The sequence below is a fragment of the Citrobacter sp. wls711 genome, assembly GCF_005281055.1.
GTDB classification, from domain to species: domain Bacteria; phylum Pseudomonadota; class Gammaproteobacteria; order Enterobacterales; family Enterobacteriaceae; genus Citrobacter; species Citrobacter gillenii.
Genome location: NZ_SZXC01000068.1, coordinates 57,672 through 115,342, shown reverse-complemented (window position 1 = coordinate 115,342; position 57,671 = coordinate 57,672). Strand labels below are relative to the sequence as shown.

Here is a 57,671-nt window from a genome sequence, read left to right as displayed (position 1 = left end):
ATACTGGTCATTGATATAACCAACACGAGCAGAACCGATCGGGCCGTTGAACGGCAGACCAGACAAGGACAGCGCAGCGGATGCGCCGATCATTGCCACGATATCTGGGTTAACCTGCGGGTTAACGGAGACAACGGTCGCAATAACCTGAACTTCGTTGATGAAACCTTCCGGGAACAGCGGACGAACCGGGCGGTCAATCAGACGCGCGATCAGGGTTTCGCCTTCACTCGGACGGCCTTCACGACGGAAGAAGCTACCCGGGATACGGCCAGCAGCGTAGGTACGCTCCTGATAGTTAACGGTCAGCGGGAAGAAATCCTGGCCTGGCTTGGTCTTTTTCTGACCAACAACGGTCACAAATACCGCGGTGTCATCCATGCTAACCATAACAGCAGCAGTAGCCTGACGTGCCATCATGCCAGTTTCCAGCGTTACGGTATGTTGGCCGTACTGGAATTTACGAACGATCGGATTAAGCAAAATAATATCCTTTCTCTTTTTTTAACGGCGTATTTATACACGCCATCGTTAATACCCGACCTTCTGCGCATCCTCGCGACTAATGACAACCCTAACCCACGCGTATTGGGTAAAGCCTCTCATTAGCCGCGCGAACCTCTGCGACGGAAGATCATCCATAGCAACAATACATTAGTTTCCAGCGAATTGCTGCCATCTGCTGGAAAAAAGGGGCCATGAAGGCCCCCTCTTTCTGAAACTCGAAAGACTTAGCGACGCAGACCCAGACGCTCGATCAGCGCAGTGTAACGTGCAACATCTTTACGCTTCAGGTAGTCGAGCAGTTTACGACGCTGAGAAACCATACGCAGCAGACCACGACGGCTGTGGTGATCTTTTTTGTGTTCAGAGAAGTGACCCTGCAGGTGGTTAATCTGTGCAGTTAACAGAGCAACCTGAACATCGGTAGAACCGGTGTCGTTTGCATCACGACCAAACTCAGAAACAATTTTAGCTGTAGCTTCAGTACTTAGAGACATTTTAAAACTCCAAAGTGTTAAGAATGTAAGGACGCCGATCTCTAATTCAGCGATCCCAGTGTATACACTTCATCCTTCAAACTGCCTCTGCGTTGGCTGCGTCCGCTCACCTCAGTCACTTACTTCAGTAAGCTCCTGAGGATCCTCAGACTTGCCGCCTTGATGCAGCTCGAATGATTTTGTGTACACGCCGCGCGAACTGTTAAATAATTTACGCGACGTTAAGCGGCAGTATTCTACTCGCAGCGCCTTCTTATCGCAAGACAGAGAGCGCTATGCAGGATACTCAACCACCAGTCGACGAGGGGCGACACGACCTTCATCGTCGATCTCCCCCATGCCGATAAATTTGCCATCATCGCCTTCCGTCACGCGAACCAGCCCTTCCAGCGGCACGCCCGACGTACGTACCGGATTACCATTTTTAAAGTAAACCGATGATGTTAAAGGCAGATTAACAATGGGGTAGTCCGATGCCGGACTGTCCATTGGCATCAGCAGCGGATCAAGTAATTCTGCCGCCGGAATGTTCTGCTGTTCAGCCTGTTCAACCAGGCTGTGCAAATGTTCCAGCGTGACCATGCGGTCTACCGGATACTTGCTGACCGTCAGACGACGCAGATACGTCACGTGCGCGCCGCATCCGAGCTTCTCGCCCAGATCGTCAACAATCGTGCGAATGTACGTGCCTTTGGAGCAATGGACTTCCAGCTCCAGTTCATTACCTTCGTGGCGAATAAACAGCAGTTCGTACACGGTAATCGGTCTGGATTCACGCGGGACCTCAATACCCTGACGCGCGTACTCGTACAGCTTTTTACCCTGATACTTCAGCGCTGAGTACATCGACGGGATCTGTTGGATGTCACCGCGAAACGTCTCCAGCGCGCTGGCAAGCTGTTCCGGGGTAAACGTCACCGGACGCTCCTGCACAATTTGCCCATCGGCATCAGAGGTATCAGTACGCTGTCCCAGGCGGGCCACCACGCGATAGCGTTTGTCAGAGTCCAGCAGGTACTGCGAAAACTTGGTCGCCTCTCCCAGGCAGATAGGCAGCATGCCTGTCGCCAGCGGGTCCAGCGCACCGGTATGACCGGCACGGTTGGCATTGTAGAGGCGTTTTACTTTTTGCAGCACGTCATTGCTGGACATGCCTTGCGGCTTATCCAGCAACAGGACGCCATGAATGTCGCGACCACGACGACGAGGACGACTCATTAGTCCTCCTTGCTGTCGTCCGCAGGATTCACACGACGTTCATCGTCATGCTTCACCACGCTGGTCACCAGGTTAGACATGCGCATCCCTTCGACCAACGAGTTGTCGTAGAAGAAAGTCAGTTCCGGCACGATACGCAGGCGCATGGCTTTACCCAGCAGAGAGCGGATGAAGCCAGAGGCTTCCTGCAAGGCTTTAATACCGTTCTTCACGGCAGCTTCGTCCTGGTCATTCAGGAACGTCACGAACACTTTGGCATACGCCAGGTCACGAGACATCTCAACGCCGGACACGGTAGTCATCACGCCGACGCGCGGATCTTTGATTTCGCGTTGCAGGATGAGTGCGATCTCTTTTTGCATCTCCTGGGCCACGCGCTGCGGGCGACCAAATTCTTTCGCCATAATAAATTCTCCAGAATAAAGACAAAAAAGGGGCCATAAGCCCCTTTTTAAATTTCATTGCCGGGTGGCGCTTCGCTTACCCGGCCTACCTCAAATAAGCTTCTATGCCTTGAACTACCAACACAGCGGCAGCCCAAAAGACGACGAAAATTATGCGATGGTACGTTTGATCTCGATGATTTCGAACACTTCGATCATATCGCCAACGCGAACGTCGTTGTAGTTCTTAACGCCGATACCACATTCCATGCCGTTACGGACTTCGTTAACGTCATCTTTGAAGCGGCGCAGGGATTCCAGCTCGCCTTCATAGATAACCACGTTGTCACGCAGAACGCGGATTGGGTTGTGACGTTTAATCGTACCTTCGGTAACCATACAACCTGCGATGGCGCCAAATTTCGGTGATTTGAACACGTCACGTACTTCAGCCAGACCGATGATCTGCTGTTTCAGTTCCGGAGACAGCATGCCGCTCATCGCAGCTTTCACTTCGTCGATCAGGTGATAGATGACGGAGTAGTAACGCAGATCCAGGCTTTCAGATTCAATCACTTTACGTGCAGAGGCATCAGCACGAACGTTGAAGCCAACCAGAATCGCGTTGGATGCCGCAGCCAGCGTGGCGTCGGTTTCGGTGATACCACCTACGCCGGAACCGATGATCTTCACTTTCACTTCGTCGGTAGACAGTTTCAGCAAGGAGTCGGAGATCGCTTCGACAGAACCCTGAACGTCAGCTTTCAGGACAACGTTCACTTCGTGAACTTCGCCTTCGGTCATGTTGGCGAACATGTTCTCGAGTTTAGATTTCTGCTGGCGAGCCAGTTTAACTTCACGGAATTTGCCCTGACGATACAGTGCAACTTCACGCGCTTTTTTCTCGTCACGTACGACGGTAACTTCGTCACCCGCAGCCGGAACGCCGGACAGACCCAGGATTTCAACTGGAATAGACGGACCTGCTTCCAGGACTTCCTGACCCAGTTCGTTACGCATTGCACGAACGCGGCCATATTCGAAGCCACACAGTACGATATCGCCCTTATTCAGGGTACCTTCACGAACCAGAACGGTAGCAACTGGGCCACGACCTTTGTCCAGGAAGGATTCGATTACCGCACCGCTTGCCATACCTTTACGAATCGCTTTCAGCTCCAGAACTTCAGCCTGCAGCAGGATAGCGTTCAACAGGTCATCAATACCGGTACCTGCTTTCGCAGAAACAGGGATGAACTGAGATTCGCCGCCCCACTCTTCCGGCATAACGCCGTACTGAGACAGTTCGTTCTTAACGCGATCCATATCGGCTTCTGGCTTATCGATTTTGTTGACTGCAACAACCATCGGCACCTGCGCTGCTTTCGCATGCTGAATAGCTTCAATGGTCTGAGGCATCACGCCATCATCTGCTGCAACAACCAGAACAACGATATCTGTTGCCTGTGCACCACGAGCACGCATAGAGGTAAACGCGGCGTGCCCCGGGGTATCCAGGAAGGTGATCATGCCGTTGTCAGTTTCAACGTGGTATGCACCAATGTGCTGGGTAATGCCGCCCGCTTCGCCAGAGGCGACTTTCGTTGAACGAATGTAGTCCAACAGAGAGGTTTTACCGTGGTCAACGTGACCCATGATAGTCACAACCGGTGCACGCGGTTCAGCCGCTGCGCCAGTGTCACGGTCGCTCATTACCGCTTCTTCCAGCTCGTTTTCACGACGCAGGATAACTTTGTGGCCCATCTCTTCAGCAACCAACTGTGCGGTTTCCTGATCGATGACCTGGTTGATGGTGGCCATCGCACCCAGCTTCATCATCGCTTTGATGACCTGAGAACCTTTAACCGCCATCTTGTTCGCTAAGTCGCCAACGGTGATGGTTTCGCCAATCACAACGTCACGGTTAACGGCCTGAGCTGGCTTCTGGAAGCCTTGCTGCAGGGAAGAACCTTTACGCTTGCCACCTTTACCACCGCGACCAGCAGCACGTGCTTCTTCGCGATCGGCTTTAGATTCAGCGTGCTTATTGCCTTTCTTCTGAGGACGAGCAGCTTTCGTCGCAGTACGCGTACGGCCACGGCCACCTTCTACTTCGCGATCGTTTTCGTCTTCTGCCTGGCGAGCATGTTGAGAAGTGGTGACGTGATAATCGGTCTTATCCTCTTCACCTTTTGCTTTCTCTTGCTCTGCCCAAACACCGGCATTTTCTTCCGCCATACGACGGGCTTCTTCAGCCACACGGCGAGCTTCTTCTTCAAGCTTGCGACGCGCTTCTTCTTCCGCTTTACGCTTCAGTTCTGCGGCTTCATTTTCACGGCGGGCTTTTTCGGCCTGGGCGGTTTTAGTCATATCGTCGGTCTGTTGATTGCTCACTTTGTCTTTTTCCGCAGCTTCACGTTTCGCTTTATCAGCGGCTTCACGTTTAGCTTGTTCTGCGGCCTCACGTTCGGCTTTTTGTTGCGCCTCGCGTTTAGCAGTTTCTTCTGCCTCACGACGGGCTTGCTCTTCCGCTTCACGCTGCGCCTGCTCTTCCGCGGCAAGGCGTTCTGCCTCTTGCGGATCGCGTTTCACAAAGGTGCGTGTCTTGCGGACTTCGATTTGTACCGATTTACTTTTTCCACCGGTACCAGGAATATTGAGAGTACTGCGCGTTTTACGCTGCAATGTCAACTTATCTGGTGCAGAGCCGTTCTCACGGTTCAGGTGCGCCAGTAAGGTTTGTTTCTCTTGTGCGGACACAGAGTCGTCAGCAGACTTCGGGATACCTGCATCAGCAAATTGCTGTACCAGGCGATCCACGGAGGTCTGTATCTCTGCAGCCAGCGTTTTTACGGTTACATCTGTCATACTGTTCCTTCCTGCTACAGTTTATTACGCTTCGTCGCCGAACCAGCAAATATTACGGGCAGCCATAATCAGCTCACCGGCTTTTTCGTCGGTCAACCCTTCGATATCAGCCAGATCATCAATGCCCTGTTCAGCGAGATCTTCCAGCGTACAAACACCACGGGCAGCCAGTTTGAAGGCCATATCACGATCTAATCCTTCCAGATTCAGCAGATCGTCAGCCGGTTTGTTATCACCGAGGCTTTCTTCCTGGGCCAGTGCCAGAGTGGTCAGTGCGTTTTTAGCACGCTCGCGCAGCGCTTCAACGGTTGCTTCATCCAGGCCGTCGATTGCCAGAAGCTCTTTCATTGGCACGTAGGCCAGCTCTTCCAGCGTAGCAAAACCTTCTTCTACCAGAACCGTCGCGAAATCTTCATCGATATCGAGATATTTGGTGAAGGTATCAATAGCAGCATGCGCTTCAGCCTGATGCTTAGCCTGCAGGTCATCAACGGTCATTACGTTGAGTTCCCAACCGCTCAATTGTGAAGCCAGGCGGACGTTCTGACCATTACGTCCAATCGCCTGAGCCAGGTTACCGGCTTCAACCGCGATATCCATGGTGTGTTTATCTTCATCCACCACGATAGACGCGACGTCTGCAGGCGCCATTGCGTTGATCACGAACTGTGCCGGGTTATCATCCCACAGGACGATATCGATACGTTCGCCGCCCAGTTCGGTAGAAACCGCCTGAACGCGTGCACCGCGCATACCTACGCAAGCACCTACCGGATCGATACGCTTATCGTTGGTTTTCACCGCGATTTTCGCACGAGAACCCGGATCACGAGCCGCCGCTTTAATTTCAATCACTTCTTCGCCAATTTCTGGCACTTCAATACGGAACAGTTCAATCAGCATTTCCGGTTTGGAACGCGTCACAAACAGTTGCGCGCCGCGTGCTTCCGGGCGAACGGAGTACAGAACACCACGGATACGGTCACCCGGGCGGAAGTTTTCACGCGGCAGCATGTCTTCACGCAGGATCACGGCTTCAGCATTACTGCCGAGGTCCAGCGCAATGTTGTCACGGTTAACTTTCTTCACCACACCGGTGACGATCTCACCTTCGTGCTCGCGGAATTGATCAACAACCATCGCACGTTCAGCTTCACGTACTTTCTGTACGATAACCTGTTTCGCCGTCTGGGTGGTGATACGGTCAAAGGTGACTGATTCAATCTGGTCTTCAACGTATTCACCCACGTTCAGACTCTCGTCTTCGTAACGTGCGGCTTCCAGTGTAATTTCTTTGGTTGGCTGAGTGACTTCTTCCACAATTACCCAACGGCGGAAGGTATCGAAATCACCGCTTTTACGATCGATTTCTACGCGAACGTCGATCTCTTGTTCGTATTTTTTCTTTGTTGCTGTAGCCAGCGCACTTTCCAGCGCTTCAAAAATTTTCTCGCGTGGCAGCGATTTTTCATTGGATACGGCTTCAACAACAGCCAAAATTTCTTTGTTCATCGCGGGCTTTTCACCTCAATCCAGACTGTTAAAAGTGGGGAACCAGGTTCGCCTTCTGGATATTACTCAGCGCGAACACTTCATCTTTACCGTCGACTGTGACAGTGATCATCTCACCATCCACCGCTTTGATAACGCCCTGCCATTTACGGCGATTTTGTACCGCCATACGAAGAACCAGCGTGACTTCTTCACCCAGGAAACGCACGTAGTGTTCAGCCGTGAACATAGGACGGTCGAGACCCGGTGAGGAGACTTCCAGGTTATAAGCAACGGTGATCGGATCTTCAACGTCCATCACGGCGCTAACCTGGTGGCTCACATCAGCACAATCATCAACATTGATGCCATCTTCACTATCAATATAGATGCGCAGTGTGGATGTGCGACCACGAATAAATTCGATGCCGACCAGCTCGTAGCCCAAGGCTTCAACTGGTGCTTTAATCATCTCTGTTAATTTTTGCTCTAATGTGGACAAGCCCACCCCCAAGACATAAAAAAAGGGCCTAAAGCCCAGTTATTCTGTAATCAGATAACAAAAAACCCCGATAAATCGGGGCTTTAGATAACTGAACCCTATAACCGCACCTGCGGTTCGGAGAACCTTCCGAAAGAATTTTTTTTCAAATCCAGCTACGAAGGCCTAAGTCTTCACAGTATATTTGAAAAAGAACTCTAAGGGAAAGTGGTTGCGGGGGCCGGATTTGAACCGACGACCTTCGGGTTATGAGCCCGACGAGCTACCAGGCTGCTCCACCCCGCGCCTGAAACGTGGCAAATTTTACTCGCTTTGGGTAAAAAATGCAAATACTGCTGGGATTTGGTACCGAGGACGGGACGTAAAATCTGCGCACAGTATATTGATTTTCTATCCCTTATGTCAACCTTGTTACTACTATGCAAATGAATGAATGCCAGCCTGCGCAAATTTAGCAAAGTGCAACAAAGATAAATCTGCCTTCAACGCCGTTATTTAACGAAATTATCACTAAACTCTTCCTGTCACCGTTAAAAGGTGATTAAATGAAAACTCATTTATTTTGCATAAAAATGCACTTAACATAAAAAACCAACCTCTTCACCAGTCTATCAAGCAGGGTTTTATTTTATGACGACGATTCTCAAGCATCTCCCGGTAGGTAAACGTATTGGTATCGCTTTTTCTGGCGGCCTGGACACCAGTGCTGCACTGCTGTGGATGCGACAAAAAGGGGCTGTCCCATATGCATATACTGCGAATTTGGGACAACCGGATGAGGATGACTATGACGCTATCCCTCGCCGTGCAATGGAATATGGTGCTGAGAACGCTCGCCTGGTTGATTGCCGCAAGCAACTGGTTGCCGAAGGGATCGCAGCGATTCAATGTGGTGCATTCCATAATACCACCGGCGGACTGACCTATTTCAACACCACGCCACTAGGCCGCGCGGTGACCGGCACCATGTTGGTGGCCGCCATGAAAGATGACGGTGTGAATATCTGGGGTGACGGCAGTACCTATAAAGGCAACGATATTGAGCGTTTCTATCGTTACGGTCTGCTGACCAATGCCGAACTGCAAATTTACAAACCATGGCTGGACACTGACTTCATTGACGAACTCGGCGGTCGCCATGAGATGTCTGAATTTATGATCGCCTGCGGTTTCGACTACAAAATGTCTGTCGAAAAAGCGTATTCCACTGACTCCAACATGCTCGGCGCTACGCACGAAGCGAAAGATCTGGAATTCCTTAACTCCAGCCTGAAGATCGTTAACCCGATTATGGGCGTCAAGTTCTGGGATGAAAGCGTGAAGATCCCGGCGGAAGAAGTAACCGTACGTTTTGAGCAGGGACATCCAGTTGCGCTGAACGGCAAAACCTTCAGCGACGATGTTGAGATGATGATGGAAGCCAACCGCATTGGCGGCCGTCATGGTCTGGGCATGAGCGACCAAATTGAAAACCGTATTATCGAGGCGAAAAGCCGTGGTATTTACGAAGCCCCGGGGATGGCGCTGCTGCATATCGCTTACGAGCGTCTGCTGACCGGTATTCACAATGAAGATACCATTGAGCAGTATCACGCTCACGGCCGCCAACTGGGTCGTCTGCTGTACCAGGGTCGCTGGTTTGACTCCCAGGCGCTAATGCTGCGTGACGGTCTGCAACGTTGGGTTGCGAGCCAAATCACCGGCGAAGTTACGCTGGAGCTGCGTCGCGGTAACGACTATTCCATTATGAATACCGTCTCCGACAACCTGACCTACAAGCCAGAACGTCTGACCATGGAGAAAGGGGATTCCGTCTTCTCACCGGACGATCGTATCGGTCAGCTGACTATGCGTAACCTGGATATTACCGATACCCGCGAGAAGCTGTTCGGCTACGCCCAGTCGGGCCTGCTGACCGCCTCTTCCGCCACCGGTCTGCCGCAGGTAGAGAATCTGGAAAACAAAGCGAAGTAATCGCCAACAGAAATGACAAAAGCCGCGCAAGCGGCTTTTTTATGCGCGGAATTTAAGGCGTGTAGCCGCCATCCGACAATTTGCAGGACATGCCTGATGGCGCTATCGCTTATCAGGCCTACGTGCTACTACGCACACCTACGGATCACAACATACAGACGAAAAAAAAGACGCTTTTCAGCGTCTTTCTTTCGGAATATTGGTACTGAGGATGGGACTCGAACCCACAAGCCCGTTAGGGCACTACCACCTCAAGGTAGCGTGTCTACCAATTCCACCACCTCAGCACAGATACTACTATTAGCGCGGGATATCGCTGGTCGGCTGAGCCGGAGCAGCTGGCTGAGTTTGCTCGGTTTTCGCCGGTGCACTCAGATTTTCCCACTCACTTCCTTTATTGGTCTTATTGCTGTTCATGTTACCCAGCACCAGACTGATAATGAAGAACAAGGTTCCCAATACAGCTGTCATTCGGGTCATGAAGTTACCAGAACCACTTGAACCAAACAGTGTACCAGAAGCGCCTGCGCCAAAAGAGGCTCCCATATCAGCGCCTTTGCCTTGCTGCAGCATGATCAAGCCTACCAGGCCAATTGCTACAATAAGGAAAACTACTAAAAGAGCTTCGTGCATAATCAACCTGTTCCTTGCGGAGTTGCCGCGTACCAATGCTTCGACCATTAAAGCGGGAATGTTTAACTGTTTCCCACTGAAGCGGGTGTGAATACTAACCAATGCGAATAACCTTCGCAAGGGCAATTTAAGCGTATTGTATCAACTGAAGAAAAAAACGCCACATCAATCAAAAACGCAGCAATTTATCCCAGCATCGCTGCATCACGGGTCGCTGATCGTCAAGGTTTGCCCAAACAACGACCGGAATTTCACCTATCAGATCTGAATTATCTGGCCAACAGTGGATAACTTCATTATTCACTAATTCTTCAGCCACCATCGACTCGGGCAACCATGCCATTCCCATATGGCGCAGCACCATTTCCCGGATTGTTTCGCTTAACCCACTCTCAAAGACCTTTTTCAGTCGTGGGTGAACCTGTTGCTCTAGCGGATCGATAATGCGTCTGACAAAGGTATAGTCGCTGTAGCAAAGCCAGGGAATCGGAGCATCTGGAGAATCAAGCTTGTCCGCCAGTTGGGCTGAAATCACCGGGATGAACCTCTCATATCGCCACAAGGAGCGTTTAAGCCCCCCGACAATCTCCAGCCCCGGCTGCGAAGACGGCAAATCGTAGGTCACCAGAAAATCAATTTGCCGGTTTATCAGCGCGTTAAAGTGATTATCAATTCCCTGGATGCTGGCGTTTACCGTAAAACTTAATTGTGGTTCGCTTTGGCGCAGGTAATGGATCATGTCAGGCAGGATATTCACCGACAGCGTGTGAAGACTGACCATCACCAGCGTATTTTCCGTTGCCGGCATCATGGCGGCCAGTTCATGACGCGCCTCCGTCAGCGTACTGAGGACATGCCGGGCATAGGGTTCAAACCGTTCACCATAACGGGTTAACGTAACGGGTGTCGTGGTACGATCAAATAGCGGGACGCCTAACGTCTCTTCCAGTGCTTTAATACGCCGACTTAGCGCAGGCTGAGTAATATGCCGCTGTATGGCGGCCTGGGAGTAATTCCCATGCTGACTTAAAGCCAGGAAATCATCTAACCACTTACTATCCACGTCGCATTCTCCACCATTCCATATCCGTATCCTCCGATAACAAATCGGAAATAGTCACAGTTATAGTAATGGCTTTAGTGTGGACCGCATAACAACAATATTCTGTTTCACCTGCCGAGTATCCCTCCCCTTGACGTTTGACAGGACTAATATGTTTACTTTACTGACTAATGCCCGTGTCTTTTCCCCGGAGGATTTAGGCCTCTGCTCTCTGCTCATATATGCCGATCGTATTGTGGCGGTAGGCAACGATATTTCACGTTTCGATGGCGTCAACGAGGTCATCGATTGCCGGGGTAAATGGGTAATTCCGGGGATTATCGACCAGCATGTCCATCTGACCGGCGGCGGTGGTGAAGCAGGATTTGCCAGCCGAACGCCTGCCGTAAAACTGCGCGATCTGCTTCAAGCTGGCATTACGACGGTCGTCGGCGTGCTGGGCACCGATGCCATTTCTCGCTCGCCCAAAGATCTGTACGCCAAAATGCAGTCACTGAATCTGGAGGGCGTGCGCGCGTTTATGCACACTGGGGCTTACGCGGTACCCAGCCCGACGATTACGCAATCCATTCGCGATGACATAACCTTTATCCCGGCCATTCTCGGCGTTAAAATCGCCCTCGCCGATCATCGGGGTTCATATCCCTCTTTCCAGGAGCTGTTGAGAATCGTCAGCGATATCCGCGTGGCCTCACTGCTGGCGGGGAAAAAAGGGCTGCTGCATGTGCACCTGGGCAACCTGCCAGAAGGCATGTCGCAACTTATCGCGCTTTGCGATGCCGGTATTCCGATCCACCATATTTCACCGACTCACGTGGCCAGAACCGAAGCCCTGTTCAACCAGGCGATCGCTTTCGCCCATCGCGGCGGCCATATTGACGTGACGTCTGGCGGTAGCCGTTTTATGCCCCAGGAACAGGCCATTCTCCACGCGCTGGAGGCTCAGGTTCCAGCCGATCGCATCACCATCAGCTCAGATGGCAATGGCAGCGTGCCGCGCTTTAATGCTCAGGGTATGGTTGAAGGACTCACGGCCGCGCCGGTAGGCGGTAACCTTGCACTGCTCCCTCGCCTGATTGATGCGGGCATTCCGATCGCACAGGCCGTGGCCATGATGACGGCAAACGTTGCATGCTCGCTGGGAATTTCCGGCGGCAAGCTTTGTGCCGGAGAACGCGCCGATATTTGCGTCCTCAATGATGACCTGTCGCTGGCGCATCTGTTTGCCGCGGGTAGGCCGTTACTGCGCGATGGAGAGTGTTTGGTCAACGGCAACTTTGAGTGAGGATAAAAGAATGTCTTTATTGCTGGCGCTAGTCGCCATTGTCTTTGCCGGACGGCTGATCCTGAAAAAGTACCATCCCCAGTCCGTGCTGCTGCTCACCGGGATTGTATTGCTACTCATCGCCCATTTTAGCGGAATGACCACGCTCAGTAGCCTGGTGAAGAAAAGCACCGGGTTTGGCCCCTTTGATGCGTTTGAGTTTATCCGCGATACCCTGAGCGTGCGCCTGGGTGGCCTTGGTCTGCAAATTATGCTGATTGGCGGCTTTGCCACCTATATGTCAGCCATTGGTGCCAGTCAGGTGCTGGTTCGGGTGACTTCGCGTCCATTACAGCGTCTGAACTCGCCATATCTCCTACTGGGGCTGGCGTTGCTGCTGGGGCAATTTTTGTCGCTGTTTATCAGTAGCGCTACGGGGTTGGGTTTGTTGTTGATGGCAACGCTTTATCCGCTGCTCACCCGCCTTGGCTGCAGCCGTGCCGCCGTCGCCGCCGTTATCGCCAGTACCTGCGCGGTTGAATTCGGCCCCGGTTCCGGTAACTCGGTTCTTGCCGCCAAAACAGCGGGTATCGAGGTGGTGAACTATTTTGTTCACGATCAACTTCCTATCGTCGTGCCGGTCATTCTTTTCATCGCCCTGCTCCATATTGTCGTCCAACGCTTTTTCGATCGCCGGGAAAGCGGCGGCGATGTAGCTCAGCAGATGCAAACGTTGACCGCCACAGAAGAAACCCACGCCCCGATCGCCTGGCTGTTTCTGCCGATGCTACCGTTGGTATTGATGCTACTGTGCAGTGATTTACTGTTTAGCTCGCTCAAAATTACACTGGATACCGCCGTTCTGATTAGCCTGGCCATTACGCTGATTTGCGAGTATTGGCGTCATCGCAAGGCACGTGAAGTGATGGCTGGCGTGCAAAAAGTTTTCGACAGCATGGGCAGCGTGTTTGCCACCGTCGTAACGTTGATTATCGCGGGTGAAGTTTTTTCAGCCGGGCTAAAAGCCATTGGTGCCGTCGACGCGCTGCTCTCACTCTCCGGTGAATTTGGTCTCAGTGCCGCCTCGATAATCCTGCTGATGACGCTGATCACCTTTGCGATTTCTGCGTTGATGGGGTCGGGGAATGCCGCGTTCTTCTCCTTCGCCCCCATGGTGCCGGATATCAGCCGCCATATCGGCAGCGACATCGCCGTGATGATGCTACCTATTCAGATTTCGGCGGGTATTGGCCGGACGTTATCGCCGATTGCTGGCGTGATCATTGCCATTGCCGGGATCGCAGGCGTATCACCAGTGGATATTGTTAAACGTACCGCAATTCCAATGCTGGGAGGGTGGTTGCTGATGATTGCCCTGACATTTGCCCGTTCAGGGCATTTGCTGGCGGTCCTGCCGTGGCTGGCTGCTCTTGTGCTGATGATGGCCGGGGGCTACTTCTGGCAGCATCGACGCAAACAGGCACTTTCAGTAGGATAAAAAAAAGCCGGAGTCTCGGACTCCGGCTCTCAAACTTCAGGACTTATACGGCTTTCACCGCATCTGCAATACGGTGCGCGAATTCAGTAACCTGCGCTTCATCTTCGCCTTCAACCATCACACGGATTAACGGCTCTGTGCCTGATTTACGCAGCAGAACACGACCTCGGTTACCCAACGCCGCTTCAACGTCCGCCATCACCGCTTTCACGGTTTCATGTTCCAGCGGATCGCCGCTACCGGCGGTGAAGCGAACGTTAACCAGCAGTTGTGGGAACATTTTCATACCGCTGCACAGGTCGTGCAAACTCATATGATTACGTACCATTGCTGCCAGCACCTGCAGACCCGCCACAATACCGTCACCGGTGGTGGTTTTATCCAGCAGGATCACGTGCCCTGAGTTTTCAGCCCCGATGCGCCAGCCTTTTTCCTGCATTTTTTCCAGCACGTAGCGGTCACCCACTTTCGCCCGAGCAAAGGGAATACCCAGCTGCTTCAGCGCCAGCTCGAGACCCATGTTGCTCATCAGCGTACCGACAGCACCACCACGCAGTTGCCCCTGACGTAACGCTTCACGGGCAATGATATACATGATCTGATCGCCATCGACCTTATTACCTTCGTGGTCCACCATGATCACGCGGTCGCCATCACCATCCAGCGCAATACCCAGATCGGCTTTTTCTGCAATCACGCGCGCCTGCAGCGCACGAACGTCGGTCGCACCCACTTCTTCATTGATGTTGACGCCATCCGGCTCACAGCCAATCGCAATGACATTTGCGCCCAGTTCACGGAGTACATTTGGCGCAATGTGATACGTCGCGCCGTTCGCACAATCCACCACGATTTTTAGCTCGTTCAGGCTCAGCTCGTTCGGGAACGTACCTTTGCAAAATTCGATATAGCGGCCCGCAGCATCGACAATACGGCTGGCTTTCCCCAGTTCAGCAGAGTCCACACAAGTGAGCGGCTTTTCCATCTCGGCTTCGATAGCTTCTTCAACGGAGTCAGGCAATTTGGTCCCGTCGATGGAGAAGAACTTAATTCCGTTATCATAAAACGGGTTGTGCGAGGCAGAGATGACAATCCCTGCTTCGGCGCGGAAAGCGCGCGTCAGATACGCAACCGCGGGGGTTGGCATTGGCCCGGTGAATGAAGCAGACAGTCCCGCTGCGGCCAAACCAGCCTCCAGCGCTGACTCCAGCATATAGCCAGAAATACGCGTATCTTTACCGATAATAATTTTACGTGAACCATGACGTGCCAGCACTTTTCCTGCCGCCCAGCCCAGTTTGAGCACAAAATCAGGCGTAATTGGGGCATCGCCAACGCGACCGCGGATACCGTCAGTGCCAAAATATTTACGATTACTCATAGCGTTTTTTTTCCTTTGCAGACAATGTGGCTTCCACCACACGCATCGCTTCTACGGTTTCTTTGACGTCATGGACACGAATAATCTGCGCGCCCTGCATGGCAGCAATCACTGCACATGCCAGGCTTCCGCTCAAACGTTCAGATGGCCCCACGTTCAGTAACTGACCAATCATTGATTTTCGTGACATCCCGACCAGTAGCGGCAGATTAAAATGATGAAACTCAGCCAGGCGTGCCAGTAATGTGTAGTTGTGGGTAAGATTTTTACCGAAACCGAATCCCGGGTCGAGCAACAATTTATCTTTTGCGATCCCAGCCCTTTCACAACGTGCTATTTGCTCAACAAAGTAGCGATTTACCTCAGCAAAAACATCTTCGTACTTTGGCGCTTCCTGCATGGTCTTCGGCTGCCCCTGCATATGCATCAGACACACGGGTAATCCAGTTTCCGCCGCAGCTTCCAGTGCACCTGGTTCTGTCAGGGAGCGAATATCATTAATGATATGCGCGCCAACTCGGGCACATTCACGAATCACCTCCGGTTTTGAGGTATCCACCGAGATCCACACCTCAAAGCGTTGGGCGATGGCCTCAACGACCGGGATCACCCGTTCCAGTTCTTCTTCTACGCTGACGTCTGCCGCCCCCGGCCTAGTGGATTCGCCACCCACATCAATGATAGTCGCCCCGGCGTTAATCATCAGATTGGCGTGTTTCACCGCCTCAACCAAGGTGTTGTGCGCGCCGCCATCGGAAAAAGAGTCCGGCGTGACGTTTAAAATCCCCATGACGTGGGGATGGCTGAGATCCAGCGAAGAACCCTGAGCAAAGAGTTTCATAGTGTTATCCCTGGTATATACCCATCGTCTTTCAAGCTGCATCTGCGTTAGCTTTATTCGGCCTTCGGCCTCACCCCTTCGGGGCCAGCGCAAGCGCTGTTCAAACCGGCATAGCCGGTTTGTCCTCTCTCACCCCAGTCACGTACTGATGTACGCTCCTGGGGATTCCCTGCGTCGCCGCCTTGATGCAACTCGAAATTCATTGGGTATAAGTTGATAAATAAAAAAACCCCGGAGCAAGCCCCAGGGTTTTCAATTAAAGCACGGTCATCAGCAACGATAACTTATTTGTCACCTAACTGCTCTGACATGTTACCCGGATTCGGCGAGGTCGGTTCATCGACCGGACGCGGCGCACTTGGGGTGCCATTATTGCCAGAGTTGTTAGACGCACCTGACTCTTCCCAACCTGCCGGCGGACGCACATCGCGGCGAGCCATCAGATCGTCAATCTGCGGTGCATCGATGGTCTCATATTTCATGAGCGCATCTTTCATCGAGTGCAGAATGTCCAGGTTATCGTTCAGAAGACGACGAGCACGCTCGTAGTTACGTTCAATCAGCAATTTAACTTCCTGATCGATAATGCGCGCGGTTTCATCGGACATATGTTTTGCTTTAGCAACAGAACGACCGAGGAACACTTCGCCTTCTTCTTCCGCGTACAGCAACGGACCCAGCTTTTCAGAGAAGCCCCACTGCGTCACCATATTACGTGCCAGGTTAGTCGCGACTTTAATGTCGTTCGACGCACCGGTAGAAACATGTTCAGCACCGTAGATAATCTCTTCAGCCAAACGACCGCCGTACAGCGTAGAGATCTGACTTTCCAGTTTCTGACGGCTAGCGCTGATTGCATCGCCTTCCGGCAGGAAGAAGGTCACACCCAACGCACGACCGCGTGGAATAATCGTTACTTTGTGCACCGGATCGTGTTCCGGTACCAGGCGACCGATAATCGCGTGGCCTGCTTCGTGGTACGCGGTAGATTCTTTCTGCGCTTCCGTCATCACCATGGAGCGACGTTCCGCACCCATCATGATTTTGTCTTTCGCTTTCTCGAACTCAACCATCGATACAACGCGCTTGTTACCACGGGCAGCGAACAACGCTGCTTCGTTCACCAGGTTCGCAAGATCTGCACCGGAGAAACCAGGCGTACCGCGGGCAATAATTGCCGCATCGATGTCCGGAGACAGCGGTACGCGACGCATATGCACTTTCAGAATCTGCTCACGACCACGAACGTCCGGCAGACCTACAACCACCTGACGGTCAAAACGACCTGGACGCAACAGCGCAGGGTCAAGAACGTCCGGACGGTTAGTTGCTGCGATAACGATAATACCTTCGTTACCTTCGAAGCCATCCATCTCAACCAGCATCTGGTTCAGCGTCTGCTCACGTTCATCGTGACCACCGCCCAGACCTGCGCCACGCTGGCGGCCTACGGCGTCGATTTCATCGATGAAGATGATGCACGGTGCTGCTTTCTTGGCCTGTTCGAACATGTCACGCACACGAGATGCGCCGACACCCACAAACATTTCCACGAAGTCAGAACCAGAAATAGTGAAGAACGGAACCTTCGCTTCACCCGCGATGGCTTTTGCCAACAGGGTTTTACCGGTACCCGGAGGGCCGACCATCAGGATGCCTTTCGGGATCTTACCGCCCAGCTTCTGGAAACGGCTCGGTTCGCGCAGGTACTCGACCAGCTCAGCCACCTCTTCTTTCGCTTCGTCACAACCTGCAACGTCGGCAAAAGTGGTTTTGATCTGATCTTCCGTCAGCATGCGCGCTTTACTCTTACCGAACGACATGGCGCCTTTGCCACCCCCGCCCTGCATTTGACGCATGAAGAAGATCCAGACACCAATCAGCAGCAGCATTGGGAACCAGGAAATGAAGATAGAAGCCAGCAGGCTCGGCTCTTCAGGCGGCTCGCCAACAACCTTGACGTTTTTGGTCAGCAGGTTATCAAGCAGCTTCGGATCGTTAACCGGGATGTAGGTCGTGTAACGGTTACTGTCTTTCTTGGTAACGTTAATCTCACGTCCGTTGATACGCGCTTCACGAACCTGGTCCTGATTGACCTCTTGCAGGAAGGTAGAGTAATCCACCTTACGGCCATTAGACTCGCTGGGCCCAAAGCTCTGGAATACTGACATCAGCACAACGGCAATGACCAGCCAGAGTATTAGGTTTTTCGCCATGTCACTCAAGGGATTAACCTCTTATTACAACTGTGTTAAAAACAGCGTCAGGATACTCTATATCCAGCGTCTTTCAAACTTTCGTTTAAAATCTGCCGGTTATGGTTTACGCCCGGTCGCTACAATGTACACTTCACGCGAACGAGCGCGGGAAGAGTCCGGCTTACGAACTTTGACCTTCGTAAACAGGGAGCGAATCTCTCTTAGATACTCATCGAAGCCTTCGCCCTGGAACACCTTAACTACAAAACTACCACCTGGCGCTAATACATCACGAGCCATTCCAAGCGCCAGCTCTACCAAATACATGGCCCGGGGAATGTCCACCGCCGGTGTTCCACACATATTTGGTGCCATATCGGACATGACAACTTGTACTTTACTGTCACCTACGCGCTCAAGTAACGCTTTCAGGACTAATTCATCACGAAAGTCGCCCTGAAGGAAGTCCACACCAACGATTGGATCCATAGGTAAAAGATCGCAAGCGATAATGCGGCCGCTGTTTCCGATCTGCGTAACCGCGTATTGCGACCAGCCACCGGGTGCAGCGCCGAGGTCAACTATCGTCATCCCCGGTTTAAAAATTTTGTCACTTTGCTGTATTTCATCAAGTTTAAACCAGGCACGGGAACGTAACCCCTTTTTCTGTGCCTGCTGAACATATTTATCGCTAAAGTGTTCCTGAAGCCAGCGGCTTGAGCTGGCAGAACGCTTTTTACCTGTCATTTTACTTTCCCATCGGGCAGTTCATCGTAACCAATGGTGTAAATTTCTACACTGCTATTTGGTGATATATGGGAGATGGCGGTAGAATGACCCGTTTTCAATCCCAACCTAAGCAAAAATATACGATGAATCTGAGTACTAAACAAAAACAGCACCTGAAAGGTCTGGCACATCCGCTCAAGCCTGTAGTCATGCTTGGCAATAATGGTTTGACCGAAGGGGTACTGGCCGAGATTGAACAAGCGCTAGAGCACCATGAACTTATCAAGGTGAAAATCGCCTCGGAAGATCGCGATAACAAAACCTTGATAGTGGAAGCTATCGTACGCGAAACCGGCGCCTGTAACGTACAGGTCATCGGCAAAACGCTGGTACTGTATCGCCCGACTAAAGAACGTAAAATCTCGCTGCCACGCTAAGAATATCCCAAAGTTGAACACGTAGTTTGTGTAAAACGCGGGAATTTCCGCTAGCAGGAGAGCAAAATGCCACGCTCTCTTCGTTGATAAAAGGCCGCTATGCGGCCTTTTTCCTTTCTTTACAATGTATCAACATCTTAACCAAGATGCGAATTACAGGTATTCTACTTTCACCACTTCATATTCCACTTCACCGCCCGGCGTTTTGATAACCACCACGTCATCCTGCTCTTTGCCAATCAGGCCACGAGCAATAGGCGAGTTAACTGAAATCAGGTTCTGTTTAAAATCAGCTTCGTCATCACCTACGATGCGCCAGGTCTGTTCTTCATCGTTATCAAGATTCAGAACGGTCACCGTTGCACCGAAAACGACACGGCCATTGTTCGGCATTTTAGTGACGTCGATAACCTGCGCGTTAGACAGCTTAGCTTCGATATCTTTAATGCGTCCTTCGCAGAATCCCTGCTGTTCACGGGCCGCGTGGTACTCCGCGTTCTCTTTCAAGTCACCGTGTTCACGCGCATCGGCGATCGCGGCAATGATTTCAGGGCGGCGCACAGATTTCAGAAAATCCAGCTCTTCACGCAGTTTTTCAGCACCACGTAAGGTCATCGGGATAGCTTGCATTTGTTATACCTCTTGAACATTCCTGTAGGGGGCGGTTGTCCTCACCCCGGCTGCTAAGCCCACCCTGGCAAACGCGATGCCAGAGTCAGAAGCAAAAAAATACCGACCCGGGCTCGAGGACCCAGGTCAGCTACAATTCTCTATTTGATGATCATTTTACCCTGGAGTTCCCTATGGGTCATCGTTTACTTTTTGGGGCGTTGCGCCGTAGTATGACGGCCTGTTTCCAGGTTGTTAGCGCGAGATTATGCGATTTCCCAGATTTACCATCGGATTGACTGCCAGTATTGCGGCGTTCAGCGTTCAGGCTGCGAATGTTGACGAGTATATCAACCAGCTCCCTGCCGGGGCCAACCTCGCCCTTATGGTACAGAAGGTTGGGGCTCCGACGCCTGCTATTGATTACCATAGCCAACAAATGGCCCTGCCCGCCAGCACCCAGAAAGTTATCACCGCCCTGGCGGCCTTGATCCAGCTCGGGCCTGACTTCCGTTTTACCACGACGCTAGAGACTAAAGGCAGCGTGGAAAACGGGGTATTGAATGGGGACTTAGTTGCGCGATTTGGTGCCGATCCGACGCTAAAACGTCAGGATATTCGCAATATGGTAGCAACCCTGAAAAAATCAGGCGTGACGCAAATTGCCGGAAATGTCCTCATCGACACGTCCATTTTCGCCAGTCATGATAAAGCACCTGGCTGGCCCTGGAACGACATGACGCAGTGTTTTAGCGCACCGCCTGCGGCGGCGATTGTTGATCGTAACTGCTTCTCGGTGTCGCTTTACAGTGCGCAAAAACCTAACGATCTCGCCTTTATTCGCGTGGCATCATACTACCCGGTAACCATGTTCAGCCAGGTTCGCACCCTCGCACGTGGTTCTGCAGAAGCGCAATATTGTGAACTGGATGTCGTTCCTGGCGATTTAAACCGCTTCACGCTAACCGGTTGTCTGCCCCAGCGCACCGACCCACTGCCGCTGGCGTTTGCCATTCAGGACGGCGCCAGCTATGCCGGGGCAATTATTAAAGATGAGCTGAAACAAGCGGGTATCGCCTACAGCGGTACGCTGCTGCGCCAGACGCAAGTCAACGAGCCGGGTACCGTTGTCGCCAGCAAGCAGTCAGCACCTTTACATGACCTGCTTAAGATTATGCTGAAAAAGTCGGACAACATGATTGCTGACACCGTTTTTCGTATGATCGGCCACGCGCGATTTAATGTCCCTGGCACCTGGCGCGCAGGTTCCGATGCCGTACGCCAGATCCTGCGCCAGCAGGCGGGTGTCGATATTGGTAACACGATCATTGCCGACGGATCCGGCCTCTCTCGCCACAACCTGATTGCGCCCGCCACCATGATGCAGGTGCTGCAGTACATCGCACAGCATGACAACGAGCTGAACTTTATTACGATGCTGCCGCTGGCAGGCCATGACGGCTCTCTGCAATACCGTGCGGGTCTGCATCAGGCTGGCGTGGATGGCAAAGTCTCCGCGAAGACCGGCTCGTTACAGGGGGTGTATAACCTTGCAGGATTCATTACCACGGCAAGCGGGCAACGCATGGCGTTTGTACAGTATCTGTCTGGCTATGCGGTAGAACCCGCTGACCAGCGTAACCGCCGTATCCCGCTGGTACGCTTTGAAAGCCGGTTGTACAAAGATATTTATCAGAACAACTGACGGTGATGCTGTCGGATAGCGCTTGCGCGTATCCGACCTGCAGCGTTTGCGGCCCGTTGATATTGTTGGCCGGATAAGACGCAATCGCGTCGCCATCCGGCACCAGGATTAACGCTTGTAGATGAACTCAACGCCTTCTTCGTCGTCTTCGTCCCAATCTTCATCCCAGTCATCTTCCGCTTCGTCTTCGACTTCAGCGAGCTGCTGACGGTGATAATCGTCCCACATGAACTCCACTTTCTCTGGCTGCTTCGCTTCTTCAGCCTGAACAATTGGGTTCTCAATGATAAACGTCATCACATCCCAGCAAAGATCCTTCACGCCCAGCTGACTGGCAGCAGAGATCAGGTAATATTTACCTTCCCAGCCCAGCGCTTCAGCGATCGCTTTCGCTTTCTCTTCCGCTTCGTCTTTGTCCATCAAATCAATTTTGTTGAACACTAACCAACGCGGCTTGGAGGCCAGATCCTGACTGTATTTCTCCAGTTCGCCAATAATAATACGGGCGTTTTCTACCGGATCTGAACCGTCAATCGGATCGATATCGATGAGGTGCAGCAGGACGCGGCAACGCTCCAGGTGCTTCAGGAATCGGATCCCCAGACCCGCGCCTTCCGCAGCGCCTTCAATCAGACCCGGGATGTCAGCAACCACAAAGCTCTTTTCGTTGTCCATACGCACAACGCCCAGACTCGGCACCAGCGTGGTGAACGGATAATCCGCCACTTTCGGTTTCGCTGCAGAGACCGCACGGATAAACGTTGATTTACCGGCGTTTGGCATACCCAGCATACCGACATCCGCTAACAGCATCAGCTCCAGCATCAGATCGCGTTTATCGCCCGGCGTACCCATTGTTTTCTGACGCGGAGTACGGTTGACCGAGGATTTGAAACGGGTGTTACCCAGACCGTGCCAGCCGCCTTTAGCGACCATCAGACGCTGACCGTGCTTGGTCATGTCACCCATGGTTTCGCCCGTGCCCTGATCGATCACACGCGTACCGACAGGCACTTTAATCGTAACGTCTTTACCACGCTTACCGGTGCAATCACGGCTCGCGCCATTCTGACCACGTTCCGCACGGAACGATTTTTCGAAGCGGTAATCGATCAGCGTGTTCAGGTTTTCGTCGGCTTCCAGCCAGACGTCACCACCATCACCACCATCACCGCCGTCCGGACCGCCTCTCGGGATGTACTTTTCGCGGCGGAAGCTGACGCAACCATTACCGCCATCACCTGCAACGACCAGAATCGATGCTTCATCAACAAACTTCATTTTACTCTCCGTAAATCATTCGCCTGAGCGGGGTTGCGAAACCACCGTTTCATGCTTACGTAAACCGCCCCAAATACGATGACCAATGGCGGAATACATCGCGCCCGCAACCACGATAAACGCACCGAGATAACCTAAAAGGTTTAGCATCGGTCTGGCGAAGAAATCGGGCCAGGCCAGTGATAATAAATCTGAAAATAATAACGTAAACAGCGGTGTGAGCGTAATAATGGCGCTCACCTGAGCCGCCTGCCAGCGCGCCATTGCTTCCGCAAGTGCGCCGTATCCTACCAGCGTATTCAGGCCGCAGAATATCAGGCAAGCCAGCTGCCAGTCGCTGAGCTGCGTTATCACACCGGGTTTAGCCAGCGGCAACAACGCGAGCGTACATAAAGTGTACAGTAAAAACAGGATCTGCTGTGATGCCAGGCGACGCAATAACACCTTTTGCGCAACCCCATAGCTCACCCAGACCGTCGCCGCACCCACACCAAAGATCACACCCCAGGTGTAATCAGTGAGTTTGGTAAAAATCTCGATCAGACTGGTATTAAAAAACATCACCAGTCCACTCAGCAGCATTATGGCGCCAATAATCTGCGTACCGCGCATCTTTTCCTTCAGGATAAAGACGCTGGCGACCATCATGCCAACCGGTGACAATTGTCCGATAACCTGCGAAGTCGTTGGGCTCAAATATTGCAAAGATGAACTAAACAGAATGAAGTTACCAAACAGCCCACCGGTGGCGATTGCCAACAATACCAACCAACGCGCTTTGCGAAAAATACGCAATGGCGGGAGCTTTTTTTTAACCGCAAGAATCGCCCCAAGGCCAATACTTGCCATTAAAAAACGGTAGAACACTACCGTAGGAGGCTCCATCACCTCCAGCACTTGCTTCATCGCTATTGGTAAAGCGCCCCAACAGACTGCCGTCGTCAGCGCTAAAAGAATACCAATACCTGCCTGCTGCTTCATGCCGTATTCCCTGCAAGAGCTCGTTTCCGGGTTGTCACGGCGAGACGAGCATATTTACCGGCCATCGAATGTAAAAAGCCCCGCAACACGTTGCGGGGCTTTCATCCGTTACCGGGACGCGAAAAACTTATTCAGCAACAATGCTGATGAAACGACGGTTTTTCGGGCCTTTCACTTCGAATTTCACTTTACCGTCTGCTTTAGCAAACAGAGTGTGGTCTTTGCCGCAGCCTACGTTAGAGCCAGCGTGGAACTGAGTACCACGTTGACGAACGATGATGCTACCTGCCAGAACTGTTTCGCCGCCAAAGCGTTTTACGCCCAGACGTTTAGCTTCTGAATCGCGACCGTTACGAGTCGAGCCGCCAGCCTTTTTATGTGCCATTTAATCTGCTCCTCTTAACTTAAGCGCTGATGCCAGTGATTTTCACATCAGTGAACCACTGACGATGGCCCTGCTGCTTACGGTAGTGTTTACGACGACGAAACTTAACAATTTTAACTTTCTCGCCACGACCGTGAGCAACGACTTCAGCTTTGATAACGCCGCCATCAACGAAAGGAACGCCGATTTTGACTTCTTCACCGTTTGCGATCATCAGAACTTCTGCGAATTCAACAGATTCGCCAGTTGCGATGTCCAGCTTTTCCAGGCGAACGGTCTGACCTTCGCTTACTCGGTGTTGTTTACCACCACTTTGGAAAACCGCGTACATAAAAAACTCCGCTTCCGCGCACACCTTTTTGATGATTCAGAGTGCGCTATAAATATTCACAATAGGGCGCGAATATTACGCAAAACGCGAGCCTTTGACAAGTGCTACCGTCAATACATGCAGAAAAAAAACACAACGTGTATGGTAACGTTTATCTGTGGCGTTTTTTCAGTACAATCAGCATATATTTCTAACCCTAAACCCGTAGTTACCTTGCCATACAGTGAGGTAATCGGGGCGAGAAGCCCGGCTTTTGCGATGAATTTAGAAAAAATCAATGAGTTAACCGCGCAAGATATGGCGGGTGTCAATGCGGCAATCCTTGAACAGCTCAATTCCGACGTCCAGCTGATCAATCAGTTGGGGTACTACATCATCAGCGGCGGCGGAAAACGCATTCGCCCAATGATCGCCGTACTTGCTGCTCGCGCCGTTGGCTATCAGGAAAACGCCCACGTTACGATCGCGGCCCTAATCGAGTTTATCCACACCGCAACCCTGCTTCATGACGATGTGGTGGATGAATCCGACATGCGCCGTGGGAAAGCAACGGCAAATGCAGCGTTTGGTAATGCAGCCAGCGTACTGGTCGGCGATTTTATCTATACCCGCGCCTTTCAGATGATGACCAGCCTTGGCTCACTGAAAGTGCTGGAAGTGATGTCTAAGGCAGTGAACGTCATTGCTGAGGGTGAAGTTCTGCAATTGATGAACGTCAACGACCCTGACATTACCGAAGAAAACTACATGCGCGTCATCTACAGCAAGACAGCGCGCCTGTTTGAAGCGGCGGCACAGTGCTCTGGTATTCTTGCCGGCTGCAGCGAAGAACAAGAAAAAGGCTTGCAGGATTATGGCCGCTATCTTGGCACAGCTTTCCAGTTAATCGACGACTTACTCGATTACAGCGCAGACGGCGAGCAACTGGGTAAAAACGTGGGCGACGATCTCAACGAAGGGAAACCGACGCTGCCGCTGCTGCATGCGATGCGCCACGGTACCCCAGAACAGGCGCAAATGATTCGTCAGGCTATCGAGCAAGGAAACGGGCGTCATCTTCTGGAGCCGGTTCTGGAGGCCATGAACGCCTGCGGCTCGCTGGAATGGACCCGCCAGCGTGCAGAAGAAGAGGCCGACAAGGCCATCGCCGCGCTTCAGGTACTCCCTGAAACGCAATGGAAAGAAGCCCTGATTGGCCTGGCACATATCGCCGTACAGCGCGACCGTTAATCCTTTCCTCACCTTTCTTCGTATAACATCATCCCGTGCACTGCACGGGATTTTTTTACATTCCAGCAAATTCCAATAAGCACAACAATTTTACATAAAACTAGAAAAAATCTTGGTTTATTCTGAATATACAAACCCTTTACACGAACACTTTAGAACATTCGTTCTCCGCGAGTATAGTGTCACTACTGGCTAATTGTTAAACCACAAGTGGTGAACCAAAGGAGAAAGGGACGTATGGAAAGCAAACTCATTGACTGGCATCCAGCTGATATCATCGCAGGACTGCGCAAGAAAGGGACCTCAATGGCCGCAGAGTCGCGGAGAAATGGGTTGAGTTCATCAACGCTGGCAAATGCATTAACTCGTCCATGGCCAAAAGGAGAACTCATTATCGCTAAAGCGCTAGGCACGGAACCTTGGGTAATTTGGCCGTCGCGATATCACGACGCAAAGACGCATGAATTCATCGACAGAACACGGATGATGAGAGTGCGTAAAAACAGCGAAAAATAATGGCACACAGCGATAGAAGTCTTTGTAGTATGGTTAAGGATAAAACGACTAATCCTTAACCGCTTATCCGACTTATTTTAGTACGGTGCAGTCGAAGACTGTTTATCGATATCTTCCGGCCAGCGGACGGTGGTAAAGGGCGTCCAGTCCCGGGGTGTATCGGTCCATAACGGATTTTTCGGCACCGGCTTTGCTTCCATATAGTGACAGCAATGACTCCACAGGCCGTAAACCGCTGACACATCCCCCACGGTCCAGGTCAGGACAAAACGGTCCACAACGTCGCAGGTGCCTGGTTTACAGACCGCGCAGTATATCCGGTGCCCCCATTCTGCATGCCCGCTCATCTGCACCCGCTCGGCATGAATATCCGCCCAGTCAAAAACCTTCACCTGCACCGGCCAGCGTTTCCACGGCCAGATACCGCGCTGGTATTCATAGGCATACACTTTCTGCCGCTTACGGTTAAAGCGGAGCGGCGCACCACGGGGTTCGAATAAAACAATTTTAAGAAAAAAAACATTCAATGAACCTAATAAAATAAAAGATATTAAATAAAAAATAAAACCTGATATTCCGGAAAACATATCCAATAAGGCATAAGGTGAAGTAACGAAATAACAAGCAGATAATAATATAACGATGCAAACCAACCATACTCCCCACCAGCCATGATTTACATAGCGGGGGATCTCCATCCAGATATCATTAATTTCATTCACACGGATTAGCTGCGGTGGATAAAACTGCTCTGCCGCCGTATCGGGCAGATCGCCGCTCCAGTGTTCCACTGGCGGTATCATCCGTGGCGTCACCGGTTGGTGGGTTTTCCTGGCACGACGTTTAATCTTGCCCATTGTGTTTAGTCCCGCTTCGCGCTGACCGTCAGCCCCAGTTGATAATGGGGGTCGCTCTTATCTGGCCAGTATGCAACCACCAGCGTGGCCTCTGGCGTGCTGAATTCCTTCACCCAAATGCTGACGATCACGCTCAGGCTTTTCGGTTTTGTGACTTTTTCGTCCTTATTATCCGCACCTTCAATGCGATATGCATATTTATAGTAGCCCTGCGGACTGCTGCTCTGGCGATGGTTTTCAACGCCTGGCACATCACTGGATTCAGCAAACAATACCTGGCTCCCCCCGGTCAGCGTGAGCGACCAGCCGCTGCGTTCTTCCTGCCATCCTGGCAGGCTTACGCGAAAATCCAGTCGTCGGTGTGCCACAGCGTCGATGGTTGTGTTGCCCGTCACGACATCCAGCGCCGAGGCGAAGGCGATATCCGCCACCATTCCGCTAACAATGGCCCGGTATTCCACTACGGACTCCGCCAAATCCTCGAGACTCCAGGCTCGCCAGACAAAACTGTGAAATTCGCTGGCCGGAATGCCAAAGCAGGAGCGCCGCAGCCAGTGTTCAAACGCCGTCGTCCTTAGTTCGTTGGCAATAAACGCCAGCGTAACCCCGGCAATGATCAGTAGAGTGGCCCATCCGGCAGGACCAAGTCCAAGGAGACCGGTAGTACTGATCAAGGCAAAAATGCCATGCCCCCCATACCCCCCGCTGATAATTCCACTGGAAATAAACGCCACTGCACTTATTCCATAAGCGTATGTTGCGCCGGCATCGCCTACCTTATAAGCTTCCCAACCATCCTTCCCGTTTCTCAACCCCTCCACAATAGCCGCCATCCCACCCAGTACCGCACCAAACCGGACCAATGAAGGTATCTGCTGCGCTTTGGAGAGCACCGCCCAGTTTTGTTTTAACGCCAGTTTGGAAGCAAAGCCGGAGAGCTCCGTGAAACCCTCAATAAGCAGCAGGTTGTTAATGGAAATATCGGCAACAACATCCACATCGGAGCCACCGGATGTCTCCAGGCGTTCTAACAGATCGCTCCAGTTTGCCACCTGTAGCGCCATCAGCCCGGCTCCCAACATCAGTCCGGCGCTGTCACCGCTAATCAGGCGCATTCCCCGCTCATGCCATACTGCCAGTTGTGCATAGCTTGCTTTTACTACCGGGCCAGCAAGCCCTTTTCCCTGTAATGACAGATCGGAAATAAACAGGTCGTGGATCTCACTGACCATTGCCGGATTGTTGAAAGGTGTTTTCCCCATATTAAGATAAGGGAGTTCCGCCCGTAGCTGCTCCAGTGTACCGGGCGCGCTGTAACGCACCCGTATTGGGGTATCCAGTGCCTTGCCCCGCATGCTCATTAGCTCATCAACTACCCGCGCGCCACCGCCCCGATAGCCAGTATCTTTAAAAGTAGCGTTATTCACTGACAGCGACTGACGTAAGGTCTCGTTATTTTTAAGATGCCGCTTTAACTTACGGAAGGTCGTTTCATACTCCAGCACAACGGTAGATTCTCCCGCAGTTAGCATTGCCGCCTGTGTCATTGCCAGATAACTTTTGCGGGTCGCTTCATTCAACGTTTTGTTCAAACGGCTGAATGAACCCGCAGCCGCCAGAAGCCTGCTTGCCCATCCCTGCTTAATGGCTGCACTTTTCAGATATCGGCCAAATTCATCCGACGTTGCTGCCGCCTTGAGATCACCATAAACATTAGCGCCGCTGAACACGAGTGCCGTCAATGACGTTTTCATTCCGGTAAACCCCAGCCAGGCTGGAGAATCGGATGTCTGTAGCCACTGGTGCCAGACTTTGTCCGTCGCCTCCCCCATAGCCCCGCCCTGAAGGCAGGCTGACAACGACAGCATCTGCACCGCCCAATCAGCAATACATGTTTCCGGAGCATAGTCATTAGTGAGAATATTTTGCCAAAGCACAGACTGGTACCAGGCCGCCAGATCGGTATCAACGTCATTAAGTCGTTGCAGCGGCTAGGTGAATTTACTGTCAAACTGTCTGTCAAAATCAGCCCTGACCGGCTCCTTATAGCTTTTTAATAAGCGGGCATACTTTCGGGCAAACGCCTCTGCAGCAACATCTTCTTGCGGAATAGCCTTTGGTCCATAACTGCCGATTGACGGTCCAGTAGATTCAACAAGCGGGCCACTTTGCGCGGTAATATCAGACTTTAGTTTCTCGAGATACTGGGTGATGGCCTGCGATATCACATATTGGTGGAGAACTTCTGGTCGCTCAATATAGGCCTGAATAGACTCCGTCAGCTGCATGCGGGCGTTGTTCAACTCCTGAATAATACCCATCTCATCAGCAAGCGGTACTGCCATTACAGTACAGTGATACTCCTGAGACAAGCGGAATATCTGATAGCTCAACGCGTCCTGCTTTTCAGGATCGGTGCGAGGGTAAAATCCATGCACGCCCCCCACATCGTCACCCTCAACCTGTTCAATATTTTGAAAATTTTCGCTGTTAAATTCGGCCACGTTGGCTTTGAGCGTAGAAAGAGACTCATCCAGAGCAAAGCATCCATCCCCGGATACCTGTCCTTCTTTTGAGAGGATAATTTTGGTAAAACGACTGTCCGGACGGGAACCATCCTGGTAGCCTTTCAGCACATCAGGACTCCATGGATAACGACTAAAGGCCAGCCAGGCCTCGCTGTAGCACGTATTATCGATGTTGATAAACCCTGCTATAACATCATGGTTAGTCATCCTGCACATCTGCGCAAGCGGCTCGACGGTGTCACCTTCTGGCATTAATAGCGCCTCAAATTGCCGCATACACCCATCCGCCGTAACTTCATAACCATGCCAGACAATTTTATCGAGTAGTACATACAGATACCCCATCCGCAACGTGCGCAGGGCATACTTAAATTCGTCTCCGCTTAGCTGGACATCCTGTTCAGGGACTTCGGGACGCCATGTTGAGCCAGCCTGCCCTCTCGGTACTGCAGCGACGCGCAGTGGGTAGACAGGAACACCTTTACGTTCACAAACTCTGCAACCGGTAGGGTACGAAGCTGCCTGCAGGCTGGCGACACGATTACGGTTTAATTCTTCACGAAGTCCCATAGCGAATTAATCCATTATGTTTGCATGGTTTAATGCGCATACTACTCCATAGTGACTTAACCGAAATTCGATCCACCTGAAATTCAGATATTATCAAGGAAGAACTGGCGACCCAGACAGCCAAAGGCTAATCGGCATTCAAGGAACTGCAGCAATTTTAGTGATCAATGCGCAACTGGCATTTACTGTCAGGTAGTGACGTACTACGAGGGGTCAGACTCTCGCCAGAACGGCGAGAGTGCTGCAGAAAAAATTACTCGCCTTTCACGCGCTCGATATTTGCGCCCAGCGCACGCAGCTTATCTTCGATGCGCTCATAGCCGCGATCGATGTGATAAATACGATCAACTACCGTGGTGCCTTCTGCAATACAGCCTGCCAGTACCAGGCTTGCTGACGCACGCAGATCCGTTGCCATCACCTGCGCGCCGGAGAGCGTTTCAACGCCGTGACAAATCACGGTATTGCTTTCAATCTCTGCGTGAGCGCCCATACGGCTAAGTTCAGGCACGTGCATGAAGCGGTTTTCAAACACGGTCTCCGTAATGAAGCCGGTGCCTTCTGCCACCAGATTCAGCAGCGTGAACTGTGCCTGCATGTCGGTCGGGAACGCCGGATGCGGAGCAGTGCGCACATTGACCGCTTTCGGACGCTTGCCGTGCATGTCGAGGCTAATCCAGTCTGCCCCGACTTCAATATCCGCACCCGCATCACGCAGCTTCGCCAGAACGGCATCCAGCGTGTCCGGTTGTGCGTTATGGCAGATGATTTTGCCGCGAGAAATCGCCGCTGCCACCAGGAACGTCCCGGTTTCAATACGGTCTGGCAGAACGCGATACACGCCGCCACCGAGACGCTCAACGCCCTCGATGGTGATACGATCGGTGCCCTGACCGGTGATCTTCGCACCCAGTGCAATCAGGAAGTTCGCAGTATCAACGATTTCCGGCTCGCGCGCGGCGTTCTCGATGATGGTCGTACCTTCGGCAAGCGTAGCCGCACACATGATAGTGACCGTCGCGCCGACGCTCACTTTATCCATCACGATGTGCGCGCCTTTCAGACGGCCATCAACGGACGCCTTCACATAGCCTTCTTCCAGCTTGATGGTCGCCCCTAACTGCTCCAGACCGGTAATGTGCAGGTCAACTGGACGCGCGCCAATCGTGCAGCCGCCCGGCAGTGATACCTGGCCCTGACCAAAGCGAGCCACCAGCGGCCCCAGCGCCCAGATGGACGCACGCATGGTTTTTACCAGGTCGTATGGCGCGCAGAAGACGTTAACGTCGCGAGCATCAATGTGCACGGAACCGTTACGTTCAACCTTTGCGCCCAGCTGACTCAGCAGCTTCATCGAGGTGTCAACGTCCTTCAGTTTCGGGACGTTTTGGATTTCGACAGGTTCTTCTGCCAGTAATGCCGCAAACAGGATTGGCAGTGCGGCGTTTTTAGCGCCTGAAATTGTGACTTCGCCCTGGAGCTTAGTCGGCCCCTGTACACGAAACTTATCCATTATTCTGTTCTCTGTTAAGAATTCATATTCGCTACCGGCGCATCACCCGTAGCTCAAAAACCGTTAAGTTTGCGATCGCGTGCCCATTCCGCTGGGGTAAATGCTTTGATCGACACGGCATGAATGCGGTTGTCCGCAATGTACTCCATCAATGGGCCATAGACCGATTGCTGCTTCTTGACCCGGCTCATGCCGTCAAACATCTCACCCACGGCAATAACCTGAAAGTGACTGCCATCGCCAGAGACGTGGACTTCCTGGAGGGAGAGTGCGTTCATCAGCACGCTCTGAATTTCATTATTTTCCATGGGCTCTTCATTCGTCAGATAGTGAAAACAGCCCAACATCTTAGAGCAAAGTTGCGCTGTCATAAATAAGCAAAAAGCCTCGCCGATAAATCAGACAAGGCTTTGGTGGCTGCTACCCCCTCAGGGGGTTTGCCGGATGGCGGCACAAGACCTTATCCGGCCTACAAAAAATTAACGCGGAAGGACATCGTCAGGCAGATTGTAAAGCTTTGCCAGCGTATAAACCTTATCGTTCACACCGCTGAGTACGACACGGTTCCCCTGCCTCTTGCCCTGGTCAATAAGATGGACCAGCAGTGCCAGTCCACCGGTATCAACCCGGGAAACCTGGCTCAGATCGATGCAGGTAACCCCTTTCATCGCTTCAACACGCGCATCCCATAATGGGTTTAACACGTCCTGATCCAGTTCCCCCACCAGCAACAACTTGTCACCTTCACGCGCCCAGGCGAGTGACTGCGTCATTATTTTTTCTCTTCCAGCGTGATTTTCTGCTGAGAAATAGATTTCAGCTGCGCCGTCAGGCCATCAATACCTTTGGTCCTCAGCAGGTCACTCCACTCATTTTGTTTGGTGGTGATCATGCTGACGCCTTCGGCGATCATGTCATACGCCTGCCAGTGACCGGTCTGGGAGTTTTTACGCCACTGGAAATCCAGACGTACCGGAGGACGGCCATTCGGATCGATAATGGTGACACGGATCGGCACGATGGTCGCGTCACCCAGCGGTTGTTCCGGGGCAATCTGATAAGTCTGGCCATGGTACATCGCCAGCGCCTGACCGTAGGCCTGTTTCAGGTACTCACGAAACGCAGCAAAATACGCGTCACGTTGTGCAGGCGTCGCTTCTTTGTAATAACGACCCAGCACCAGCGCGCCGGCATATTTCACCTGCACGTACGGCAACAGCTCCTGATCGACGATATCACGCAGGTAATCCGGGTTAGAACGGATTTTCGGCTGTTCGTTCTTCAGACGGTCGAAGGTTTTCTGCGCCGCCTCATCCATCTGTTTGTAAGGGTTGGCTTGATCCGCTGCCATTGCTGCGCTAAGTGGAGCAATGACCAGCATAGCCACCATCATCAATCGTTTAAACATATGTCGATTCTCCTGAGATTATTTCGTCGCGCCCGCAGGCGTGGTGGCTTCATTATTACCCTGAGCCGCAATCGGCGCATCGCCAGAATTCTTATTGTCATCGCCTTTACTGTTACTGTTGTAAAGGAACTGACCAATCATATCTTCCAGCACCATCGCCGATTTGGTGTCCTGGATCGTATCACCATCCTTGAGAATAGCGGTTCCCAGTTCAGGATCCTCAAAACCGACGTTCAATGCCAGATATTGCTCACCCAGCAGACCGGAAGTGCGGATACTCAGCGAACTGGTATCTGGAATCTGGTTAAAGCGCGATTCAATCTCCAGCGTCACACGCGGCAGGTACGATTTCGGATCCAACGAAATATCCGACACGCGTCCAACAACTACCCCGCCAATCCGCACCGGAGAGCGTTCTCTCAAGCCACCAATGTTATCAAAGGTCGCATAAATCGTGTAGGTCGGCTCAGTACGCATAGAGGTGACGTTAGCTGCTTTCAGGCAGACGAACAGCGCCGCCAGCAGCGCAACCAACAGGAATAACCCGACCCAAATTTCATTTTTTTTCGTTTGCATGAACTCAATTCCCAAACATCAGTGCGGTCAGCACAAAATCCAGCCCCAGAACGGCAAGAGAGGCGTGCACAACGGTACGTGTCGTTGCCCGGCTAATCCCGGCAGAGGTCGGGATTGCATCATAACCATTGAACAATGCAATCCATGTGACCGTAATGGCGAACACCACGCTCTTAATTAAACAGTTGACCAGATCCAGGCGCCAGTCGACGGCATTTTGCATCGCAGACCAGAAAAAGCCTGCATCAATACCTTTCCAGCTTACACCGACCAGTGAACCGCCCCAGATACCTACCGCGACAAAAATAATCGTCAGCAGCGGCAGTGAAATCACCCCCGCCCAAAAGCGTGGGGATATCACCCGACGCAGGGGATCAACCGCCATCATTTCCATACTGGAAAGCTGTTCGGTTGCCCGCATCAGACCAATTTCTGCGGTTAAGGCCGACCCGGCTCGCCCGGCGAACAGCAGCGCCGCCACAACCGGTCCCAGTTCACGCAGCAGCGAAAGCGCCACCAGCATACCAAGACTGGTTTCCGCACTGTAGGTGGTCAGAACCAGGTATCCCTGCAGCCCCAACACCATACCGATGAACACGCCAGAAACGATAATAATCAGCATCGATAAGACGCCGACATTATAGAGCTGACGGATCAGAAGCGGCGCATGTTTGCGAAACTCCGGCTTGCCGACTACCGCATTGAACAACATTAATCCGGCACGCCCGAACGTCCTGAGGGTTTTAATCCCTCGATGTCCGAGTGAGGCCAGCGCATTTAACAACATGGATGGCTTAACTCCCTGTTTTAAGTAAATCGGAGTGGTAATCGCCCGCCGGGTAGCGGAACGGAACCGGCCCATCAGCAATGCCATCGAGGAACTGACGTACACGCGGATCGGCATTTTCTTGCAGTGCCTGAGCACTACCGTAGGCCACAATTTTTTTATCCGCCATTATATAGGCGTAATCCGCAATACTCAGAACCTCCGGCACATCATGAGACACCACCACACAGGTGACGCCCAGTGTGCTGTTCAGTTCAGAGATCAGCTTCACCAGCACGCCCATGGTGATGGGGTCCTGACCGACAAACGGCTCATCAAACATGATCAGGTCTGGTTCCAGCGCAATGGCGCGCGCAAGTGCGGCACGTCGCGCCATACCACCAGATAATTCAGAAGGCATTAATTTTGCTGCACCGCGCAGGCCAACGGCCTCAAGCTTCATCATCACCGTGCTTTTCAGCAACGGCGAGGGTAGCGTCGTATGCTCACGCAGCGGATAGGCAACGTTGTCGAACACGTTCATATCGGTAAACAGCGCACCCGATTGAAACAGCATACTCATACGTTTACGCACGGTGTACAACCGCGAACGAGACATGGCCGGGACGTTCTCGCCATCAAACAGGATCTCACCCTTATCCGGGGGAATTTGTCCGCCAATCAGACGCAACAGCGTCGTTTTGCCGATGCCTGATGGCCCCATGATCGCCGTTATCTTGCCGCGCGGCACCGTCAGGGAAATATTATCAAAAATGCAGCGGTCGCCTCGGGAAAAGCTGACATCGTGCATATCGACTAGATTCGCCACAGACTGACCCATTGATTCATCCTTTACTATTGCCTCGTTGATCGAAGAGTTTGGCGCTCAATTTAGCCATGAACCCAACATATTTACAGATTATTACCCGCTCTGGTTAGCGAAAGCTGGCATTTGTTTTACTTTTTAGCCGCATAAAGTCAAAATTAAGACTTCGTTACGGCTTCCAGAAGATCCTTCACGTGGACCGGCGAGTATACCTGAAGAAAGGACTTTAGATGCTTTTAGCGACGGCGCTGTTAATAATTGGTTTACTTCTGGTGGTCTACGGTGCCGACCGTCTGGTATTTGCCGCCTCTATTTTATGCCGCACCTTCGGCATTCCCCCCATCATCATTGGGATGACCGTCGTCAGCATAGGCACATCGTTACCTGAAATTATTGTCTCCGTTGCCGCCTCTATGAATGGGCAGCTCGATTTAGCCGTCGGCACCGCGCTCGGCTCAAACATCACCAATATTCTCTTGATTTTAGGCCTGTCAGCGCTGATTCACCCTTTTACCGTGCATTCTGATGTTCTGCGTCGCGAATTACCGCTAATGTTGCTGGTCAGTATTCTGGCCGCATCCGTGCTGTACGACGGGGAACTGAGCCGCAGCGATGGTTTTTTTCTTCTGCTTCTGGCCGTGCTATGGCTGCTATTCATTGTTAAAATCGCGCGGTTGGCGGAACGGGAAGGCAATGACAGCCTGACCCGGGAGCAAGTGGCTGAACTACCGCGCGAAGGGGGACTACCTGTCGCCTTTTTGTGGCTGGGCATTGCGCTGATTATTATGCCAATGGCAACGCGAATGGTGGTCGATAACGCCACCGTGCTGGCGAATTACTTTGCCATGAGCGAGCTCACCATTGGATTAACGGTGGTGGCGATTGGCACCAGCCTGCCAGAGCTGGCAACGGCTATCGCGGGCCTGCGTAAGGGTGAAAATGATATTGCTGTCGGCAACATCATCGGTGCCAACATTTTTAATATTGTTATCGTTCTCGGACTCCCCGCACTGATCACACCAGGCGAGGTCAATCCGATGGCCTTCGTCCGTGACTACAGTGTGATGCTACTGGTAAGTGTTATTTTTGCATTACTCTGCTGGCGACGTCCGCGCCAGATTGGTCGCGGTGCGGGTGCGCTGCTGACCGGCGGTTTTATCATATGGCTGGCGATGCTGTATTGGGTATCGCCACTTCTCGTTGGATAACTGGAAACGCATTATGTCGCACTTAGAGTTGCAACCGGGTTTTGACTTTCAGCAAGCAGGCAAGGAAGTCCTGGCTATTGAACGTGAAGGCCTGGCGGAGCTTGATCAGTACATCGACCTGAACTTTACCCTCGCCTGTGAGAAAATCGTCAACTGCGCGGGTAAAGTTGTGGTGATGGGAATGGGGAAATCCGGGCATATCGGGCGCAAAATGGCCGCCACGTTTGCCAGTACCGGTACGCCGTCCTTTTTCGTACATCCTGGTGAAGCCGCACACGGCGATCTGGGCATGGTATCGCCGCAGGACGTGGTGATCGCCATTTCTAACTCCGGAGAATCCAATGAGATTGCCGCGTTAATTCCAGTGCTCAAACGCCTTCACGTCCCGCTTATCTGCATGACCGGTCGTCCGGAAAGCAGCATGGCGCGTGCAGCAGATGTGCATCTGTGTGTTAAAGTACCCAAGGAAGCCTGCCCATTAGGTCTGGCGCCGACCAGCAGCACAACCGCGACGCTGGTGATGGGCGATGCGCTCGCCGTGGCATTATTGAAAGCCCGCGGCTTTACTGCGGAAGATTTTGCGTTGTCACACCCCGGTGGCGCACTGGGGCGTAAGCTTTTGCTGCGCGTTAACGATATTATGCATACGGGCGACGAGATCCCGCATGTGAATAAAAACGCCAGCCTGCGCGATGCGTTACTTGAGATTACGCGTAAAAATCTCGGCATGACCGTCATTTGCGATGACACCATGAAGATCGACGGCATCTTCACGGATGGTGACTTACGCCGCGTCTTTGATATGGGCGTTGACGTTCGCCAGTTGGGGATTGCCGACGTGATGACCCCCGGGGGCATTCGCGTGCGTCCGGGCATTCTTGCCGTGGACGCTCTGAATTTAATGCAATCCCGCCATATTACCTCGGTGATGGTTGCTGATGGCGACCGTTTACTCGGTGTGTTACATATGCATGATCTCCTGCGTGCAGGCGTAGTGTAAAAAGTAAAGTAGAAACGCAAGGATAAAAGAAATGAGTAACGCAGGTGCGTCGCTTGCGACCTGTTATGGACCCGTCAGCGCTGAAGTCATCACCAGGGCAGAGAATATTCGTCTGCTGATCCTTGATGTGGATGGCGTACTGTCTGACGGCCTGATTTATATGGGCAACAACGGCGAAGAACTCAAGGCGTTTAACGTCCGTGATGGCTACGGAATTCGTTGTGCGCTCACTTCCGGTATCGAGGTTGCTATTATTACCGGACGAAAGGCTAAACTTGTAGAAGACCGCTGTAACACGTTGGGGATTACCCATCTGTACCAGGGACAGTCGGACAAACTGGTGGCCTTCGACGATCTGCTCAACAAGCAGGCGATCGCGCCGGAACAGGTGGCATACGTCGGCGACGATCTGATCGACTGGCCGGTGATGGCGAAAGTCGGATTAAGCGTGGCGGTAGCGGATGCCCACCCGCTGCTGATCCCTCGTGCCGACTATGTCACGCGCATTGATGGAGGGCGCGGCGCGGTACGTGAGGTCTGCGATTTATTACTCCTGGCGCAGGGCAAACTGGACGAGGCCAAAGGTCAATCGATATGAGCAAAACCAGACGTTGGGTTATCATTCTACTGTCGCTGGCCGTCCTTGCGCTGATCGGTATTAACCTGGCAGACAAAGACGACACCACTCAGGTGGTAATCAATAACAACGAGCCGACCTATAAGAGCGAACATACCTACAGCGTCGTGTATAGCCCGGAAGGCGCACTGAGCTATCGACTTATCGCTCAACACGTTGAATATTATTCCGCTCAGGCTGTTTCGTGGTTTACTCAACCGGTATTAACCACGTTTGATAAGGATAAAGTGCCGACCTGGTCTATCAAGGCTGATAAAGCCAAATTGACTGAGGATCGGATGCTGTATCTGTATGGCCATGTTGAAGTCAACGCCCTGGTGGCAGACTCTCAACTACGCAGAATTACGACCGATAACGCGCAGATTAACCTGGTGACGCAAGATGTTACCTCAAACGATCTGGTCACGTTGTATGGAACAACATTTAACTCCAGCGGACTGAAGATGCGCGGCAATTTACGCAGCAAGAACGCCGAGCTGATTGAAAAGGTTAGAACCTCATATGAAATCCAAAACAAACAAACTCAGCCTTAATCTTGTGCTTGCCAGCTCCCTTCTGGCCGCCAGCATTCCGGCATTTGCCGTCACCGGCGATACCGAGCAGCCGATTCACATTGAATCGGATCAGCAGTCCCTGGATATGCAGGGTAACGTGGTGACATTTACCGGTAATGTTATCGTGACGCAGGGCACCATCAAAATTAATGCCGATAAGGTTGTCGTGACCCGTCCGGGCGGTGAAGACGGTAAAGAAGTGATCGATGGCTACGGCAATCCGGCAACGTTTTACCAGATGCAGGATAACGGTAAACCCGTTAACGGCCATGCCTTACATATGCACTATGAACTGGCAAAAGATTTTGTTGTGCTGACGGGTAAAGCCTATCTGGAGCAGGTGGACAGCAACATCACCGGCGACAAAATTACCTATCTGGTAAAAGAGCAGAAAATGCAGGCCTTCAGCGATAAAGGTAAACGCGTCACTACCGTTCTGGTGCCGTCACAGCTGCAGGATAAAAACAAAACCAAAGCTCCGGCAGAGAAAAAAGGTAACTGATTCGTTATGGCAACATTAACTGCAAAGAACCTTGCAAAAGCCTATAAAGGCCGCCGAGTGGTGGAAGACGTCAGTCTGACCGTCAACTCTGGGGAGATCGTCGGTCTGCTCGGCCCTAACGGTGCGGGCAAAACAACGACCTTTTACATGGTGGTGGGCATTGTGCCGCGCGATGCGGGCAACATCATCATCGATGACGAAGACATCAGCCTGCTGCCGCTGCATGCACGCGCCCGTCGCGGCATCGGTTATTTACCGCAGGAAGCCTCTATTTTTCGTCGTCTGAGCGTGTTTGATAACCTGATGGCGGTACTGCAAATTCGTGACGATCTCTCCAGCGAACAGCGCGAAGATCGTGCTAACGAACTGATGGAAGAGTTCCATATAGAACACCTGCGGGACAGCCTGGGACAGTCGCTGTCCGGGGGGGAACGTCGCCGTGTGGAAATCGCTCGTGCATTAGCTGCAAATCCGAAATTTATCCTGCTGGATGAACCATTTGCGGGCGTTGACCCGATCTCCGTTATTGATATCAAACGTATCATTGAACACCTGCGCGACAGCGGACTCGGCGTGCTGATCACCGACCATAACGTGCGTGAAACGCTGGCGGTCTGTGAACGCGCCTATATTGTGAGTCAGGGACATCTGATAGCACACGGCACGCCAACCGAAATACTGCAAGACGAACACGTTAAGCGCGTATACCTTGGGGAAGACTTCAGACTCTGATAGGGTAGAAGACGTCACGTTACTGCAGGAGAAAACCACTCTGAACATGAAGCAAGGTTTGCAACTCAGGCTTAGCCAACAACTGGCAATGACGCCTCAGCTACAACAGGCTATCCGTCTGTTGCAGTTGTCTACGCTGGAACTTCAGCAAGAACTTCAGCAAGCGCTGGAAAGTAACCCATTGCTCGAGCAAACCGATCTTCACGACGAAATTGATACCCAGGAAAAACAGGACAGCGATTCCCTCGATACCGCAGATGCTCTCGAACAAAAAGAGATGCCGGAAGAGCTACCGCTGGATGCCAGTTGGGATGAAATTTACACCGCAGGCACGCCGTCGGGCACCAGTGGGGATTACATCGACGACGAACTGCCTGTGTATCAGGGTGAAACCACGCAATCATTACAAGATTACCTGATGTGGCAAGTGGGATTGACCCCGTTCTCGGATACCGATCGCGCCATTGCGACGTCAATTGTCGATGCGGTTGATGACACCGGATATCTCACCGTTTCTCTGGACGATATTCTCGAGAGCATGGGTGATGACGACATTGGACTCGATGAAGTCGAAGCCGTGCTAAAACGCGTTCAACGTTTTGATCCGGTTGGCGTGGCGGCAAAAGATCTCCGCGACTGCCTGTTGATTCAACTGTCGCAGTTTGACAAAGCCACACCATGGCTGGAAGAAGCCCGCCTGATCATCAGCGATCACCTCGATCTGTTAGCCAATCACGATTTCCGCTCGCTCATGCGCGTTACCCGGTTGAAAGAAGATGTGCTGAAAGAAGCCGTCAACCTGATCCAGTCGCTGGATCCGAGACCCGGGCAGTCGATCCAAACCGGTGAGCCAGAGTACGTGATCCCAGATGTACTGGTGCGCAAACATAACGATCGTTGGGTCGTCGAACTGAACAGCGACAGCATTCCGCGTCTACAGATTAATCAGCACTATGCCGCCATGTGCAATGGCGGGCGCAACGATGCCGACAGCCAGTTTATTCGCACCAATCTCCAGGATGCAAAGTGGCTGATTAAAAGTCTGGAAAGCCGTAACGACACGCTGTTGCGCGTCAGTCGATGTATTGTTGAGCAACAGCAAGCCTTCTTTGAGAAAGGTGAAGAATTTATGAAGCCGATGGTGCTGGCGGATATCGCCCAGGCTGTCGAGATGCACGAATCGACCATTTCCCGAGTGACCACGCAAAAGTATCTGCACAGTCCACGCGGCATTTTTGAACTCAAGTATTTCTTTTCCAGCCACGTCAACACTGAGGGCGGGGGCGAAGCCTCTTCTACAGCGATACGCGCACTGGTGAAGAAATTAATTGCTGCGGAGAACCCTGCGAAACCGCTGAGTGACAGCAAGTTAACCTCTATGCTGTCAGAACAGGGTATCATGGTGGCGCGCCGCACCGTTGCGAAGTACCGAGAGTCTTTATCCATTCCGCCGTCTAACCAGCGCAAACAGCTGGTCTGACCCAACCGATAAGGAAGACACTATGCAGCTCAACATCACTGGAAACAACGTCGAAATCACTGAAGCACTGCGTGACTTTGTGAACACAAAGTTCGCCAAACTTGAGCAATATTTCGACCGGATTAATCAGGTCTATATTGTGTTGAAGGTGGAGAAGGTGACACACATCTCGGATGCAACACTGCATGTGAACGGTGGCGAAATTCATGCCAGCGCGGAAGGTCAGGATATGTACGCCGCCATTGACGGTTTAATTGATAAACTGGCTCGGCAGTTAACAAAACATAAAGATAAACTGAAACAGCACTAACTTGTCCGGGCAGTTAGCGGGTGCAGGACGGCCTGTTGTGCAGCACAACGGGCCATTTGTACAGTTAGCGCTTAGGTGAAATTATGACAAATAACGATACGACTCTACAACTGAGTACTGTTCTTAACCAGGAATGTACGCGCTCTGGTGTTCACTGCCAAAGCAAAAAACGCGCTCTGGAAATCATCAGCGAACTGGCAGCAAAGCAGCTCAGCTTGCCTTCTCAGGTGGTATTTGAAGCCATTCTGACGCGTGAAAAAATGGGCAGTACCGGCATCGGCAATGGTATTGCCATTCCGCACGGAAAGCTGGAAGAAGACACGATGCGCGCGGTCGGCGTGTTTGTGCAGCTAGAAACGCCTATCGCGTTCGACGCCATTGATAATCAACCGGTCGATCTGTTGTTCGCCCTGCTGGTTCCCGCAGACCAAACCAAGACGCATTTGCACACCTTGTCACTGGTTGCAAAACGTCTGGCGGATAAAACCATCTGTCGCCGCCTGCGTTCCGCGCAGAGCGATCAGGAGCTGTATCAAATCATCACGGACACCGAAGGTGTACAGGATGAAGCATAACAACCCAATGGCACCCTTTTTTGTCGTTGTGAGGAGAAACAGTACATGGTACTGATGATCGTCAGCGGTCGTTCAGGGTCAGGCAAATCTGTTGCCCTGCGAGCGCTGGAAGATATGGGTTTTTACTGCGTGGATAACCTTCCCGTAGTGCTGTTGCCCGATCTGGCCCGCACCCTGGCCGATAGCCAAATTTCTGCGGCCGTCAGCATTGATGTGCGCAATATGCCTGAGTCACCAGAAATTTTCGAGCAGGCAATGAATAACCTGCCTGAAGGTTTCTCGCCGCAGCTGCTGTTCCTCGATGCTGACCGTAACACGCTGATCCGTCGCTACAGTGATACCCGTCGACTGCACCCACTCTCCAGCAAAAATCTGTCACTGGAAAGTGCTATCGATAAGGAAAGTGACTTACTGGAGCCACTGCGTTCCCGCGCGGATCTGATCGTCGACACCTCTGAAATGTCCGTGCACGAGCTGGCAGAAATGTTGCGTACCCGACTGCTGGGCAAACGTGAACGTGAACTGACCATGGTATTCGAGTCCTTTGGCTTCAAGCACGGCATCCCGATTGATGCGGATTACGTCTTTGACGTGCGCTTCCTGCCAAACCCACACTGGGATCCTAAACTGCGTCCGATGACCGGCCTGGACAGGCCCGTCGCCGCGTTTCTCGACCGTCACACAGAAGTACACAATTTTATCTACCAGACTCGCAGCTATCTTGAGCTATGGTTACCCATGCTGGAGACCAACAACCGCAGCTACCTCACCGTAGCCATCGGCTGTACCGGCGGGAAACACCGATCGGTGTATATTGCAGAGCAACTGGCTGACTACTTCCGCTCTCGCGGTAAAAACGTGCAGTCACGCCATCGCACGCTGGAAAAACGCAAATCATGACCGTAAAACAGACTGTCGAAATCACCAATAAGCTGGGCATGCACGCCCGGCCTGCGATGAAGCTGTTTGAATTAATGCAGGGTTTTGAGGCGGAAGTGCTGTTGCGTAACGATGAAGGTACAGAGGCGGAGGCAAACAGCGTCATCGCCCTGCTGATGCTGGATTCCGCCAAAGGTCGCCAGATAGAGGTTGAAGCCTCTGGCCCACAGGAAGTAGAAGCCCTGGCAGCGGTGATTGCGCTGTTTAATTCGGGGTTTGACGAGGATTAGTCAGTACAGAGCTACCATTTCAGCACGTAGCGAGTAGGTCGGATAAGGCGTTTACGCCGCATCCGGCAATGTCGTTGTGTCGTATTCTGCCTGATGCGCTGCGCTTATCAGGCCTACAAAAACAGCGTCAGCATCGCTAATACAGCTTATTTTCCCGCATAAACGACTCACCGCCTAACTGGCGCATTTGCCTCATGACCCATGCCTGCCGGTTACGTACATAGCCTGACGGGGCATTCGCCTTAAAACGCAGAGGATTTGGCAGCACCGCCGCCAGCAGCGCTGCTTCAGACTGACTCAGGCGGCTGGCCGGTTTATGGAAATAACGTTGTGCTGCCGCTTCTACGCCGAATACACCGTCGCCAAACTCGGCGATATTCAGATAAACAGTCAGAATACGTTTCTTACTCCACACTGTTTCCATGCCCAGTGTGAGTCCGGCCTCAAGACCTTTACGCACCCAACTGCGTCCATCCCACAGAAAGAGATTTTTTGCTGTCTGCTGCGAGAGCGTCGATGCTCCACGAATGCGGCTTTCATTGCGCTCATTATGCGCCAGCGCCTTTTCTATCGCAGAGACATCAAATCCCCAATGCTGCGGAAATTTTTGGTCTTCTGCGGCAATAACCGCCAGTCCCATCCACGGTGAGATCTCATCCATACTGACCCAGTCAGAATGCGCCACATAGCCGAAATCACCGTGCAACCAGGCGCTAATTTGTCGTTCAGCCATCACCGCTGAAAAGGGCACGGGCAGCACGCTGAAGAGGGCGATGCCCCCGCCCCAGAACACGGCGAGGACAATGACCGCCCGCAGAAAGAGTCGCCGCAAACTGGCGGTCACCCCTTTTTTCATTCAGTCAGCACCAGCACACGCGAGACCAGCTTGTCGATACCGCTCGCCGCCTGGGCAATATCCTGTGCCAGCATATAAGCCGGCGTGGTGACGATTTTGTGGTCTTCATCAACCACAATATCATCGACCGGACACGGCACATGCTCTGCCCCCATATCCTCCAGCACTTCCGCAGTATCGATATCAGTGCCAATCGTCAGACGCAGCGGAAAATCGAATATTTTAGGCAGCATCGCTGGAGCAATACACATGAACCCCAACGGCTTACCGGATTGATGCATGGCGACTACCAACGCGGCTAAGTCGCTATCCACCCGGCATTCGCTTCCCTGGCTGGCGAAATTGCTCAGGTTCTTCGCTGCACCGAATCCACCTGGGACAATCAGCGCATCCAGTTCAGCAGAGACCGCCTGGGCAAGCGGGCGAATATCACCACGGGTTATACGTGCAGCCTCAATCAGGACATTGCGGGTCTCCTGCATGGGTTCGCCCGTCAGATGATTAATCACATCTGCTTGTTGTTTATCCGGCGCAAAGCAGATGGCCTGAGCCCCGTTGCGGGCAATAGCCAGCAGCGTTAACACGGCTTCATGGATCTCCGAGCCGTCATACACGCCGCATCCACCGAGCACTACGCCAATTTTCTTCATCGTGATACTCCTTTCGCAACTGGCTGTAGCATATTAATAATTCTTATTAAAATGCTACGCTTCACACATTTAACTGATTCATGTAACAAATTATTTAAGATTTGCTATCTTAACTGCGTGCGGCCTGAAAATTAGGGCTGCGCCCTTGTAAACAATGATAATAATTTACGGCGCAGCCACGATTTCCCTGGTGTTGGCGCAGTATTCGCGCACCCCGGCTAAGCCGGGGTCATTTTTTTTCAACACTCGCCACCCAGGCTCTTAATACCGCCACGTCGTGCTGCCACTCCTGCTTCATCTCTTCAATCCATTCCCCCACGTTGTCCTCCCAGGCAGGAAGGTCCGGGGATTGAATTTGCTGACCCAGCTGCTGCAGATGGCGCAGTCCCACTGACCCCGCGGCACCTTTGATTTTATGGCCTTCCTCAACAACGCCTTTTTTATCACGCGCGGTCAGGTTGGACTCCAGCACACTTAAATAACCCGGCATCATCTTCTCAAATACCGCCAATCCGTCGGTAATTAACTTCGGTCCCACCAGCTCGAGGTATTGTTCCAACATGGGAATATCTAACAGCGCTTGCGATTTACTGCTTTCTTCAGATGTCACAGTGCTCTCCTCTTTGTTTCGGGTATCCCAGTATTTTTTAATCATGGCGGTTAACGCCGGTACCGACAGCGGCTTGCTCAGCACGTCATCCATACCCGCTTCCAGATATTCTTTTTTGTCTTTCAGAACGTTAGCAGTGAGCGCCACCAGCGGCGGCAGATCTTCCCGCGCGTACTTTTGCGTTAACTCTCTGGAGATATCCAGACCCGTCATATCCGGCAACTGAATATCCAACAGTACCAGGTCGTACTCACCCGGTTTGAACATTTCCAGCGCGGCTTTCCCGGTCATGGCGACGTCCACGCTGTTACCCAGTTTTTCCAGCACCGAACGGGCGACAATCACGTTCAGTTCAATGTCCTCAACCAGCAGCACATTCAGGGCAGGTAACGGCATGTCGTCTTCCTCGAAGGCGTCTTCAATCTCTTCCGCAACGGCTGGGGCATGAACGGTAAGGGTAAAGACGGAACCTTTCCCCGGATGGCTGGAAACCGTAATATCGCCGCCCATGTTTTTCGCCAGACGACGAGACACTGCCAGACCAATCCCGGTCCCGGTGGCCGGTTTACCGCCATTGCTGTCCTTCACCTGATAATACATGGCGAAGATTTTATCCTGCTCATCCTGCGGAATACCGATACCAGAATCTTCCACTTCAAAATGCAGCATGTTGCCTTTGTCATAGCGCGCCCGCACTGTGACCTGCCCTTTCTGGGTAAACTTCACGGCGTTGCTGATCAGATTCCACAGGATTTGACGCAGACGCGTCCCATCGGTAATGACCTTATGCGGCAGCGGCAAGGTCGGATCAAGTACAAAGCGCAGCCCTTTTTGCTGCGCCTGCAGGCCGGAGAGGTTTTCCAGATCTGCCATAAAGCTGGTGAAATCTATCGGCTGGTTATCGAGCTGAACTTTACGCCGCTCCATCTTATCCATGTCGATAATATCGTTGAAAATATTCCCAAGCGTAACGGCAGAAACATGGATAGTTTTCAGGTATTTTTCCTGCTCAGCGGTCAGATCCGTATCCAGCAGGATCCGACTTAAACCGACAATACCGTTCAGCGGCGTACGCAGTTCGTGGCTGATGGTGGAAATAAAGGTCGTCTTGTCACGGCTGGCACGTTCAAGTGCATCCTGGTAGCGCTTGCGCTCGGTAATATCGCGGCCAAAGCCCATCAGGCCGTGTCGTTTACCGACGCGGTCGTAATAAGGCACTTTACGAATTTCAAAGCAGGCTTTACGTCCGTCCGGGTAATCCAGCCATTGTTCATAGGTCAACGAGACATTATGGCGGAACACTTTCTCGTCGGTTTCGATAACTTTTTCAGCCGCTTCTGGCGAGTAAACTTCAATCGGTTTTAAATTCACCAGCTGCTTTTCGCTCTTGCCGGTCAGCAATTCCATGGCGCGGTTACAGCCGGAGAACTCTTTATCTTCATTGCGATAAAAAACCAGATCCGGTGAAGCATCGAGAAAAGAACGCAGAAAAGAGGATTGTTGTTCCAGTTGGATCTGCGCTTCTTCACGCTCTTTAATTTCGACTTTGAGTTGTTCAAACGTTTCCTGGCGCTCCGCTTCCGCCTTTTCACGTTCGACAATCTCCTGGTTAAGCTGCGCAATATTGTCCTTTAACTGCACGTTAAGCTTGAGATCGCGTTCGCGCATCTCTTCCAGCTTCTGCACCAGTCGTGACAGGCGTTGCCGGGACTCCTCCAGTTGCTCCACGACCACTGACAGGAAGTAGACCGCCCAGGGGGTAATTAACAGGCCAAAAAAGATGGAACGTATTACATCAATACTTTCTACTTCACCATGCAGCACCATGGTGACGGCCATTTGCACCACTATGGCCAACACCACCAGAGCCAGCGCCAATAGCAGCGAAAAGCGCACCAGACCTAATTTCATCATCAGGTCGACATAATACTGCGCCAGCATTCGAATTTGCTTCATAGAGGGTTCCTTCACGACAACTTGGCACAATAATACTCAATTCTCGGCGTGACGTTTGAGATTGTGCAATAAATGCGGAGGCTATCGGTGAAATGACTGAGGAGAGGTCATCGTAGACCTGATAAGCGAAGCGCCATCAGGCAAGCAGGCGCAGATTGCCGGATGTCGGCTTTGCCTTATCCGGCCTACAAAGGGTTAGCTCCCCGGCTGAGCCCACGGCGTTCCAAGAGCGGAGCCTTGTACACCATGCTCATTGAGATAACGGTCCAGTTCGACCATTCCGGTCCAGCGATTTTCACACCACAGCGGCGCCAGTAACATCGGGCGACGGGCGCTGGCAGAAATACGATGATAAATAACCTCTGGCGGCGTATGGCGAATCATCTCGCCCGCCGTCACGGTGTAATCGGCCAGCTCAATACCGCTCAGACGCCCAGCTTCCCAGGCCTTCGCCATAATGCTGCCCTTCACGATATGCAGCGGATGCAGCTTAATGCCATCAACGCCGGTCTCCACCACGCGCGCCAGCGTTTGCAGACATTCCGCTTGCCCTTCTCCCGGCAGGCCGACAATCAGATGTGAGCACACTTTCAACCCACGCTCACGCGCCAACTGCGTGGTGCGTTGATAGCAGGCAAAGTCATGCCCACGGTTAATACGGTGCAGCGTTTTATCATGGGCCGTTTGCAGCCCCAGTTCCAACCACACCTCGTAGCCCTGATCTTTATATTCGCACAGCAGATCGAGCACCGCCTCTGGCACGCAGTCAGGGCGCGTCCCGACGCACAGCCCGACAATATTGGCCTGAGTGACCGCCTGCTGGTACATCGAACGCAGCACCTGCACTTCGGCAAAGGTGCTGGTATAGGCCTGGAAATAGGCCAGGTAGCGCTTGGCGCGATTCACCAGTTGAGCCTGATGTTCGAGCTGCTCAGCAATCGAATGATGCTGCTGTGCCTCATCGGCAAAGGAGGCGACATTACAGAAGGTGCACCCGCCACGTCCAATGGTGCCATCGCGATTTGGGCAGCTAAACCCGCCGTGCAGCGTGAGTTTATGAACCTTTTGCCCATAACGACGAGAAAGATCCCCACCAAACATATTGACTAATTTCTGTAACTGCATAATCTGATAGACCGCGCCTTGAAAAGAGGCCAAAGCCTGCCATTTTTAGCCCCCGTCGGCGATGACCTGGATCAATCGCCCCGGCGTGCTTTTATTCATTGCATATACAAGCAAAATAAATGAAATTTCATTCAATCAAAATGTGATTACTTTTCCTTATATCCGATGATTTTTTTATCTTCCGACGGCCAACAGATAAAAACAGTATCTTTAAGACGCGTAAATTCTATAAACCAGCATAAAATGCCAAATATCGCGATAAACAAAGGGAGGACAAGCGATAACGGACCTTTCTGACAGTGAGACAGATCACACTTCCCTCGCCATCCACCGTGCGTTAAATCAATGTAAAAATGCTATTAATTTCAATATATTCATATCGTTAATCGACCTATAGCACATTTTTGCATAAATAAGATTGCCATTTGACCTGTGTGTGGATTCCCGATAACGTGGAAATCCGCTGGAAGCTTTCTGGATGAGCAGCCTGCTCATCATATTTATGCAGTAATTGAGATTCCCTCTGAAGCAAGTCCTCAAACTTGTTTGACCTATGCGAAAAGGATTAAAGAGGGCGAATGCGAGGTGAGCGTATAACGCGCAACCCCCGTCGCCATGCTCTTGGTGTGCCTGTGCGCAAACGGTATCGGAGAGGCGTCCCGCAGAGCCTGGGGAGGTTCACTGATATGTTGTACGATAAATCCCTTGAGAAGGATAACTGTGGTTTCGGCCTGATCGCCCACATAGAAGGCGAACCTAGCCACAAGGTAGTGCGTACCGCCATACACGCACTGGCCCGTATGCAGCACCGTGGAGCCATCCTCGCGGACGGTAAAACCGGCGACGGCTGTGGCCTGTTATTACAAAAACCCGATCGCTTTTTCCGCATTGTTGCGCAAGAGCGCGGCTGGCGTTTAGCCAAAAACTACGCGGTCGGCATGATCTTTTTAAATAAAGACGCTGAACTGGCGGCGGCGTCTCGTCGCATCGTTGAAGAAGAGTTACAGCAGGAAACCCTGTCGATTGTGGGCTGGCGCGACGTGCCGACCAACGACGGTGTTCTCGGTGAAATTGCCCTCTCCTCCCTGCCCCGTATTGAGCAAATTTTTGTTAACGCCCCTGCGGGCTGGCGTCCACGCGATATGGAGCGCCGTCTGTTCATCGCGCGTCGCCGCATCGAAAAACGTTTACAGGACGATAAAGACTTCTACGTCTGTAGCTTGTCCAATCTGGTCAATATCTATAAAGGTCTGTGTATGCCGGCGGATCTGCCGCGCTTTTACCTGGACCTCGCGGACCTGCGTCTGGAATCGGCCATCTGCCTGTTCCACCAGCGCTTTTCCACCAACACCGTACCGCGCTGGCCGCTGGCCCAGCCGTTCCGCTACCTGGCGCACAACGGCGAAATCAATACCATTACCGGTAACCGCCAGTGGGCGCGCGCCCGTACTTATAAGTTCCAGACCCCGCTGATCCCGGATCTCCACGATGCCGCGCCGTTCGTCAACGAAACCGGCTCCGACTCCAGCTCAATGGATAACATGCTCGAACTGCTGCTGGCAGGCGGGATGGACATCATCCGCGCGATGCGCCTGCTGGTGCCACCGGCCTGGCAGAACAACCCGGATATGGACCCGGAGCTGCGCGCATTCTTTGACTTTAACTCCATGCACATGGAGCCGTGGGACGGCCCGGCAGGCATTGTCATGTCTGACGGTCGCTTTGCCGCCTGTAACCTTGACCGTAACGGCCTGCGCCCGGCGCGCTACGTCATCACCAAAGACAAGCTCATCACCTGCGCCTCCGAAGTGGGTATCTGGGATTATCAGCCCGATGAAGTCGTCGAGAAAGGCCGCGTCGGTCCCGGCGAACTGATGGTGATCGACACCCGCTCGGGTCGCATTCTGCACTCGGCGGAAACCGATGATGACCTGAAAAGTCGCCATCCGTACAAAGAGTGGATGGAAAAGAACGTCCGCCGTCTGGTACCGTTTGAAGACCTGGCTGACGATCAAGTCGGCAGCCGTGAGCTGGACGACGACACCCTTGCCAGCTACCAAAAACAGTTTAACTACAGCGCCGAAGAACTGGATTCCGTGATTCGCGTGTTGGGTGAAAACGGCCAGGAAGCGGTCGGTTCAATGGGCGATGACACCCCGTTTGCCGTGCTTTCCAGCCAGCCGCGCATCATTTATGACTACTTCCGTCAGCAGTTCGCGCAGGTGACCAACCCGCCTATCGATCCGCTGCGTGAGGCGCACGTGATGTCGCTGGCCACCAGCATTGGTCGTGAGATGAACGTCTTCTGTGAAGCCGAAGGCCAGGCGCATCGCCTTAGCTTTAAATCGCCGATCCTGCTGTACTCTGATTTCACCCAGCTCACCACCATGAAAGAGGAACATTATCGCGCTGACCGGCTCGATATCACCTTCGACGTGAGTGAAACCACGCTGGAAGAGACCGTCAAGGCGCTGTGCGATAAAGCCGAACAGATGGTGCGTAACGGCACGGTATTGCTGGTGCTCTCTGACCGTAACATCGCCAAAAATCGCCTGCCGGTCCCGGCACCGATGGCGGTTGGTGCGGTGCAAACGCGTCTGGTGGAACAAAACCTGCGCTGCGACGCTAACATCATCGTCGAAACCGCCAGTACCCGCGATCCACATCACTTCGCGGTACTCCTCGGCTTTGGTGCCACAGCGATCTATCCGTATCTGGCCTATGAAACGCTGGGGCGTCTGATTGACACTCACGCTATTGCCAAAGATTACCGGACCGTGATGCTGAACTACCGTAACGGCATCAACAAAGGTCTGTACAAAATCATGTCCAAAATGGGCATTTCGACCATTGCCTCCTACCGCTGTTCGAAACTGTTTGAAGCCGTTGGCCTGCATGACGACGTGGTGGCATTGTGCTTCCAGGGCGTGGTCAGTCGCATCAGCGGCGCAGGCTTTGCCGACTTCCAGCAGGATCTGCTGAACCTCTCCAAACATGCCTGGTTGGCGCGCAAACCGATTAGCCAGGGCGGCCTGCTGAAGTACGTTCACGGTGGCGAATACCACGCCTACAACCCGGACGTGGTACGCACCCTGCAACAGGCAGTACAAAGCGGCGAATACAGCGACTACCAGCAATACGCGAAGTTGGTTAACGAGCGTCCGGCAGCAACGCTGCGCGATCTGCTGGCTATCGCACCTGGCAATGAAGCAGTAAGTACTGACGACGTCGAACCCGCAACCGAGTTGTTTAAACGTTTTGATACCGCAGCCATGTCCATCGGCGCGTTAAGCCCGGAAGCGCACGAAGCGCTGGCCGAAGCGATGAACAGCATCGGCGGTAATTCCAACTCCGGCGAAGGCGGTGAGGACCCCGCACGCTATGGCACCAACAAGGTGTCACGTATCAAGCAGGTGGCTTCTGGTCGCTTCGGTGTAACCCCGGCGTATCTGGTCAACGCTGACGTCATTCAGATTAAGGTCGCACAGGGCGCGAAGCCCGGCGAAGGTGGTCAGTTACCGGGAGATAAAGTTACCCCGTACATCGCCAAACTGCGTTATTCGGTGCCGGGCGTGACGCTGATCTCCCCGCCGCCACACCACGATATCTACTCTATCGAGGACCTGGCGCAGCTGATTTTCGACTTAAAACAGGTTAACCCGAAGGCGATGATCTCTGTGAAGCTGGTTTCCGAACCGGGCGTCGGTACCATCGCCACCGGCGTGGCAAAAGCCTACGCGGATCTGATAACCATTGCCGGTTACGACGGCGGCACCGGCGCCAGCCCGCTCTCTTCGGTGAAATACGCAGGCTGTCCGTGGGAACTGGGGCTGGTAGAAACTCAGCAGGCACTGGTGGCTAACGGTCTGCGCCATAAGATCCGTTTACAAGTTGATGGCGGTCTGAAAACCGGCGTCGACATCATCAAAGCAGCCATTCTCGGTGCGGAAAGCTTCGGCTTTGGTACCGGCCCGATGGTCGCGCTGGGCTGTAAATACCTGCGTATTTGCCACCTGAACAACTGTGCAACCGGTGTAGCAACCCAGGACGAAAAACTGCGGAAGAACCACTACCACGGTCTGCCGTTCAAAGTGACCAACTACTTTGAGTTTGTCGCCCGTGAAACCCGCGAGCTGATGGCATCGCTTGGCGTAACACGCCTGGTGGATCTGATTGGTCGTACCGACCTGCTCAAAGAGCTGGACGGGTATACTGCCAAGCAGCAGAAACTGGAGCTGTCTCATCTGCTGGAAACCGCACAACCTCACCCAGGCAAAGCGGTGTACTGTACTGAGAACAACCCACCGTTCGACAACGGCGTGCTCAACGCGCAGCTGCTGCAACAGGCCAAACCATTTGTTGATGCGCGCCAGAGTAAAACTTTCTGGTTCGACATCCGCAACACCGACCGTTCTGTCGGCGCATCACTGTCGGGCTATATCGCTCAGACGCACGGCGATCAAGGGCTGGCTTCCGACCCAATCAAGGCGCATTTCAGCGGTACCGCAGGCCAGAGCTTTGGCGTGTGGAACGCGGGCGGCGTGGAGCTGTATCTGACCGGCGATGCCAACGACTATGTCGGTAAAGGCATGGCGGGCGGCCTGCTGGCGGTACGTCCTCCGGTCGGTTCTGCCTTCCGCAGCCATGAAGCGAGCATCATCGGCAACACCTGCCTGTACGGCGCAACCGGCGGTCGTCTGTTTGCCGCAGGACGCGCGGGTGAGCGCTTTGGGGTACGTAACTCAGGTGCCATCACTGTGGTCGAAGGCATCGGTGACAACGGCTGTGAATACATGACCGGCGGCATCGTCTGTATTCTCGGTAAAACGGGCGTCAACTTCGGCGCAGGCATGACGGGCGGGTTCGCCTACGTGCTGGACGAAGACGGCGAATTCCGCAAACGCGTGAATCCGGAGCTGGTCGAAGTCCTGAGCGTGGACTCGCTGGCTATCCACGAAGAGCATTTGCGTGGACTGATCACCGAGCATGTACAGCATACCGGTTCGTCACGCGGAGAAGAGATCCTGGCCAACTGGCCGGCATTCTCGGCGAAATTCGCGCTGGTTAAACCGAAGTCCAGTGATGTGAAAGCACTGTTGGGTCACCGTAGTCGTAGCGCAGCTGAGCTGCGCGTGCAGGCGCAGTAAGGGGTAGCAGCAATGAGCCAGAACGTATACCAATTTATCGACCTGCAGCGCGTTGATCCGCCGAAGAAACCGCTGAAGATCCGCAAGATCGAGTTTATCGAAATCTACGAGCCGTTTTCCGAAGGCCAGGCCAAGGCGCAGGCAGATCGCTGCCTGTCCTGCGGCAACCCGTACTGCGAGTGGAAATGCCCGGTGCACAACTACATCCCGAACTGGCTGAAGCTGGCTAACGAAGGACGTATTTTTGAAGCAGCCGAGCTGTCACACCAGACCAACACGCTGCCGGAAGTCTGCGGTCGCGTGTGTCCGCAGGACCGTCTGTGTGAGGGTTCTTGCACGCTGAACGATGAGTTCGGCGCGGTAACCATCGGCAACATTGAGCGCTATATCAACGATAAAGCGTTTGAAATGGGCTGGCGCCCGGATATGACCGGCGTACGCCAGACCGATAAACGCGTCGCCATTATCGGTGCCGGTCCGGCAGGGCTGGCCTGTGCCGACGTACTCACCCGTAACGGCGTAAAGGCGGTGGTGTTTGACCGTCATCCGGAGATTGGCGGCCTGCTGACCTTCGGTATTCCGGCCTTCAAGCTGGAAAAAGAGGTAATGACCCGTCGTCGTGAAATCTTCACCGGTATGGGCATTGAGTTCAAACTCAACGTAGAAGTGGGTCGTGACGTGCAGCTCGACGATCTACTGAAAGATTATGACGCTGTGTTTCTCGGCGTCGGAACCTATCAGTCGATGCGCGGTGGGCTGGAAAACGAAGATGCCGATGGCGTATTCGATGCCCTGCCGTTCCTGATTGCCAATACCAAGCAGTTGATGGGCTTTGGCGAAAGCAGCGACGAGCCGTACATCAGTATGGAAGGCAAACGCGTGGTGGTGCTGGGCGGCGGTGATACTGCGATGGACTGCGTACGTACTTCCGTTCGTCAGAACGCCTCACACGTGATTTGCGCCTATCGTCGCGACGAAGAAAACATGCCTGGCTCGAAACGCGAAGTAAAAAACGCGCGTGAAGAAGGTGTAGAGTTCCAGTTCAACGTGCAGCCGCTGGGCGTGGAAATTAACGCCAACGGCAAAGTGTGCGGTGTGAAAATGGCGCATACTGAAATGGGTGCACCGGACGCACAAGGCCGCCGCCGTGCGGAGATCGTGCCCGGTTCTGAACACGTGGTACCCGCCGATGCCGTGGTGATGGCATTCGGTTTCCGTCCGCACAGCATGGAATGGCTGGCAAAGCACAGCGTCGAGCTGGATTCGCAGGGCCGCATTATCGCCCCGGAACGCAGCGACAACGCGTTCCAGACCAGCAACCCGAAAATCTTCGCCGGTGGCGACATCGTGCGCGGTTCGGATCTGGTGGTGACGGCAATTGCCGAAGGCCGTAAAGCCGCAGACGGGATCCTGAATTACCTGGAAGTGTAAAAAGCCTCTCTGCTGGCCCCCTGCCAAAATTCACATTGCTGGATGGGGGCCTGTTTTCTTCTGCCTCACACATTCACGTCATTCCTGGAAAGCGACTCGCAAATGCTGATGCAAGTCCATGTAATGCAATCGTCATGGATTGACGGCATTAGACCTCGAGCGTATTGATAACGATATATTTTCATTTCGCAACTATCACGCCAAGGAAGACATGAATACACTCACCTCGACACACCATGCTGAGGATTATCAGCAAATCCATGACGGAATAATCCATTTATTGGATAACGCCAGGACAGAAACGGTCCGCAGCATCAACGCAATTATGACGGCAACCTATTGGGAGATTGGCCATCGAATTGTCGAATTTGAACAAGGCGGTGAAGCGCGAGCGGCTTACGGTACTCAACTGATTGAACGTTTGTCCGTCGATTTAAACCAGCGGTACAAACGTGGGTTTTCCACGGGAAACTTGCGACAAATACGAGCGTTTTATCTTTATTTTCAAAATATTGAAATTCAGCAGACAGTGTCTGGTGAATCTTCCCGTCTGGCACAACTCGCCAAAATTTTCCCGCTTCCCTGGTCAGCCTATGTCCGCCTGCTATCGGTTAAAAATCCTGATGCCCGCATCTTTTACGAGAAAGAGACGCTACGTAACGGCTGGTCAGTACGGCAACTCGACAGGCAAATCACCACCCAATTTTACGAAAGAACATTATTATCCCACGACAAAACCGCCATGTTATAGCAGGTCGCCCCCACCGTCGCTGACGTTACGCCAGAACAAGCAATAGGTGACCCGTTCATTCTTGAATTCCTAGATTTAAAGGACGAATATTCTGAATCTGACCTTGAAGAAGCGCTGATAAACCACCTGATGGATTTTATGCTGGAACTCGGTGATGATTTTTCCTTTGTGGGTCGTCAGCGTCGCTTACGCATTGACGATAGTTGGTTTCGCATCGATCTGCTGTTCTTCCACCGACGCTTACGCTGCCTGCTCATCGTTGACCTCAAGGTAGGAAAATTCAGCTACGCCGATGCAGGGCAAATGAATATGTACCTGAATTACGCCCAAGAGCACTGGACAATGCCTGGAGAGAATCCGCCCGTAGGCTTAATCCTGTGCGCGGAAAAAGGTGCTGGCGAAGCTCACTATGCCCTAACCGGTTTACCTCATAAAGTGCTTACCAGCGAATACAAAATGCAGTTGCCTGACGAGAAATTACTGGCGGATGAACTTGCCCGTTCACAAACTCGATTAGCGTCTCAATGAGATCATTCACGGAGCGACTGAGCCAATGGCGACATCGTGCGCGGTTCGGATCTGGTAGTGACGGCAATTACCGAAGGCCGTAAAGCCGCTGACGGGGTCCTGAATTACCTGGAAGTGTAAACACATCTTTTCTGGCATCTCGTCCGCACATATGGATGAGATTCCGGATATCCGTCTTCTCTTCTAAAAATACGTAGTTGCTACATAGCATAAATTCGCAACCAACCAGCTTAAAAAGCCAGTACGTAAACGTTTGCATTCTTCTGAAAAGTGTATATTATGCGGCGGATTTTTTGGGCAAAATTCATGGAGGCGTTGTGTCGCAAGATAACAATTATAGCCAGGGCCCCGTCCCTCTGGCCGCGCGGAAAGGCGTAGTTCCACTGACATTTGTAATGTTGGGATTAACGTTTTTTTCCGCCAGTATGTGGACCGGGGGCACACTCGGTACCGGTCTTTCCTATAATGATTTCTTCCTGGCAGTTCTCTTCGGTAATCTTCTCCTCGGTATTTACACTGCCTTTCTTGGTTTCATCGGCGTAAAAACCGGACTCTCTACCCATCTCCTGGCGCGTTACTCATTTGGCGTAAAAGGTTCATGGCTTCCCTCAATGCTGTTAGGCGGCACGCAGGTGGGCTGGTTTGGTGTTGGCGTGGCGATGTTTGCTATCCCGGTCAGCAAAGCGACGGGAATCGACGTTAATATCCTGATTGCTGTGTCTGGCCTGTTGATGACCATGACCATCTTTTTTGGCATTTCGGCGCTGACGGTTTTATCAATTATCGCCGTACCCGCTATCGTTATTCTTGGTAGTTACTCCGTCTGGCTGGCAGTATCCGACGTGGGCGGCTTAGATCATTTAAAAACGATTGTGCCACAGACGCCG

The 57,671-nt window shown here is 52.6% G+C and carries 53 protein-coding genes, 2 tRNA genes and 2 pseudogenes (2 of these 57 cut by a window edge); 23 read left to right on the top strand and 34 right to left on the bottom strand.

Features of this window, described 5'->3' with window-relative positions; genetic code table 11:
- The 8 genes from pnp to FDW98_RS19455 form a co-directional block, all read right to left on the bottom strand.
- On the bottom strand, positions 1–483 hold the beginning of the coding sequence (gene pnp, locus FDW98_RS19490; protein WP_096755536.1) for a polyribonucleotide nucleotidyltransferase. 1,650 nt of this gene lie to the left of the window's left edge; the window shows 483 of its 2,133 coding nt (coding positions 1–483); its start codon is at positions 481–483; the stop codon falls past the left edge of the window.
- 248 nt (positions 484–731) lie between these two features.
- Positions 732–1,001, bottom strand: a complete 270-nt coding sequence (gene rpsO / locus FDW98_RS19485) for a 30S ribosomal protein S15 (protein WP_096755535.1) — start codon at positions 999–1,001, stop codon at positions 732–734.
- A gap of 273 nt (positions 1,002–1,274) precedes the next feature.
- The gene (gene truB, locus FDW98_RS19480) at positions 1,275–2,219 is read right to left on the bottom strand and encodes a tRNA pseudouridine(55) synthase TruB (protein WP_096755534.1); all 945 of its coding nucleotides are present in this window, start codon (positions 2,217–2,219) and stop codon (positions 1,275–1,277) included.
- A complete protein-coding gene (gene rbfA, locus FDW98_RS19475) occupies positions 2,219–2,623 on the bottom strand; it encodes a 30S ribosome-binding factor RbfA (protein ID WP_096755533.1) in 405 nt (134 codons plus the stop codon). Before rbfA ends, truB begins: the two co-directional genes overlap by 1 nt.
- A gap of 150 nt (positions 2,624–2,773) precedes the next feature.
- Complete coding sequence (infB, locus tag FDW98_RS19470; RefSeq protein WP_096755532.1) at positions 2,774–5,470, bottom strand: translation initiation factor IF-2; 2,697 nt, start codon at positions 5,468–5,470, stop codon at positions 2,774–2,776.
- A 24-nt stretch (positions 5,471–5,494) separates the two neighbouring features.
- Positions 5,495–6,982, bottom strand: coding sequence for a transcription termination factor NusA (gene nusA, locus FDW98_RS19465; protein WP_096755531.1), 1,488 nt, complete (start codon positions 6,980–6,982; stop codon positions 5,495–5,497).
- 28 nt (positions 6,983–7,010) lie between these two features.
- Entirely contained in the window at positions 7,011–7,463 is a 453-nt protein-coding gene (gene rimP, locus FDW98_RS19460) for a ribosome maturation factor RimP (RefSeq protein ID WP_135911333.1), read from the bottom strand.
- Between the two features lie 208 nt (positions 7,464–7,671).
- Positions 7,672–7,748 (bottom strand) — tRNA-Met (locus FDW98_RS19455).
- Between the two features lie 345 nt (positions 7,749–8,093).
- Between FDW98_RS19455 and argG the strand changes: the two genes are divergently transcribed.
- Positions 8,094–9,437 (top strand): argininosuccinate synthase, encoded by a 1,344-nt coding sequence (gene argG / locus FDW98_RS19450; protein WP_096755529.1) that lies wholly within the window; start codon positions 8,094–8,096, stop codon positions 9,435–9,437.
- 200 nt (positions 9,438–9,637) lie between these two features.
- Here the strand turns inward: argG and FDW98_RS19445 are convergent.
- From FDW98_RS19445 to FDW98_RS19435, 3 genes are all read right to left on the bottom strand, one after another.
- Positions 9,638–9,724, bottom strand: a tRNA-Leu gene (locus FDW98_RS19445).
- Positions 9,725–9,737: 13 nt separating this feature from the next.
- The gene (secG, locus tag FDW98_RS19440) at positions 9,738–10,070 is read right to left on the bottom strand and encodes a preprotein translocase subunit SecG (RefSeq protein ID WP_003025000.1); all 333 of its coding nucleotides are present in this window, start codon (positions 10,068–10,070) and stop codon (positions 9,738–9,740) included.
- 169 nt (positions 10,071–10,239) lie between these two features.
- Positions 10,240–11,133, bottom strand: a complete 894-nt coding sequence (locus FDW98_RS19435) for a LysR family transcriptional regulator (protein WP_096755528.1) — start codon at positions 11,131–11,133, stop codon at positions 10,240–10,242.
- A gap of 151 nt (positions 11,134–11,284) precedes the next feature.
- On the opposite strand from FDW98_RS19435, the gene iadA reads away from it, so the two are divergent.
- Both iadA and dcuC read left to right on the top strand, forming a co-directional pair.
- Positions 11,285–12,418 carry a beta-aspartyl-peptidase gene (gene iadA, locus FDW98_RS19430; RefSeq protein WP_096755527.1) on the top strand — a complete coding sequence of 378 codons (1,134 nt, stop codon included), beginning with the start codon at positions 11,285–11,287 and terminating at the stop codon, positions 12,416–12,418.
- Between the two features lie 10 nt (positions 12,419–12,428).
- On the top strand, positions 12,429–13,895 hold the full coding sequence (gene dcuC, locus FDW98_RS19425) for a C4-dicarboxylate transporter DcuC (RefSeq protein WP_096755526.1): 1,467 nt from the start codon (positions 12,429–12,431) through the stop codon (positions 13,893–13,895).
- Positions 13,896–13,938: 43 nt separating this feature from the next.
- Here dcuC and glmM read toward each other — a convergent pair whose 3' ends face one another.
- The 4 genes from glmM to rlmE all read right to left on the bottom strand — a co-directional run bounded on the left by glmM (position 13,939) and on the right by rlmE (position 19,062).
- Positions 13,939–15,276, bottom strand: a complete 1,338-nt coding sequence (glmM, locus tag FDW98_RS19420; RefSeq protein WP_096755525.1) for a phosphoglucosamine mutase — start codon at positions 15,274–15,276, stop codon at positions 13,939–13,941.
- Positions 15,269–16,117, bottom strand: a complete 849-nt coding sequence (folP, locus tag FDW98_RS19415) for a dihydropteroate synthase (protein ID WP_096755524.1) — start codon at positions 16,115–16,117, stop codon at positions 15,269–15,271. The genes glmM and folP overlap by 8 nt, the downstream gene beginning before the upstream one ends.
- Positions 16,118–16,401: 284 nt before the next feature.
- Positions 16,402–18,333 carry an ATP-dependent zinc metalloprotease FtsH gene (ftsH, locus tag FDW98_RS19410; RefSeq protein ID WP_096755523.1) on the bottom strand — a complete coding sequence of 644 codons (1,932 nt, stop codon included), beginning with the start codon at positions 18,331–18,333 and terminating at the stop codon, positions 16,402–16,404.
- Positions 18,334–18,432: 99 nt separating this feature from the next.
- Positions 18,433–19,062, bottom strand: coding sequence for a 23S rRNA (uridine(2552)-2'-O)-methyltransferase RlmE (gene rlmE, locus FDW98_RS19405; RefSeq protein ID WP_004106110.1), 630 nt, complete (start codon positions 19,060–19,062; stop codon positions 18,433–18,435).
- Positions 19,063–19,187: 125 nt separating this feature from the next.
- On the opposite strand from rlmE, the gene yhbY reads away from it, so the two are divergent.
- A complete protein-coding gene (gene yhbY / locus FDW98_RS19400; RefSeq protein WP_096755522.1) occupies positions 19,188–19,481 on the top strand; it encodes a ribosome assembly RNA-binding protein YhbY in 294 nt (97 codons plus the stop codon).
- 153 nt (positions 19,482–19,634) lie between these two features.
- Here the strand turns inward: yhbY and greA are convergent, their stop codons facing one another.
- A complete protein-coding gene (gene greA, locus FDW98_RS19390; RefSeq protein ID WP_096755520.1) occupies positions 19,635–20,111 on the bottom strand; it encodes a transcription elongation factor GreA in 477 nt (158 codons plus the stop codon).
- Positions 20,112–20,358: 247 nt separating this feature from the next.
- Between greA and dacB the strand changes: the two genes are divergently transcribed.
- Entirely contained in the window at positions 20,359–21,795 is a 1,437-nt protein-coding gene (gene dacB / locus FDW98_RS19385; RefSeq protein WP_096755519.1) for a serine-type D-Ala-D-Ala carboxypeptidase, read from the top strand.
- A 108-nt stretch (positions 21,796–21,903) separates the two neighbouring features.
- Here dacB and cgtA read toward each other — a convergent pair whose 3' ends face one another.
- The 4 genes from cgtA to rplU all read right to left on the bottom strand — a co-directional run bounded on the left by cgtA (position 21,904) and on the right by rplU (position 24,773).
- Positions 21,904–23,076, bottom strand: a complete 1,173-nt coding sequence (gene cgtA / locus FDW98_RS19380) for an Obg family GTPase CgtA (protein WP_096755518.1) — start codon at positions 23,074–23,076, stop codon at positions 21,904–21,906.
- A gap of 15 nt (positions 23,077–23,091) precedes the next feature.
- On the bottom strand, positions 23,092–24,057 hold the full coding sequence (locus tag FDW98_RS19375; RefSeq protein WP_096755517.1) for a DMT family transporter: 966 nt from the start codon (positions 24,055–24,057) through the stop codon (positions 23,092–23,094).
- 127 nt (positions 24,058–24,184) lie between these two features.
- On the bottom strand, positions 24,185–24,442 hold the full coding sequence (rpmA, locus tag FDW98_RS19370; protein ID WP_096755516.1) for a 50S ribosomal protein L27: 258 nt from the start codon (positions 24,440–24,442) through the stop codon (positions 24,185–24,187).
- 19 nt (positions 24,443–24,461) lie between these two features.
- Entirely contained in the window at positions 24,462–24,773 is a 312-nt protein-coding gene (rplU, locus tag FDW98_RS19365) for a 50S ribosomal protein L21 (RefSeq protein WP_003025032.1), read from the bottom strand.
- A gap of 258 nt (positions 24,774–25,031) precedes the next feature.
- On the opposite strand from rplU, the gene ispB reads away from it, so the two are divergent.
- Together ispB and sfsB are read left to right on the top strand one after the other, a co-directional pair.
- The gene (gene ispB / locus FDW98_RS19360; protein WP_096755515.1) at positions 25,032–26,003 is read left to right on the top strand and encodes an octaprenyl diphosphate synthase; all 972 of its coding nucleotides are present in this window, start codon (positions 25,032–25,034) and stop codon (positions 26,001–26,003) included.
- Between the two features lie 237 nt (positions 26,004–26,240).
- A complete protein-coding gene (sfsB, locus tag FDW98_RS19355; protein ID WP_096755514.1) occupies positions 26,241–26,519 on the top strand; it encodes a DNA-binding transcriptional regulator SfsB in 279 nt (92 codons plus the stop codon).
- Between the two features lie 77 nt (positions 26,520–26,596).
- On the opposite strand, the gene FDW98_RS19350 is transcribed toward sfsB, so the two are convergent.
- The 10 genes from FDW98_RS19350 to mlaF all read right to left on the bottom strand — a co-directional run bounded on the left by FDW98_RS19350 (position 26,597) and on the right by mlaF (position 35,578).
- Positions 26,597–27,376: a DUF6708 domain-containing protein gene (locus FDW98_RS19350; protein ID WP_096755513.1), complete on the bottom strand. Its 780-nt coding sequence runs from the start codon at positions 27,374–27,376 to the stop codon at positions 26,597–26,599.
- Between the two features lie 5 nt (positions 27,377–27,381).
- A complete protein-coding gene (locus FDW98_RS19345; RefSeq protein ID WP_096755512.1) occupies positions 27,382–29,208 on the bottom strand; it encodes a hypothetical protein in 1,827 nt (608 codons plus the stop codon).
- Positions 29,209–29,367: 159 nt separating this feature from the next.
- On the bottom strand, positions 29,368–30,474 hold the full coding sequence (locus FDW98_RS19340) for a T6SS effector BTH_I2691 family protein (RefSeq protein ID WP_096755511.1): 1,107 nt from the start codon (positions 30,472–30,474) through the stop codon (positions 29,368–29,370).
- 253 nt (positions 30,475–30,727) lie between these two features.
- Positions 30,728–31,987, bottom strand: coding sequence for a UDP-N-acetylglucosamine 1-carboxyvinyltransferase (gene murA / locus FDW98_RS19335; RefSeq protein WP_096755510.1), 1,260 nt, complete (start codon positions 31,985–31,987; stop codon positions 30,728–30,730).
- 53 nt (positions 31,988–32,040) lie between these two features.
- Complete coding sequence (gene ibaG, locus FDW98_RS19330) at positions 32,041–32,295, bottom strand: BolA family iron metabolism protein IbaG (RefSeq protein ID WP_005121314.1); 255 nt, start codon at positions 32,293–32,295, stop codon at positions 32,041–32,043.
- Between the two features lie 171 nt (positions 32,296–32,466).
- Entirely contained in the window at positions 32,467–32,760 is a 294-nt protein-coding gene (gene mlaB, locus FDW98_RS19325) for a lipid asymmetry maintenance protein MlaB (RefSeq protein ID WP_096755509.1), read from the bottom strand.
- Entirely contained in the window at positions 32,760–33,395 is a 636-nt protein-coding gene (gene mlaC / locus FDW98_RS19320) for a phospholipid-binding protein MlaC (RefSeq protein ID WP_096755508.1), read from the bottom strand. Before mlaC ends, mlaB begins: the two co-directional genes overlap by 1 nt.
- An 18-nt stretch (positions 33,396–33,413) precedes the next feature.
- Positions 33,414–33,971, bottom strand: a complete 558-nt coding sequence (gene mlaD, locus FDW98_RS19315) for an outer membrane lipid asymmetry maintenance protein MlaD (RefSeq protein ID WP_096759325.1) — start codon at positions 33,969–33,971, stop codon at positions 33,414–33,416.
- A 4-nt stretch (positions 33,972–33,975) separates the two neighbouring features.
- Positions 33,976–34,758, bottom strand: coding sequence for a lipid asymmetry maintenance ABC transporter permease subunit MlaE (gene mlaE, locus FDW98_RS19310; protein WP_045448070.1), 783 nt, complete (start codon positions 34,756–34,758; stop codon positions 33,976–33,978).
- A 7-nt stretch (positions 34,759–34,765) separates the two neighbouring features.
- Complete coding sequence (gene mlaF / locus FDW98_RS19305; protein ID WP_096755507.1) at positions 34,766–35,578, bottom strand: phospholipid ABC transporter ATP-binding protein MlaF; 813 nt, start codon at positions 35,576–35,578, stop codon at positions 34,766–34,768.
- A gap of 215 nt (positions 35,579–35,793) precedes the next feature.
- Here mlaF and FDW98_RS19300 point away from each other — a divergent pair, with 215 nt between their 5' ends.
- From FDW98_RS19300 to npr, 11 genes are all read left to right on the top strand, one after another.
- Complete coding sequence (locus FDW98_RS19300; RefSeq protein ID WP_096755506.1) at positions 35,794–36,771, top strand: calcium/sodium antiporter; 978 nt, start codon at positions 35,794–35,796, stop codon at positions 36,769–36,771.
- 13 nt (positions 36,772–36,784) lie between these two features.
- Positions 36,785–37,771: an arabinose-5-phosphate isomerase KdsD gene (gene kdsD, locus FDW98_RS19295; RefSeq protein WP_096755505.1), complete on the top strand. Its 987-nt coding sequence runs from the start codon at positions 36,785–36,787 to the stop codon at positions 37,769–37,771.
- Between the two features lie 31 nt (positions 37,772–37,802).
- On the top strand, positions 37,803–38,369 hold the full coding sequence (kdsC, locus tag FDW98_RS19290) for a 3-deoxy-manno-octulosonate-8-phosphatase KdsC (protein WP_096755504.1): 567 nt from the start codon (positions 37,803–37,805) through the stop codon (positions 38,367–38,369).
- Positions 38,366–38,941, top strand: coding sequence for an LPS export ABC transporter periplasmic protein LptC (lptC, locus tag FDW98_RS19285; RefSeq protein WP_096755503.1), 576 nt, complete (start codon positions 38,366–38,368; stop codon positions 38,939–38,941). The genes kdsC and lptC overlap by 4 nt, the downstream gene beginning before the upstream one ends.
- Positions 38,910–39,464: a lipopolysaccharide ABC transporter substrate-binding protein LptA gene (gene lptA, locus FDW98_RS19280; protein ID WP_096755502.1), complete on the top strand. Its 555-nt coding sequence runs from the start codon at positions 38,910–38,912 to the stop codon at positions 39,462–39,464. Before lptC ends, lptA begins: the two co-directional genes overlap by 32 nt.
- A gap of 6 nt (positions 39,465–39,470) precedes the next feature.
- A complete protein-coding gene (gene lptB, locus FDW98_RS19275) occupies positions 39,471–40,196 on the top strand; it encodes an LPS export ABC transporter ATP-binding protein (RefSeq protein WP_040234138.1) in 726 nt (241 codons plus the stop codon).
- 46 nt (positions 40,197–40,242) lie between these two features.
- Positions 40,243–41,676: an RNA polymerase factor sigma-54 gene (gene rpoN, locus FDW98_RS19270; protein ID WP_096755501.1), complete on the top strand. Its 1,434-nt coding sequence runs from the start codon at positions 40,243–40,245 to the stop codon at positions 41,674–41,676.
- A gap of 22 nt (positions 41,677–41,698) precedes the next feature.
- Positions 41,699–41,986 carry a ribosome hibernation promoting factor gene (gene hpf, locus FDW98_RS19265; RefSeq protein WP_003025078.1) on the top strand — a complete coding sequence of 96 codons (288 nt, stop codon included), beginning with the start codon at positions 41,699–41,701 and terminating at the stop codon, positions 41,984–41,986.
- Between the two features lie 83 nt (positions 41,987–42,069).
- Positions 42,070–42,561, top strand: coding sequence for a PTS IIA-like nitrogen regulatory protein PtsN (ptsN, locus tag FDW98_RS19260; protein WP_096755500.1), 492 nt, complete (start codon positions 42,070–42,072; stop codon positions 42,559–42,561).
- A gap of 45 nt (positions 42,562–42,606) precedes the next feature.
- Positions 42,607–43,461 carry an RNase adapter RapZ gene (gene rapZ, locus FDW98_RS19255; RefSeq protein WP_096755499.1) on the top strand — a complete coding sequence of 285 codons (855 nt, stop codon included), beginning with the start codon at positions 42,607–42,609 and terminating at the stop codon, positions 43,459–43,461.
- Complete coding sequence (npr, locus tag FDW98_RS19250) at positions 43,458–43,730, top strand: PTS phosphocarrier protein NPr (protein WP_096755498.1); 273 nt, start codon at positions 43,458–43,460, stop codon at positions 43,728–43,730. The genes rapZ and npr overlap by 4 nt, the downstream gene beginning before the upstream one ends.
- 136 nt (positions 43,731–43,866) lie before the next feature.
- On the opposite strand, the gene mtgA is transcribed toward npr, so the two are convergent.
- From mtgA to FDW98_RS19230, 4 genes are all read right to left on the bottom strand, one after another.
- Positions 43,867–44,586 carry a monofunctional biosynthetic peptidoglycan transglycosylase gene (mtgA, locus tag FDW98_RS19245; protein WP_096755497.1) on the bottom strand — a complete coding sequence of 240 codons (720 nt, stop codon included), beginning with the start codon at positions 44,584–44,586 and terminating at the stop codon, positions 43,867–43,869.
- The gene (gene elbB, locus FDW98_RS19240) at positions 44,583–45,236 is read right to left on the bottom strand and encodes an isoprenoid biosynthesis glyoxalase ElbB (RefSeq protein ID WP_096755496.1); all 654 of its coding nucleotides are present in this window, start codon (positions 45,234–45,236) and stop codon (positions 44,583–44,585) included. The genes mtgA and elbB overlap by 4 nt, the downstream gene beginning before the upstream one ends.
- Positions 45,237–45,465: 229 nt before the next feature.
- Positions 45,466–47,802 carry an aerobic respiration two-component sensor histidine kinase ArcB gene (gene arcB / locus FDW98_RS19235; RefSeq protein WP_096755495.1) on the bottom strand — a complete coding sequence of 779 codons (2,337 nt, stop codon included), beginning with the start codon at positions 47,800–47,802 and terminating at the stop codon, positions 45,466–45,468.
- A 195-nt stretch (positions 47,803–47,997) separates the two neighbouring features.
- Positions 47,998–48,927: a TIGR01212 family radical SAM protein gene (locus FDW98_RS19230; RefSeq protein ID WP_096755494.1), complete on the bottom strand. Its 930-nt coding sequence runs from the start codon at positions 48,925–48,927 to the stop codon at positions 47,998–48,000.
- Positions 48,928–49,613: 686 nt separating this feature from the next.
- On the opposite strand from FDW98_RS19230, the gene gltB reads away from it, so the two are divergent.
- From gltB to codB, 5 genes and pseudogenes are all read left to right on the top strand, one after another.
- Complete coding sequence (gene gltB / locus FDW98_RS19225; RefSeq protein WP_137398931.1) at positions 49,614–54,074, top strand: glutamate synthase large subunit; 4,461 nt, start codon at positions 49,614–49,616, stop codon at positions 54,072–54,074.
- Positions 54,075–54,086: 12 nt separating this feature from the next.
- Positions 54,087–55,505, top strand: a complete 1,419-nt coding sequence (locus FDW98_RS19220; protein ID WP_096755493.1) for a glutamate synthase small subunit — start codon at positions 54,087–54,089, stop codon at positions 55,503–55,505.
- Positions 55,506–55,716: 211 nt separating this feature from the next.
- Positions 55,717–56,784, top strand: a pseudogene (locus FDW98_RS19215) (YhcG family protein).
- Between the two features lie 21 nt (positions 56,785–56,805).
- Positions 56,806–56,904, top strand: a pseudogene (locus FDW98_RS23855) (glutamate synthase); the annotation flags it as partial.
- 197 nt (positions 56,905–57,101) lie between these two features.
- A protein-coding gene (gene codB, locus FDW98_RS19205; RefSeq protein WP_096755492.1) for a cytosine permease crosses the window boundary here: on the top strand, positions 57,102–57,671 show its 5' end (the start). Its footprint extends 681 nt past the window's final position; the window shows 570 of its 1,251 coding nt (coding positions 1–570); the start codon lies at positions 57,102–57,104; its stop codon lies beyond the right edge, outside the window.

Bases quoted from the DNA above. Each gene is read 5' to 3' on its own strand.
- sfsB (WP_096755514.1), top strand. From the start codon at position 26,241: ATGGAAAGCAAACTCATTGACTGGCATCCAGCTGATATCATCGCAGGA.
- FDW98_RS19300 (WP_096755506.1), top strand. From the start codon at position 35,794: ATGCTTTTAGCGACGGCGCTGTTAATAATTGGTTTACTTCTGGTGGTC.
- rapZ (WP_096755499.1), top strand. From the start codon at position 42,607: ATGGTACTGATGATCGTCAGCGGTCGTTCAGGGTCAGGCAAATCTGTT.
- glmM (WP_096755525.1), bottom strand. From the start codon at position 15,276: ATGAGTAATCGTAAATATTTTGGCACTGACGGTATCCGCGGTCGCGTT.
- kdsD (WP_096755505.1), top strand. From the start codon at position 36,785: ATGTCGCACTTAGAGTTGCAACCGGGTTTTGACTTTCAGCAAGCAGGC.
- rpsO (WP_096755535.1), bottom strand. From the start codon at position 1,001: ATGTCTCTAAGTACTGAAGCTACAGCTAAAATTGTTTCTGAGTTTGGT.
- FDW98_RS19340 (WP_096755511.1), bottom strand. From the start codon at position 30,474: ATGGGACTTCGTGAAGAATTAAACCGTAATCGTGTCGCCAGCCTGCAG.
- mlaF (WP_096755507.1), bottom strand. From the start codon at position 35,578: ATGGGTCAGTCTGTGGCGAATCTAGTCGATATGCACGATGTCAGCTTT.
- rlmE (WP_004106110.1), bottom strand. From the start codon at position 19,062: ATGACAGGTAAAAAGCGTTCTGCCAGCTCAAGCCGCTGGCTTCAGGAA.
- ftsH (WP_096755523.1), bottom strand. From the start codon at position 18,333: ATGGCGAAAAACCTAATACTCTGGCTGGTCATTGCCGTTGTGCTGATG.
- FDW98_RS19230 (WP_096755494.1), bottom strand. From the start codon at position 48,927: ATGCAGTTACAGAAATTAGTCAATATGTTTGGTGGGGATCTTTCTCGT.
- kdsC (WP_096755504.1), top strand. From the start codon at position 37,803: ATGAGTAACGCAGGTGCGTCGCTTGCGACCTGTTATGGACCCGTCAGC.
- lptC (WP_096755503.1), top strand. From the start codon at position 38,366: ATGAGCAAAACCAGACGTTGGGTTATCATTCTACTGTCGCTGGCCGTC.
- dcuC (WP_096755526.1), top strand. From the start codon at position 12,429: ATGTCTTTATTGCTGGCGCTAGTCGCCATTGTCTTTGCCGGACGGCTG.
- mtgA (WP_096755497.1), bottom strand. From the start codon at position 44,586: ATGAAAAAAGGGGTGACCGCCAGTTTGCGGCGACTCTTTCTGCGGGCG.
- lptA (WP_096755502.1), top strand. From the start codon at position 38,910: ATGAAATCCAAAACAAACAAACTCAGCCTTAATCTTGTGCTTGCCAGC.
- rbfA (WP_096755533.1), bottom strand. From the start codon at position 2,623: ATGGCGAAAGAATTTGGTCGCCCGCAGCGCGTGGCCCAGGAGATGCAA.
- rpmA (WP_096755516.1), bottom strand. From the start codon at position 24,442: ATGGCACATAAAAAGGCTGGCGGCTCGACTCGTAACGGTCGCGATTCA.
- nusA (WP_096755531.1), bottom strand. From the start codon at position 6,982: ATGAACAAAGAAATTTTGGCTGTTGTTGAAGCCGTATCCAATGAAAAA.
- murA (WP_096755510.1), bottom strand. From the start codon at position 31,987: ATGGATAAGTTTCGTGTACAGGGGCCGACTAAGCTCCAGGGCGAAGTC.
- hpf (WP_003025078.1), top strand. From the start codon at position 41,699: ATGCAGCTCAACATCACTGGAAACAACGTCGAAATCACTGAAGCACTG.
- argG (WP_096755529.1), top strand. From the start codon at position 8,094: ATGACGACGATTCTCAAGCATCTCCCGGTAGGTAAACGTATTGGTATC.
- ispB (WP_096755515.1), top strand. From the start codon at position 25,032: ATGAATTTAGAAAAAATCAATGAGTTAACCGCGCAAGATATGGCGGGT.
- mlaC (WP_096755508.1), bottom strand. From the start codon at position 33,395: ATGTTTAAACGATTGATGATGGTGGCTATGCTGGTCATTGCTCCACTT.
- greA (WP_096755520.1), bottom strand. From the start codon at position 20,111: ATGCAAGCTATCCCGATGACCTTACGTGGTGCTGAAAAACTGCGTGAA.
- ibaG (WP_005121314.1), bottom strand. From the start codon at position 32,295: ATGGAAAATAATGAAATTCAGAGCGTGCTGATGAACGCACTCTCCCTC.
- FDW98_RS19345 (WP_096755512.1), bottom strand. From the start codon at position 29,208: ATGGGGGAGGCGACGGACAAAGTCTGGCACCAGTGGCTACAGACATCC.
- npr (WP_096755498.1), top strand. From the start codon at position 43,458: ATGACCGTAAAACAGACTGTCGAAATCACCAATAAGCTGGGCATGCAC.
- mlaB (WP_096755509.1), bottom strand. From the start codon at position 32,760: ATGACGCAGTCACTCGCCTGGGCGCGTGAAGGTGACAAGTTGTTGCTG.
- FDW98_RS19220 (WP_096755493.1), top strand. From the start codon at position 54,087: ATGAGCCAGAACGTATACCAATTTATCGACCTGCAGCGCGTTGATCCG.
- arcB (WP_096755495.1), bottom strand. From the start codon at position 47,802: ATGAAGCAAATTCGAATGCTGGCGCAGTATTATGTCGACCTGATGATG.
- truB (WP_096755534.1), bottom strand. From the start codon at position 2,219: ATGAGTCGTCCTCGTCGTCGTGGTCGCGACATTCATGGCGTCCTGTTG.
- mlaE (WP_045448070.1), bottom strand. From the start codon at position 34,758: ATGTTGTTAAATGCGCTGGCCTCACTCGGACATCGAGGGATTAAAACC.
- iadA (WP_096755527.1), top strand. From the start codon at position 11,285: ATGTTTACTTTACTGACTAATGCCCGTGTCTTTTCCCCGGAGGATTTA.
- gltB (WP_137398931.1), top strand. From the start codon at position 49,614: ATGTTGTACGATAAATCCCTTGAGAAGGATAACTGTGGTTTCGGCCTG.
- ptsN (WP_096755500.1), top strand. From the start codon at position 42,070: ATGACAAATAACGATACGACTCTACAACTGAGTACTGTTCTTAACCAG.
- infB (WP_096755532.1), bottom strand. From the start codon at position 5,470: ATGACAGATGTAACCGTAAAAACGCTGGCTGCAGAGATACAGACCTCC.
- lptB (WP_040234138.1), top strand. From the start codon at position 39,471: ATGGCAACATTAACTGCAAAGAACCTTGCAAAAGCCTATAAAGGCCGC.
- cgtA (WP_096755518.1), bottom strand. From the start codon at position 23,076: ATGAAGTTTGTTGATGAAGCATCGATTCTGGTCGTTGCAGGTGATGGC.
- yhbY (WP_096755522.1), top strand. From the start codon at position 19,188: ATGAATCTGAGTACTAAACAAAAACAGCACCTGAAAGGTCTGGCACAT.
- FDW98_RS19375 (WP_096755517.1), bottom strand. From the start codon at position 24,057: ATGAAGCAGCAGGCAGGTATTGGTATTCTTTTAGCGCTGACGACGGCA.
- rplU (WP_003025032.1), bottom strand. From the start codon at position 24,773: ATGTACGCGGTTTTCCAAAGTGGTGGTAAACAACACCGAGTAAGCGAA.
- dacB (WP_096755519.1), top strand. From the start codon at position 20,359: ATGCGATTTCCCAGATTTACCATCGGATTGACTGCCAGTATTGCGGCG.
- rpoN (WP_096755501.1), top strand. From the start codon at position 40,243: ATGAAGCAAGGTTTGCAACTCAGGCTTAGCCAACAACTGGCAATGACG.
- folP (WP_096755524.1), bottom strand. From the start codon at position 16,117: ATGAAACTCTTTGCTCAGGGTTCTTCGCTGGATCTCAGCCATCCCCAC.
- mlaD (WP_096759325.1), bottom strand. From the start codon at position 33,971: ATGCAAACGAAAAAAAATGAAATTTGGGTCGGGTTATTCCTGTTGGTT.
- elbB (WP_096755496.1), bottom strand. From the start codon at position 45,236: ATGAAGAAAATTGGCGTAGTGCTCGGTGGATGCGGCGTGTATGACGGC.
- FDW98_RS19350 (WP_096755513.1), bottom strand. From the start codon at position 27,376: ATGGGCAAGATTAAACGTCGTGCCAGGAAAACCCACCAACCGGTGACG.
- secG (WP_003025000.1), bottom strand. From the start codon at position 10,070: ATGCACGAAGCTCTTTTAGTAGTTTTCCTTATTGTAGCAATTGGCCTG.